This is a genomic window from Corallincola spongiicola (genome assembly GCF_004284785.1).
Taxonomy (GTDB): domain Bacteria; phylum Pseudomonadota; class Gammaproteobacteria; order Enterobacterales; family Neiellaceae; genus Corallincola; species Corallincola holothuriorum.
The window spans coordinates 807,400-865,070 of the sequence record NZ_SHLY01000002.1 but is presented as its reverse complement, the minus strand read 5'-3'; the positions used below and the strand labels follow the sequence as shown (position 1 = coordinate 865,070).

Genomic DNA, 57,671 nt, shown 5'->3' with positions numbered 1-57,671 from the left:
CCAACGTCTACTAAATCTAGGTTAGGATGGTTGCAAAGCTAACGTGCTGGAATTGGACAGCACAGAATTTGGGTGAGTTTTATCAGTAACGCAGCCGTGATTAACAGCCAAGAAAAGTCTGTCGGAAAGGTCTTTTATATTCTTGCCGGACTCATGTTCACAGTGTGCCTGTTATCAGCTATTTCAATCATACGAAACGAAATATCACTCAAACCGCTGTTTTTTATCACACCATTTTTGGCGATGGCCGGCCTGTTTTTTTTAATCGGAAAGTTCCAAAACCGAAAATTTATGATGCTCGGCCTCACGCCACTCACGCTTCACGTCGAGCGCAGTTCAGAGTCGACGCTTTTAAGCGGAACAATATTAATCAACCAACCCGATTTTCAGCGAATAACCACATTGAAATTATCCTCTATATGCACATCCCACAATCAAACCTCGGGCAATAGTGCTGCAGAGCTTTGGTCTACCACCACAACCGTTGAGATTGAGTTACAGGCAGGAAAATCTCTGCTTCATTTTCGTTTTGATGTACCTAAAGATGAAATCATCAGAACCAACAATCCTCTGAGCAACAATAGCTTTCATTGGGAAATTGGCTTTCAGTATGTCTATCGAATGGAAAATATCACCCGAACCTGGAAGATCCCAGTGAAAGTGCTGCTTGCATCGTAAGCAAATAAAAACACTCATTAATATAGATGTCACACGGGCTATCTAGCTTAACCAAAACGCCGAAGACAGAACAAACATATATAAGGAACACTACTTTGCCGATTAGTCAGAACCAGATGCATACGGTATTAACAGAGCTCGGCTGCCGTACCAATTTTAGTATCAAAAAAATCACTGAATATATGCTGCCAGATTCAAAAGAAGCGTTTTATATGTTTGTCGAAAATGACGCTGCACAACTGATTATTCGTCCAGCCTACGAGCTATTCCTAAGTGACTTGAACAGCATTGATGGCGTTAAGTCCAAAGCGGGCTATTGTCATTACTCTGAAATGACGCGATTTCCAACCCGAGTTCACAAATCCGCCAACCCTATCCATTATGGTATTGCGTTCACCTTTAAAGATGAAAACGCGGCAAAGTGCTGCGTAGAAAAATTAATAGCGATCACCCAAGGACACGGCTAACTTCCCATATCTGGAGGATAACGAAATGCTCTACCCAATGTTTGCCATGGTGATGTTAACCATGCTGGTGCTTGTCTACATGGCAGTGATCCGCGTACGCTCGGTAGCCAATAAGCAAGTCGATGCCAAATATTTCCGCCTGATGGAAGGTGACGGGCTGCCCCGCCATGTGGCTCAGGCTGGACGCCATGTCGCTAACCTGTTCGAAACACCCGTGTTATTTTATGCGGCAGGCATTTTAACCATTGTCATGAATCTTTCTGGCACACTCACCATCGCCTTAGGCTGGGCTTATGTGGGGTGCCGCCTCGTCCACGCCGCGATCCACCTCACTTACAATCACCCCCTGCACCGCATGCTGGCTTTTGTTCTTAGTTTGTTATGCATCATGGGGCTATGGCTGATTTTGATTATTAAATAGCAGCCAAAAGAGTGGCGCATCGCTTTACGAAATTTAGCCTTTTCAAATAAAGAAGTATGGTTAAATGGTGCTACGCAACACATTATCTTTTCAGTAGATACGGGCGAATGTAATGAGAGCTTGTTTAACGATCCTCGCAGTATTAGCAATCAACTTATTAATACCAACATGCCATGCTCAGGACGAAACGGCCGTGCCCATCACCATCGTCATTCATGGTGGCGCCGGTACCATAGAGAAGGCCAAATTCACGCCGCAGCAAGAGCAAGCTTATCGCGCCACACTGAAACAAGCGGTAGAGGCCGGTTATGCCGTACTGAAGAGAGGCGGAAAGAGTCTCGATGCCGTCACCACGGCGATTAACGTACTTGAAAGCTCTCCCTATTTTAACGCCGGTGTCGGTGCGGTTTATACCGCCGAAGAAACCCATGAGCTGGACGCTTCAATTATGGATGGCAGCAACCGTCAAGCCGGTGCCGTTGCTGGCGTTAAACATGTCGAACACCCGATCGATCTGGCCAAACTGGTTATGGAACGCTCACCCCATGTCATGCTTAGTGGTGAAGGCGCAGAAGCGTTTGCTAAAGCCAGCGGCGTAACTATGGTCGACAACGCCATGTTCAACACCGAGCATCGATATGAAGCACTCCTAAAAACCAAAAAGAAGCTACGTGATGCAATGGAGAAAACACCCGACTATCAAGCCGCACACGACCTACTCGACCCTAAATTCAAAATGGGCACAGTCGGCGCCGTCGCCTTAGATAGCTTGGGCAATCTGGCAGCAGGTACTTCCACGGGCGGCATGACTAACAAGCAGTTCGGCCGCGTCGGTGACTCGCCGATCATTGGCGCAGGCACCTTTGCTGACAACGCCTCCTGTGCGGTTTCTGCCACCGGTCATGGCGAATACTTCATCCGTTATGCCGTGGCTTCTGATATCTGCGCCCGCGTGGCCTACCAAGATAAAACCATTAAACAAGCGGGCTATGAGGTGATCCACCAAGTGCTTCCCGAAGCGGGTGGGACGGGTGGCGTCATCATCCTGGATAGCCAAGGCAACATCAGCATGCCATTCAACACAGCGGGTATGTACCGTGCTTATAAAAACAGCTCGGAAAACACCTATGTGGCTATTTTTAAAGATGAATAGATTCAATCGAACGGACGCAAAATTGCCCAACGTTCGAATATGAAACGGGGTACATAAACAGTGCCTCTCACCTAGTGCTAGCTAGGCTTGTCACCACGTTATAGACCCCATCAACCACCATCGCCATACGTTCATAATCGAGCCGTTGCCACGTATCTCTCGACGTATGGTAGGCTCTATTGCGGTAAAACGCCGTATCCGTGACCATCAGAGCGGGGTAATCAAACTGCCAGTAATTCAGATGGTCTGAGTAATCTATTTCCGGAAACATTTCTGGAGCAAGCATGGAGTGAACGGCAAGCGGTGTCGCATTAAGCATCTCCCCTTTCACTTCTCTTAACTCCAGCACATCGCTGAATCGACCAATCACACCAATATAATTACCTTTGGTTGGGTAAATCCATTCAAACAATGGGAGCGGATAACTCTGCGACCCTTCCTCATCACTAAAATAGCCGATCATCTCCAATGAAATCATCAGATCGACGTCTATGCCCTGTGCATGTAATGACTCCGCGTGATGATAGCTACCCATCTCCTGTGTACGAAAATAGGGAGGCTCCTCCAGGGTGTACGCAACCAATTCGACAGGATAGCTAAACGACTCATGCTGGCTAAGTAAACGACCTAGCTCAATCAATCCTGCAGTGCCACTGGCATTATCATCAGCGCCAGGCAGCGAGCTATAGGCATCAAAATGCGCACCAACAACAATCACAGGCAACTGCTGATCATGGGGACCAAAACGAACAATCACATTGCGATACTCAACTTCATCAACAACAAAGCGTTGCACCGAAACATCTTGGCTAAATGTTGAGAACTGCTCCTGCACATAGTCAGCGGCATCAGCTAAGCCTTCAGTGTAATAAGAGCGGTCTTTGATCTCTTCAGATAGTTTAATGACATGGCTTTGTAGGCGTTGGGATTGAACCTGAGGGGTATACTCCCCGGAGTAAGAGCCAAAAACTGGCTGGTAGACAAAAAAGATAGCAAGCACCACAGGCAGCAGGATGACCGCGGACAAAATAACGATACGTTTAAAACGACTCATTCCCTGAACCTCTGTCTTTAATTACAACAAAAACTAACCGAAGCATACCCGAAAAAAACGAGCGACAGAAATGAGTTAGATGAAGCTAGGAGAGGGTCCTCCTAGCTTATAAATGTGACAGCTCTAGGCAGAGCGGCTTCGACTTAAGCATAGTGTTGCGGCAGATGACCGCATTCAGCGCAAGTCGAAGCAACGATCAGCCGTGAGCTACCCGCAGTCGCTGTGCTGCCTGCACCATATTTTTAAGTGCTGGCTTCACCTCTTCCCAGCGCCGAGTTTTAAGACCACAATCAGGATTTACCCACAACCGTTCAGCAGGGATCCGCTCTGCCGCTAGCTGCATCAACTCAACCATCTGTTCGGCACTCGGTACATTTGGCGAATGAATGTCGTAGACACCGGGACCGATTTGGTTGGGATAACTGAACTGATCAAAGGCATCCAGTAACACCATATCGGAACGCGATGTTTCAATGGTGATGACATCAGCATCCATGGCCGCGATCGACGGCATGATGTCATTGAAGTCCGAGTAGCACATATGGGTATGGATCTGCGTACTGTCGGCCACGCCGTTAGCAGCCAAACGGAAGCTACCTACAGCCCAATCTAAATAGTGCTGCCACTCACTGCGCCGCAGCGGTAAGCCTTCTCGCAATGCCGCTTCATCGATCTGAATAATGTTCACACCGGCAGCTTCCAGTGCTTGCACCTCATCACGAATAGCCAATGCCAGCTGACGACAGGTTTGCTCACGAGATTGATCATCCCTGACGAATGACCAGTTAAGCATAGTGACGGGACCTGTAAGCATGCCTTTCATTGGCTTGTTCGTTAGTGAGCGGGCGTAGCTTGTCCAATCAACAGTCAGTGCTTGAGTACGGGCAATGTCACCGTAAATAATGGGCGGTTTTACACAACGGGAGCCGTAAGACTGAACCCAGCCATATTTCGAAAAGCCATAACCGGAAAGCTGCTCACCGAAGTACTCCACCATGTCATTTCGTTCAGGCTCTCCGTGCACAAACACATCCAACCCCAACGCTTCTTGTTCAGCCACACAAGCGGCTATCTCTTGTTGTACCTTGGTTTTGTAGTCTTGCTCTGTCAGATCACCCGCTTTGAACTGGCGGCGAATAGCGCGGATCTCGGCGGTTTGTGGAAAAGAGCCGATGGTGGTCGTGGGGAATAACGGTAGATCCAACGCTTTTTTCTGCTGTGCCGCACGGGCAGTGTAACCAGAATAGCGCTCCGCATCAGACTCATTAACCCCCTGCAGGCGTCGCTGCACCGCGTCACAGTGAACTAAATCAGACTGGCGGCGACTATCGATAGCCAGCTGATTTTCCTTCAACTGACGTGCCACTTTGTCTTCGCCATCACTTAACGCAACAGCAAGTAGATTCAACTCCTCCAGCTTTTGTTGCGCAAATGCCAGCCACGAGCGCAAAGTAGGATCCATCGCCGCTTCGGTACTCAGATCAACCGGAACATGCAATAGCGAACAGGAGGGTGCTAACCACAAACGTCCTTTTAATTGCTGATAAATAGGTTGTAGCCAGTTCAACGTCTGCTTCAAATCGGTCTTCCAGACATTGCGGCCGTTAATCACCCCCACCGATAAAACTTGATCGTTGGTTAGGCGTTGCACCAACCCATCGACTTCATCACCACAAGCCAAGCCATCGACATGCAGCCCTGCAACGGGCAGCGATGCCGCCAGTGCCAAATTGTCTTTAAGCGCACCAAAGTAAGTAGCCAGCAACACGTTCGCTGGAGAAGCCGCCAAAGCAGCATAACTTTGCTGCAACGCCTGCTGCCAATCGAGATCAAGCTCGGTCACCAGGATCGGTTCATCTATCTGAACCCAGCTCACCCCTGCTTCAAACAACAAATTCAGCAGGGCCAGATATTGCGGCAGCAATTTACTCAGCAATGACAACTTATCGGTATCGTCTTTAACTTTACTCAGCCAAAGATAGGTAACTGGACCGATAATTACCGGCTTGGCACGATAACCAGCGGCCTGCGCTTCCTTAACCTGTTCCAACAAGCGTTCAGGATCCAACGAAAACGCAGTATCACCATCAATTTCGGGCACAATATAGTGATAATTGGTATCAAACCATTTGGTCATCTCGCCTGCTCGAACGCAGCTACAATCGCTGTCACCTGCCGTTCTGCCGCGTGCAATACGAAAATACTTATCCAGCGCAGAGCCTTGGCTTTGCTGCACCCGCGCAGGCAGATGACCAAGCATCACACTCATGTCCAATACCTGATCATAGAACGAGAAATCCCCCACAGGCACAAAGCTCAACTTACTCTGATGCTGCCAGTGTCGGATCCGCAGTTGGCGGCCAGTATCCGTTAAATCCTTCGCAGAACTCTCACCGCGCCAAAAAGATTCAAGTGCGAACTTGAGCTCGCGATGGCTGCCGATACGAGGAAAGCCGAGGTTATGAGTGGTGATCATTAGTTGTCTCCAGCAATATTCATTTGATAGACGTATGCTAGAGCCTTGCAATGGTGAGGAATATTGATAATTTATTATCAATAGATGAATTTAATTCATAAAAAGGATCGCAACCATGCTTGACCGGCATCACCTGAACATCCTCCGCGCGATCGATCAGCATGGCACCCTCACAGAGGCAGCCATACAGCTATGCCTGACACAATCAGCCCTGACTCACGCGATCAAAAAACTGGAACAAAAAACCGGTGTCACGCTGTGGCAAAAGCACGGGCGACGCTTACAGTTAACCGAAGCGGGAAGTTATCTGTTGTCACTCGCCAATCGCTTGCTACCGCAGTTCGAGCACGCTGAACGCACACTGCAGCAGTTTGCCGACGGTCAACGTGGCAGCCTGCGCATCGGGATGGAGTGCCACCCCTGCTATCGCTGGCTACTTAAAGTCGTGTCGCCTTACATGCAGCGTTGGCCTGATGTCGATCTGGATGTACGCCAGGAATTTCAGTTCGGCGGTATCAGCGCACTTTTCTCTCATGATATCGATCTGCTTATTACCCCCGATCCGATCCAGCGAGAGGGCGTCTTATTTAGCCCTGTATTTGAATATGAGCAGGTCTTAGTGGTGCATAAGGACAATCCATTAAGTAGTGTTACGCAGCTTACGCCAGAGATGCTAAGCGACCAGACGCTAATTACTTACCCGGTAGCAAAAGAGCGTTTAGATATCTTCAGCCAGTTTCTCCAACCCGCGCAAGTGATGCCGAAGCAACATAAGACCGTCGAAACCGCCGACATCATGTTGCAGATGGTGGCTGCGGGGCGAGCAGTGTCTGCCCTGCCCGCGTGGTTATTTGAAGAAACCGCACAAGGCCTGCCTATCGAAGCAATCAGCATTGGTCAACAAGGGATCCATAAACAAATAGCCGTGGGCATAAGACAAAGCGATGCCGATCTCACCCACCTGAAGAGCTTTGTTGAACTGGCCCGTCAAACCAAACGATAAAACATCAGCCTATTGCGACAGATCAAACTAACCGATGAGTTACCTTGACGGACACCCAAAACAAGGCAATGATAATCATTATCATTCGTGTCTTTGTATTTTTTAGATCGTTCGTTCGCGTAAATCCGGCACATAGGGGCTCATTATGTATCTCTCTCAACCTGCTCAACCCTCTCTTCCAACGGCAGTGCTTCAAGGTGAAGATAAAGATGCACAAGCTGCATTAGAAAACTGGCTTGCAACGCAACCGCTCCATCCGGGTGAGACCTCTGAACTTATGTGGTTTATTCATCTGGAGCGAATCAGTCAACTGATGCACGTGCTTACTGATGAGCAACTAGAGCACGAGCGCAGAGCTATCTGCCTACACTACGCATTCAAGCCACTGCTCGCACTGCGTGAACAAGCCAACAGCGAGATCCAAAAAAGCTACGTCAATGAACTGATGATGAACCTGATGGCGAAAGGTCGTTATTTGCATCGGCAGTGTTAGTTCTGCGCCCAGTTTCGAATTGTACTGTAGAAAACACAGCGACTAGATACAAAAAAAGCCGATCACGGATCGGCTTAATCTGGATGTAAATGACGGATTAATGATATTTACGTGTACCGATCAAACCAACCATGGTGAACATCGCCAGTAGCAAAGACGGGGTCGCAGGCACAACAACAACAGACGGAACCTCATCAACAAAGCGAAAACCACCCTCTTCTGGTGGGGCTGCCCACATATCCCCTGTTACTCCGTTACTATAATAGGAGTCTTGATAGACGGGAAAAGCATCCAGCCTACTACCATTGGCAATGGCGGCCGCCCATACTTCCTCATCACCAATCCCAACCCCCCAATAACAAGGTAATGAATCGTCCTCAAAACAAGGTATGGCATCATAAACACCCCATATTTCATATTGATTCCGACTCCAATGAACGCGATTTTCTGGGTTAGAAAGGGACACAAAGCTGATATCAAAATCTATGAACATCCACGCATAATACGCGCCTCCAACCAAACTCGAGCCACCAATACCACGGCTACGATCATAAACAAAAATATCACTTCCCATCTGTAACACGCCGGCTACCATCTGGGTCATCTCTATGTCGTAATAAATACTACCGGTAATGGATCGATTAGGCAGCGGATCGTGAAACTCGTCCACTCGATATTCAGTACCCTGAATGTCGAACTCGATCAATCTCGCCAAGCTTGCACTGGAGAAGAGCAGGCTGCTAAACAACACTAAAATAAACAAATAACCCTTTTTCATACATCCTCCTTGAGACAAATTAACCACAACATCAGTAAGGTTAGTTGACGCCTATGCCCCTAGAACTCTGCTTTATCGCCTAAAATTAGAACAGTTAAGCTCACCGATAATTCAAAATAACGACTTTATGAAATAGACACAAAAAAGCCGGTCAATGACCGGCTTCTAGATTAGCTTTGTTCAATAACGCTTAGGCGTTACAGCAAACCGCGACGTTCTAACAGCGCTGCTGTTTTAGGGGCTTCACCACGGAACGCTTTGTAAGTTTCCATAGGATCGATGCTATTACCGACCGACAACACATGTTTGCGGAATTTATCACCACTGGCGCGGTTTAAACCACCGCTGCGCTGAGTATACGCAAACGCGTCAGCTGCCAGGATCTCACTCCACATATAGGCGTAATAGCTAGCGGAATAGCCGCCAGGGAACGCATGGGAGAAGTAACCTGAACGGTAGCGTGGCAATACATAATCCAGCTTAACGCCATTCTTTGCCAACGCGTCCGCTTCAAACGCGGCGACATCTTCCACCTTGCTGTCAACGGCTAATGAATGCCACTCCATATCCAGCAAGGCCGCGGCCATGTACTCCATGGTGTCGTAACCCTGATTAAAGCTGCGTGACGCTAGCACTTTATCCAACAAGGCTTTTGGCATCGGCTCACCAGTTTTATAGTGACGAGCATAGTTCGCCAGTACCTCTGGATTTGCTGCCCAATCTTCCTGATAGGTGGATGGGAACTCAACAAAGTCACGGCTCACTGAGGTGCCAGACAAGCTTGGGTATTTCACATCAGAGAACATACCGTGCAAGCCATGGCCCAGTTCATGGAACATGGTGGTGGCATGATCATAACTCACCAACGTCGGCTGCCCTGCGGCCGCTTTATCAATGTTCATCACGTTAACAATGACCGGCTTTGCTTCGAGCAAACCGCTTTGTTTCACAAAGGCGCTCATCCAGGCACCGCCACGCTTACCTTCACGGGCAAAATAGTCACCATAGAAGATAGCTAGGCTGCTACCGTCATCATCAAAGACTTCATAGGCCAGCACATCTTCATGGTAAACAGGCAGATCTGGACGTGGCTTAAACGTCACCCCAAACAGCTTGTTCATGGTGAAGAACACGCCCTGTTCCAGTACGCTCTTGAATTCGAAGTAAGCTTTCACCTCTGATTCATCCAGCGCAAAACGCTCGGCACGCACCTGATTGGCGTAATACGCCCAATCCCACGGCTGCAGCTTAAATGTTTCGCCTTTAGCAACGATCATTTGTTGGATCGCTTCAGCTTCACGCTCAACATTGGCTGCAACTTTTGGCACCATCGAGCTAAACATGTCACGTACCGCCTGTGGCGTTTTAGCCATGGCAGGCGCTAAACGGTAATCCGCCCAGGTGTCAAAACCGAGCAATTTAGCCTTTTCAGCACGTAATGCGGTTAACTGCTGTACCAATGGATAAGTGGCATTCTCACCCGCGATACCGCGATTAACAGACGCCTGCCATACTCGCTCACGCAACGCACGATTATCCATATTGGTCAGGATCGGCTGGCGTGTCGTATTGGTAATGTAAATTAGGTACTTGCCGTCTAAACCTTTCTCATCAGCCGCCGCTTTGAGCATGGCGATTTGGCCTTCGCTCAACCCCGCCAGCTCGTCCACACTATCAACAACCACAGCGGTTTCATCACGCTGTGCCATCAGCATTTGGCGGAAGTTGTTAGTCAGGGTCGCTTCCTGTTCGTTCAGATCACGGATCTGCTGCTGTTGCGCATCGTTAAGCTGCGCCCCAGCCATCACGAAATCACGGTGATAAACTTCTAACAGACGTAACGATTCTGCATCTAAACCGAGACTTTCTCGCTGTTGATACAGTGCGTCAACGCGCTTAAACAGCGCCTTATTGAGATAGATATCATCGCGATGGGCAGCCATCTTAGGCGCTAACTCACCTTGTATGGCGCGAATGGTTTCGTTGCTGCTGGAGCCTGCCAAGTTATAAAACACTAGAGAAGCGCGATTGAGCAACGCACCAGTTTTTTCTAGTGCCACCAAGGTATTATCAAATGTGGCAGGCTCAGGGTTATTGGCTATGGCATCAACTTCTTGCAATTGCTCTGCCATACCTGCCACTAACGCTGGCTTAAAATGCTCGTTTTTTATCTGATCAAATTGTGGCGCTTGGTACTGCAGTGGGCTGATCGACATCAGCGGGTTAGATTCCACCACTCCGGCAACCTGTTCGGCTACTTCGACCGGCATATCTACACTTTGCGGCTGTTTCGGTTCTGACACGTCTGAGCATCCTGCTGCCACAGCAACGGCTGCAGCAAGGGTTAATAGTTTGGTTCTCACTGGAATATAGTCCTCTTAAAGGGTGTTGTATCCACCTTTATTGGCTAGCTATGCCTGTGTCTCTGCTGGACCTTAAGCACAGCGAATACAACTTGGTACCGCCATTCATGACTGAAAAATACAGGAGTGAAGGTGCGGTTTAACCTGTTGAGCATATCCCCGCGCCTTAGTTTCAAACCTGCACTCAGATCAAATGGAAGGCTAATAACATTAAGCGGCCTACTATAGACAACGCTGCGCTTATTGAAAATCCCTTGTTTCCAGATACAGTTCTGCTTGCCAACGCCACCCCGGCAATCCGTTCTCGGCATCGCTGCGAGTCAATTTACCGCCTTTAGATAAACGATATAACGGCACACTAGCGGCCTCATCGACTTCACGTTGCACTTCCATAGGCGGCTCAGGCCGCAAAAGAGGGGCGCGACGACTGACCCAGATAATTTGATCAAAGCTTGGTCGTTGTCCGATACGGTGTACCAACAGGGCATGATCTCTGTTTAGCTCTACTTGGTAAAAGGACCCATTTTCTCCATCATGTAACGCTGTCATCAGCAACCGACTTGCGACCTTAACTGTGACCTGTTTTTTAAATGGCTGGCCACCGCGCTCAAAATGCCCAAGATATAGCGTGGCTTGAAATTGCAACAGCTCTCCTGCCTGTAGTTGGTTTAGCGAGAACGCCTCCGGAGCGAGAGTGACCAGTTGCTGACTATTCAGTGCATTAATAAAATCGGGCGGCAAACTCTCGATATCCACTGCCATAATGATCTGATGTGCGTGTTTGCTACCATGCAGCGGCAGATGAGAAGCATAAAAACCATCTGCCACTTTAACCAACACCATGCCGTGAATGCCTACCGAATGATCATGGCCAGCAGTCACAGATGCATGATTTACACTACCCGCCATCGCAGAGCCACCCGCCAACAACCAGCAGATCAAAGCAACACAGCTCCCCGCCACTGCCGCGCGGCACAATTTACGCTTTCCCATCAGATATCCCCTCACCAATTCAAACACCCACACTAATAACCATGGCGAGATTAAGCTAAAATCGAGTCCAAATCGTTTCCAATAAAGAGTTTTTAACAACGATATGGAAATAGCAGATTTAGAGAAGTTTTTACTCATAGCCCAAACGAATAGTCTGCAGAAGGCCGCAATTACGCTTAATGTCACCCCGAGTGCTCTATCTAAGTCATTAAAGCGCTTGGAAGCATCACTGCAGGTATCACTATTTGACCGCGTAGGAAAAAGCCTGCGGTTAAATCAACATGGTGAACAGCTTCAACCCAAAGCCCGAGAATTAGTTGAACTGGCACACCAAACCAAACGAGCACTAAACCGCTCGTCGACGGCGCTAATATGCAGAATTGCGGCTCCAGCCATCCTTCAATATCGTTGGCTTAGCCCAATCAGTCGCTGCCTGCGTCAGCAACTTGCGGCGAGCACGCTGGAGGTCGACACACTGTTTGAACAACAGGCGTTACAACGCCTAAAACAGGGTGAAGTGCACCTTGCTTTGGTTACAGGAACCCAGCTCAAATCACTGCCGGACTATATTATGAGACAGCCTCTCGGCTCGTTAACCATGCAAACAGCGATCAGCCGCAACCATCCTCTGGCGCAAGCGCTGCAGGATCGCCGGTCGAACAAAGGGATATCACAGGCAGCCAATGCGGAAGAGGTTTTAAAATATCCCTTCGCGACACCACATATATCGCCTTTTTGTGGCGAAGAGCGTGGGCAAGGTTGTGATGGCTGGAACGACCCATTGCTACCGCGAAAAATTGGCTGGGTAGTCAATGACTACGCTGTACTGGGACAACTGGTGAGAAGTGGACAGGCGATTGCTTATCTGCCCGATTTTTTGCTTCGAGAGTGGCAACTGCAACAGGTTGAGATGACAACCTCCCCCGCTCCCGCCAAAGAGGAGATCTACCTGCTTTATCATCAACGTGCATCTGACTGGTTGCATCAAGTAGTCAATAAACTATGCGATTGATATTTGGGGAAAAATAAAAACACCGCCTTGATGCTAACAACAAGACGGTGTTTTTAGTAAACAACAGTAGTTAGTTACGCAGCACTATTCAATGCCATGCTTAGCTAACTCCTCACGCAGTGCGGCGACTTTTTGCTGCATAAACACTTTCATCGATACGTCGCCCGCATCACACAGTTCAGTCCCTGCATCCGCATCAATCGCACGACGGTCGTAGATCTGTTCGCAGCCTTGCGGATGTGCAGCGTCTGTGGCCAATACTACCGCTTCGATCATTTCACGACGCTGTTTGAGCTTAGGCGCCAACTGGCTATCCCAATCCATCTGGGCATCAAGAATGCGCTTGATCTCCTGCAGAAGTCGGCGCTGATAGACTGCTTCAGCAAACACAATATCCCACAAAACAGGTGTCACACCTGACATCCGTTCGCTGTGCCAATCTCTTTCACCTGTGCCAGGGAGCGCATAACTACCTGCCACATTCTGAAACGCTTCGACATTACTTCCCCACGCCACTGGATGATTGTCACGGAAGTTGAAATCATAGTCGTAGGTCAAGTACGTCCACTTTTCGGTCAGAGGGTTGAGGTAGAGATAGTAGTTATTGGCAACGCGGACATAATGATCCACCGCACCGATAACGATATCAGCCGCCTGCGCACGCACAAAACCATCAATATCAAACTCTTCAGCTAAACGAGAAACACTGGGGCGTCCCTGTACAAAAGTCATGAAGTTCTGCAAATCGACTCTGGCATCAGCAATCGACTTCTTCTTGCTCTTCATATCATAAGTGGGGCGATAAGGGGCGAACTGCGACGCCATGCCACCTTGATCGTTAATATCGCTATTCACGTAGTCAGGATTTAGGTAATTGGCCGTGCCTAACCAATCTTCTCTGTCATCAGGGTCTGACTTCTCCACACCAATTAAACAGAAATTACTATTGATGTAGCCGGAACCATCCTCGTAAGGAACACAGTTAGGATTGGCCGCATCCGCGGTGCTGAGATCACCTCCGCCCACTTTGAACAGGTAACCATTCTCGCCGAAGTAGCGTTTTAGATAGGGCTTGTCGATAGGCTCATCCATCATAAACACGCCCATGTTGTATACCTGAGGTAATGGCCGGTCATACAGGGTTTCACCCTGCTCACCCGTGATCACTAACTCAACACTGGCATGGGCCATACGTCCGGTCGGTACACCTGCGCTATTAAGCACGTCATGCGCTAACATTTCGCGCTGATAGCCTGGATCGTCTTTATTGAATTTAAAATAGAGTTTCTCGACGCCGTTGAATTCTCGGCCGTCATTCGCGGTTACTTCAGGCACGTCGCGACCAACACGATTATTACAATGCCCATTGTTCACAGCGGCAGGTTGACCGTCATCGTCAATACAGGCATACACGCTTTCGTCGTCATCAAACTCTTCGTCAAACTTCAATGAAAAATGGAACCGGCGAGGCTTCGCCGTCCAGCTGTCATCGTCCTGCTGATACCACTCTTCAGGCCACTGGCGACTGGTGTTTCCGCGCATCTTGAATGCCACGTGATCTAACTGTTCGATCACATCGCCGTTATCATCAAGATACTCCAGGCTGACTTCACGATAGACTTCGCTGTGGGTCCACAAATTCCACAAACTCCAGCCATGGGCATCGCGATTGGTATAACGTGCTCGCTCGGTGTCCAGTACGAATGCCAGCCACTCTTGGGCTGTCATGGTGATGCGGAATCGATGCAGGCGGTCTGTTGCAAAAACAGAGGCAGAATCATCCTGCTCACAACGGACAGCAATATCAACGATATTGTCACCGTCAATCACTCCCTCGCCATTTTCAATCTCACACTCTTGTCGGGCAGGATCTCGCTCAACATCAATCTCATAGTTCTGGAAATCAACCATAGCGCTCTGGAACATAAAGCGGCCATTGTGGTTGACGTCTAAAAACTCTTCGCCATTCAACGATAGCTGTACGCTAGTGTTGTCATCTAAACCAGAAATCGTTCCCGTTAAGGTTCTTTCATTCGGCGCTAGGGGGACCGCTTCGCAGCTAACAACAATATTTTCGATGTTAGCTTCCGCAATAACACCGCTGCCATTCTCAACAATACAAGTCGTACGAGATGGCAGTTCACTCAAACTGATCTCATAGTTATCACCGACTTGAAAGCGATCCGGGAAGCGAAAAGTGCCCGACAGGTCATTGGCATTACCGACGAGTACCGGCTCTGACAAACCGCCATTCAATGAAACAGTAAGCAGCCCAAAATCCGGCAACCCGGTGGCCGTGCCTGAAACAGTAAATGAGTCTGGAACGGGTGGATCGGGATCATCACCACCACCGCTACTGCCGCCGCAACCAGACATAAGCAATGCCAGTGGGGTAAGCAACAAACCCGCGCTCCCCATTTTGAATCTATTACTGTTGAACATCAGACACTCCTGAAAATAGCCACCAAACGCAAACCGTTCACCATGTTAGTTTGTTGATCTCATCGCGAGATGATGACCATCAAATATACCGATGCTTGCGCCGCTTACAGCACTCTACTCGAAGGTGGAAAATATGGGAGGAAGGAACCGTCGAATGCTTGATCTCAAGAGTGTAGTTTTAGTGTCATATGAATGAATATTTGCGCTTGCTCACACTGTGATCGCCAAGGAAGAAGAAGTCGCCTATCAGCGACTTCTGGATTAAACAACCTGCGTATTGTCTATCTAATTACGCTCCACCAGGCTCACCGGTAAATTCAACCAACAAATCTTCATCGGTGACGATTGTCTGACAGGCAAGACGGTAGGTTGGGGGGACATCATGGACTGACGCGCGCTCAGCTTCATGGGGTGGCAATTTACCCACAGATTTAAGCACGGAACGCTCTTTGTCCGTCAGCATCACCGCCTTCACGCGATCACCATCAAGATGCGTCACCTTCACCAAACACGATCCACACTCGCCATCACGGCATTCACAGGGGATCTTAATACCGTTCTCTTCTGCCAAACCTAGTAGGGCATTACGTTTACCAGCAACCGCAGTCACCTTTTTGTTCTTACGCATGGTCGGAGACGAAAAATAGACTGTCGCCATAGTGCACTTCCTTCTTCAGTGGTTCATTAAACACTGAACAGTTGCAAGGCGTGTTCCGCAGGTAACTTACTGAATAAAAAGAAAACGTATTGTATGCGAAGAGACGAATGGAGAAATTTTGTTCGATTTGGGACAATAATAACAAAGCCCTCGGAGATCACGCTCCGAGGGCTAAAGTAAACTAGAAGCTGCCTTGGGTGGCAACTGAACCACTAGCTGGCGTAGTCAATACATTGTTGCTACCCCCCTGCCATTCAACAGCGCCAAGATCACGCTTAATACACTTCCATTCGATGGCTTGATTAGGCGCAAAACCCGCCAATGAGGCACGCCACGTTGGATAGTCTGTTGGCTCCAGCTTGAAGGCCTTACTCGGATCCCAATTACCAAGTTCAGCCACATTACCTACGGCATACACATTTTGGCCCATCTGGGTATGACCGTTCGCGCAACTAAATTCAACCGTCACAGGCTCGGGCGTTGGGTCAACATCGTTGTCACAGGCTTCCACGTCCACACCGACCGCATACCAAGCTGCACAGGTCGTGTTCACGCCTTTCTCACCATACAAGAGTTCGGCTTGCTGTACGCTAAACGCTGCATAAGTGGGCATATCCATAAAGGTATTTGAATCGAAGTTAACCCATGACTGATAAGCGATATGGGCGCCCGTCAGATTATCGCCAAAGCCGTCCACCTGATATGTGTTACCTAGCTCATTGGTACCCGAGCCGCCTTCAGAAAGCAGATAGTACCAATGACCGATCAGAGAGCCGACGGCATAGACGCAGTTTTGGTTATCTAGCCAAGATTGGCCGCGATAAGTCGTTACCACAGGCGCACTCAAATCACGCAGTCGTGAACTTTCTGTACCGCAGGTATACGGCACTCCGCCAGCAAAGTTGTTTTCACCTACACGATAGCTGGCATCTTCAAGATAGTGGCGCTTTACAGCCGTACCAAAAAGATCGGTAAAACCTTCGTAGAAACCCACCTCTCTGCCCGCAGCCAGATAGATTGAAGAATCCACGATATGAGTCACTTCGTGCGCGACGATGTCCAACGTGACACGGTGAGGCTGGTCACCGTTGCTGTTAGATGGCTTACCAAAGCAAATATTGTTAGAACGAGTGGATGCTTCACCGTATTGGTTACAAGTTGAAGAGATATTACCGCGGATGACGAAATTAGGATCGGCTTCAATCACACCATCCCTACCCATCAACTTATAGAAGTCTAAGGTCTTTTCCAGACTCCAGTGCAAGTCCAACAAAACGGCGGGATAAGTGGTATCAACACGCTGATCATTGTAATCAACATAGATGTTGTCATTCCAAACATTCGTTTGGTTACCATCATAAACAACCGAGCCATTACCTATGGTGCCGTAAGATCCTCGACCACCACCAAAGCGTGATTCAAAAAGATAGCCATCTTTAGTCACCCCTTGCAACAGATAACGAACATTGCCGCTCTCGGTATGCTCAACCTTGACGCTAAATTCTTGCAACCCGTGCTGTTGGGTATAGCCATACCCTTGTTCGTAAGTAGTAGCACTGACAATGGGAGATAAAAAGAGTAGTGACGTGATGAACGCCAGCAAAGATTTCGACACCAAGGCACCGACACCAAATGAATAACCGCTTAACAAATTCATTCCGATTCCTAACAAAAAATGAAAAACAAAAAACACCGAACGCCGAATACACCTGAAACACAGCGATAAAGAACAGAGGTATGCCTTAGCCTGCAATGCCCAACTCCAATAAAGCCAAGGTGATTCGCGTCACAATTTAATAACATTTAATGATTTGGATCACAAAACAATATTCACCCAAAAAATCTAATAACATCAACATAATGAATAACTAATAAATGAGCTAACGATAGGCTGGAGCGAAGTTAGCGACATAATTAATCTAAATCGCGACAAGAAACCGCCCCAATAGGAAGGCGAAGTAAATCCACCGGGGATATAGCATCGTTCATTTATCAGCCAAGAAGCATGGCTAGGATCGATGTAGCTCAGTCAGACACTGCCTACGCGCAGCTCCAGAGTGAAAGGAAAATCTATTTTATGGGGAAAACAAATGGGGACTCTATGCAACTAGAGACAAAAAAGCGCGCCAGACTGACGCGCTCATAAATCACCAATGAATCAAAAGCTATTTATTACACAGACTTTCGCAAGGAAATAGATCCCAGCGCTAGCAGAGCAAAAAGTGGTAGCACAGACCCCACAGGCACCCGCTTAGCGACTAGATCAGGCAACTCATCAATTATCCGCCAGCCATCCCGCCAAGGAGAAGCCAACGACAACCAACCATGGGCACCATCAGCGTAATCGCTTACAGCCGTCACATAGTTACTTTCAAGTATGCCATCTTGATCATAGGCGTTTTGCCACACATCTTGGTCATCCACTCCATTCGTAAAGCACTCGGTAAACGGCCCCTCCACACATGGTCGATAGGGATCACCGATGGGCACCTCGTAACGAATGTACTCAAGCTGTAACTGATCACTCGCATTCCAGTAGTTCACCATCAAGACATCAAATTCAATGAACATGCCGAAATCAAAGAAACGAGCATCGTGAAGGTGGGTCGTTCCCATTCCGGATGCGGCGTCAAAGACAAATAGCGTATCAGCCACCGCCGCTCTTCCAGCGACAATCGCCGCTTGATCTATATCCCAATATAAGTTGCCGACAACAGCACGATCATAGGCACCACTGCCATCGTCGTAAGCCTCACTACCACTGAAATCAAACTCGACATAAGCAGCAACGGCACAAGTGGAAGACAACCATGCACAAGCCGCCATTAGAGCAATCAATAGATGCTTCATTACCTCCTCCTTGGTTATCCCTTTCGGGAATTTAAGGTTAGTTCAGGGAAGGGAATAAACCACACGCTTAGAGTGGTTATTTTGCGTGCCGGATCTATGCTTAAGACGGTGCTGTAATCTTCAATACTCATTAAAGGAAGGCAGGCGATGGCTCCCCCTCGTCAGCTGTTTAATGTCGTACAGCTTAGTTCAAGCATTGCCATACTGGTGCTAGGTAGCGCTGTATATATGTTCGTACGTCCAGCCATTGGTTTACCCTACCTGCCCGACTACTTCCCCGAACTGCAACCTCTAGTACAACCTTTCGTCAAATTTAGCTTGGTACTGCCCGCATTCGTTCATCCGTTGGGGTTTTCATTACTTAGCCTTAGCGTGGTCAACCCCAGCCGGAAAAACTTACTGATTGTTTGCTCATTCTGGGGCGGAGCTAACCTACTGTTCGAATTGGCACAGCTACCCATCTTCGCGAGTTACATTCAACAGCGCATGGAACAAGCCATCGAGATAGAGGATCACGCAACGATGTTAAGTTGCATTTTGTACAGCGGCACCTTTGACCTCCGTGATGTTGTCGCCATCCTGGCGGGTGCTGGGACGGCGTTTTTAATTGCATTGGCTACAACCTCGAGGAAAACCACTCATGGATAACCAAACGCCGAAATGGACAATTATTCGCCCACTGATACTCGCCTTCATCGTGATCTTTGGCATTGCAGCGATCCTGGCAAGTAAAAGCGAAGACTGCACTGATATAGGAGAATCCTGCACCGCAGAAACAAACTGCTGCCAAGCAGGTAATTGTGAAAACGATAGATGTTGCCGAGGAAACAACGCAGCCCTCGACAGCGATGCGCCAGCATCCGATTGCTGCAGTGGTCAAATACGTACCGGCCCTTATGGCCCCTATTGCTGTGCCACTGACGGCATGACAGCTTCAAGCCAAGACCGCTGCTGTGAAGGATTATATTGGAACAACAGGACTGGGCTTTGCTCCTCGTCGCCCTGCGAGCCTGGCTGCACTTGGGATCCAGGTCCAGCTTCACATGGCAGTGGCGAATGCGACTGCCCCGGTGGCGGGGGCTCCGATGATCCAGCGATTGCACCTTGCACAGAGTGTGCACCGTGTGCAGGAGGCCGTGCGGAAGAACATTACTCCATGCGCGTATATAACGAAGAAAATGACTTTTGCTGCACTACCGCACCGCCATTCTGGGCTCCAGATGAAGAGACCGCCGAAGCATGCGCCCGACGCATCTGTGCCTGCGAAGACAGTCCGATCACCTTTCATTGTGAAGTAGAAAGGATTGCCCACGGTGATGGATGCCCACGGCCTGAATAGCCATTCGCACAGTGTCAATTGGAAAAGGATACGGAAGCAGTAGTAACCAGCTGCTTCCTCACATACTTCATGGGGGCGATATAAGTCGGTACCAACGTCTTTGCCCCCACAACACCGGAACAACGAACAATCAGAGTTCAGTATTAATTCATCGCCTTAGCGGTAATAACGATGTCGCTGTCACCGGATATCAGTAACAGAGTATCCCCCGCCAACTCGAATTGATTGACCAACCCCATATTGGCGAAGAAATGCTTCTCTTGGGCATTTTGCGCCTTCTTACAGCTCATCGCTGTCACCATGAACTGGCCAAAGCGCAGCGCATCGTTTTCCACAAAGTAGGCACCAGAAAATTGGTTACAGCCACCGGTACCAGCAATCGTTTCATCGGGAGCAAAGCGAAATGTGATGGGAGTATTAGTCACCAAATCAGTCCCTTCCATCGAAGTGACAATCCATTCACCGACCAAAGAGTAACGAGGGGTTAGCTGGTCTGGTGGCGCACAACCAATCAGTGGCCAAAGCGTGATAAAAGCCAGAACACACCACGCACGTTTCTTTCCATGTCGTTGCATCTTGTTCTCCTTTATTATGCTAATCAGCACCGAGAGGTTCTTGCTACCAATACGGTGCGTACGCTTCCTCTACCTCGGTTATCAAAGCAAAGCGCCAAACATTGGTCAACAAACAATCAGCACAAGATAAAAAGGCGTTAGGTAGAACAGTCACTTTACCTAACGCATGACGATGGTCACTGGATGATGCAGATTTGTACGTAGCCTAAGCGGGCTCAGACTGATATACCCGATACAACCTAGTATTCATAACCCTCATGATGATTGCTCAAAGAGTAGAACGTCGCTTGCACATAGTCGTTATCATGCCCCGTTTTATTCTGATTATAGACACCGGCTTTAAAGTACATGTACTGCTTACCGTCGTCATAGCCGCTGTCACTCATATCAACACGCTTAACAACATCTTCTTTACCCGGCCGTGTAATAGTCACGGTCAATGTGTTCGCCACCACATCAACCCGATAGCCAAAGCGTTCATTTAATGCAATGCCATCGGCGGGCTCATCTGCATTATCATCTTTGCTACCAATCATCTCATACCATTGCTCTTTGCCTGTCCGAGGTTCATGAGCAAAATAGACAGATCCCTTCTTGTGGTTTGGCAACTTACGATAATAGATGCGCAGCGGTTCATCGTCGTTGGCATGAATTTGCCCCACAATGACACGTCCAACTTGAGCGCGACTGCCCGTTTTAGTCACGTGATTGACAGCTAACGTGGCCTCAAGCACCCCATTGACCCCACCCGCTTGGTTCTGAGCGGAGCGAGGGGCACTTGAAAAAACCCAGTTGTTTTTAGAAACACCACCGGTGCTAATGCTGGTATTACCACGGCGCAGCATTTCTCGCAGCTCTGAACGGGTATAGGAGGTATTTTTTGAAGTCTTATATCCAGTTATAGGACACACAAATACCATGCCGCCATCAGCACCAGTATAGAAGTAGTCACTGCTCTCATAACCTGCATTTAGCTGCTTCTCTTTGATTGAATCAGCCGTACCTGAGCCATCGATGTCAGTGGGTACACTTAAATACCAATCAGACAGATCAAAGTTACTTGAAGGAGGTAATGATGGATTGAGCTCTGGGCTTGGTGGATCTGTTGGTTCTGTTGGATCTGTTGGATCTTGACCATCGACACAGCCGTACAAACGCGCCTCGATCAAACTATTCCAAGCACTATCCGAATTGCCACGACCAATAATTTTCACATAGCGGGCTTCGCTATCTTCTATATCAACCTGAAAAAAATCAGGGTGATCCGATGCTGATTCGCCGTTAGACAGCACACGCTGCCAATTAGCCTTATCAATCGAGGTTTCAATATCAAAATAGGAAATACGCTGACGCGCTTTGTACCACTTAAACGCCGCGGCCTTAACCACCGACGGATCTTTTAAGTCAAAAACCAGCTCTTTATGCAATCCTTTAGATGACCAGCGAGATTCATTCCCCAGTCCCCCATCAAGCGTGTTTTCAGGTCCATGGCCGTCATTAGTCCCATCGTCAGTTGCCGAGTAGATCTGCAACATAGATAGGTCGCCACACACACCAGTATTCGGATCAGACGGAACCGGCACTGATCCAGCATCCATTTTAATTAACTTGAATGAATCAAAGCGGCCTTCGCTTTTATAATATTCAGCAAAGATCTCAATATTTCCGTTATCACCTGAGTTGAACTCGGCTACAACTCGCTTCCAGTTTGACTGCTTGCTGACTTGCTCGGTGTAGTGTGTGTCACCAGCGATGACCCCCACCTTGCCACTGCCTTTTACATGGGCGATAAGCTGATAATCAGTATCTCGCTCAACATCAATGTACTGATAAAAACGGCCACCTTGCCCTGCGATCTTAGCCGACCTCTTACCAAAATGAGCCACACCAGAAATAGAAGATGGCTCACTATCCGTCCAACCAGACCAAGCCGCATCACTTTCAAAACCAGGGTTATAAATTTTAACCTGTTTCGCAACCGATAACGGAGATTGAAATAAGCATACAATGGCTGCGACTGAACTCATCAAACGATATTTTCTTGTGGTACTCACTTATCCTCCAGAGAATAAAAACCGAGCTTACGTAACGTTGCTTTGAGACCGAGGGCTATAAAAACCACTTAAACATATCAACCTAAAAAAGGCGAAACAAATAAATAGCCAATAGACAGAATAATGTTAATAAAATTTAAAACATCGCGATTAAACAACAATTCACCAGCAAAGCCAAGAGATAAAACCCACAACAATAAACAGAAGCTAAAAAATGAATAGATAAATTAGAATTAAAACCATCAGAGCGTTTGACTTAAAAAACCATAAAACAAAGCAGTTAAAATTCAATATAGTAGGCATTAACCTCATTCAAAATAAAGAATCATTATCAAACGCCTAAACTATAAATCTGACTTAAAACCAAACCAACAACTAATTTAGCCTATCACATTAAAACATAAAAATTGATTTAGATTATGTTAACAACTTTAACTCCATTGCAATAAATTAACATTTATATAATCTTCCCGCTCGAATTCTATCCTTTAAATAGGAATAGAACCTTCCAATTTTAATAAAGTTTTTAATCTATTCGAAATTAGAGATTTCTTTTTAAGCTTTAAATTCAACTATGGCCTTAACTCATAGTATTGGTTTAACCAAGAGATATGATTTCACTAATTAATGGAGTATTTAATGATTAGGTATGTTCTTCTTAGTTTGCTTGTGTCATCTAGCGTTGGCACCGCTTATGCCCAAGCGCAATATCCAATGCTGAAAGATGCGTATTATAAGTCTGCGAAGAGCACGATATCTCCCGCAGCTAACTCTACATTAATGAGTAACAGCGAGACATTTAGCTGGGACCACCCCGGAGGCTACTATTACATCAGTGCGGGGACCTCTAAGGGAGGGACTGATATATACGATTCCGATAGCTATTTTCAGGAAAAGAGCTACACCCTTGATGGTTTGCCAGACAGTGGTTCTGTTTATGTACGGATCTACTACTACGACTGGGACGCTAGTCAGTGGCAGTATGAAGACTACAGCTATAGCATGGATGTTGGCGGCAATGGTTCATCACGTATCACCCCAAGTGCGGGCTCAACACTCACCAGCAACAGCGTTACGTTAAGCTGGACAAATGACAGTGGTTATTACTGGCTCGATGTAGGCTCATCTGTTGGTGGTGCCGACATATTTGAAAGTGAAAGTGCCATTCGCCAGCAAAGCACCACAATAACCAACCTTCCAAATAGTGGCACTATCTATGTGCGCCTGTGGAGCTACCAAAATAGCGCGTGGGAGTATGAAGATTACACCTACAACATGAATGCCAATGGCGATACTGGCGGTGGGGGCTCAATGGATGACACCATTATTACTTCCAGTGTTTATGATGACCTAGACCCTGATGACAAAAATATTTTTGCTAATGCCATGCGTGGACAGGGTTACGAGTGGGTAGTTGATGATGACAACGTTTCTAGTGCCGAATTGACTGACTATCTGGGCCGTGAAGCTAAACTGTTGTACCACACAGGACATGGTTTTACCGGCTACATATCAACCTCTGATGGTGGTTGGTACAGCTCATATATAGACAAAGTAGCGATAGAAAACACGGTCATTGCGACATGCCTGACCGTCGGTGACAGAGATTGGAAATCTAAGTTTGTTGGCACCACACAAAATATCATGGGATACAATAATAACTCGTATGACTTTACCGATAATGAAGTTGCACGAGATCTTGCCAATGGTATTGAATCAGGCAAAAGTTATCCGCAAATATGGTATGAAATCAATAATAAGCAATCTTCACTTTATGATCGCTGGGTTATCTATACCAAAGACAACGACCGTGTAGTGACCTATGAAGCTGATGTAGCAAATGCCCGCACTAAAACAAACGACACATTCACCCCATTTGCTAATGGCAAAGTGCTTGTCGCGTCATCGATCACTAAAGCGGCTAAACGCGGTACCTCATTTGAAAATGCCCACTTCAATGTACAGAAAGACTTTGAAGAGCAACAAAGCCATAGGGATATGATCTCTCTTTCACTCTCTTCCTTGTCCGAAGAAGCAGCCATTCAACTGGCCACTCAATGGGTCGAAGACAAAGCCTCCTTTGATGGGGTTGAGTTTGATCGGGTCACATCAATCTCTGCCGATGGCAAGCGTATTGGTTATCAAGTGCGCTTTAAACGAGTGGTTGATTCACTCGCCGTCAGAAGCAATACCGTAAGCGACTATATCTCACTGTTAATTGATGAAAGTGGTATTGCTGCATCTGAATACAATTGGAGCTTGTTGAAGAAACGTGCGCAAAAAGGTTCGCTGGAGATCCTTTCAGTGAAACAAGCAATCGAAGCGGCAGCCGATGATATTGCCGCTTTCTACAAAAGCACCGAAACTATCAAGTTTGTGAGCGCTGAGCCTTGCTTAGGCTACAAGGAAACAAATGCATCAACACAAATACTGGTACCTGCTTATGAGTTCTCAAGTACAGATGGCTCATCAGTGATTATTGATGCCGCCACTGGCGAAATCTTGTAACACGCCACAAAGGGCCTCGCCAAATAGGGGCCCTTTGTCTTAAAACACCCTCACTAATAAGCCGCCCAAATAGCAGCTTTTTTTAGCGGTTAGCGTAAGCGCAATACAAGCAAACCAAAATCAGTCACCCTGCTCTTTTTGGTCTCCCGTTTAAGATCACCTGCTTATTCACCAGCATCAGCACAATCAATAAACTGGTTGCATAAGGTAAGGTGGTAAGCAAAGCCGCAACAGCAAAATCGCCCCACAAATAATTACAGGGATAAAGATACTGCTGTAGACCAACCGCCGGTGTCATTAAATCCACGTCTTGTAAAATAACGCTAGCTAATGGAGCCTCAAAACCACAAATGAGAAAGCTAGCAAAAAAGATCAGCGCAACAGAGCTACGATGACGAAGCCATGCCGGATGAATAGCTATATCATCTTCACCGTCGGTTTCATTACCAGGCAAACGGCCAATACCACACCAATACGCGACAGCCACAAATAGCAATGCGAGCGGCAGATAAGCAAGCACCAAGCCGAAGTGAGTATTAACACCCAACCAACTCACAGCGTCGCTTATCCATTCGAGAAATCTATAACTGCCAATCATCAACGCCGAGGTAGGGATTAAAAAAGCGAACAAGATCCCAGCTAATGCCCGTGGACGAGTGCGATCTGTAAGACGGGACAAGCCATATGCACCAACCACGGCAATAGGGGTGATCAGCAATGCCGACAAACCACCGACCTTAAAGCCATTCCACAGCCACTGCATCACCGGAAACGGCGGCGGTGTAACACCTCCATCAGCCTCAAGAAAGCTCACGCCAAAAGCTAGCCACCAGTGTTGAAGTGAATACACCTCATCCCAAACAGCCTTGACGGCGAAGTTAGCCTCCCTGAATGATAGATACCAAACCAGCAACAGCGGAGAAAGCACCAGCACGGCCAGAGGAAGCATCCACAACATATTGCCGCTGGCGCGCCAAGTTGATGAGGAAAGTAAGTGTGATGTAGTGACCTCAGCGGAGCGCTCCGGTTGATGCTCAGTCGCGCCAACACCATCACGCTGCTTTTGCTGTTCAATCCATATAGCCAAACGTTGGCAAAACCAATATAGCGGCCAGGCCAACAGCAAAAGCAAACCACAACTCAGTGCTGCCGATAGACCGCCATCGGAATAACCTTCAAACTTAAGTCGGTAGGCCATGGAGCTCAATGTATCTGTTGTACCCGCAGGCACCGAGCTACCGATGATATCAGGGCCTCCATAGGTCAATAGCTGAACCAATGACTGACTACAACAAAATATGAGCGCGGCTCCAACCATCAGCAGCATCAATCGCGGCTTAAGATAGTTCAGCAAACCGCTACTGATGCGACCAACAGCGATATCCTGTTGCAACGACAGTGGCGCAACCTGAATCAGCCAACGAACAACGATGAGCCACCACGGATACACAGCAACAACACCGACAATGCACAACATTATTTTTGCCAAAATAGGCGTGGTAAACCATTCCGGCTTAACCCCAAAAAATGCGTCGAGTAACAGATTCAACTCACCAAAGTTTTGGTTAAACAACCCTTTGCTGATCAGCGCCGCCAGTGGCAAAGACCATAATGCAGGCATCATTAACAACACAAACAGCCACCGCCGTCCTTTGAGCCGCTGGTTGCTCAACTTAATCGCCAAACTCCCGCCCAATAACAATGCGCCAGCAACAACAATCAACACAAAGGCGACACTCCACAACGCGACTTGCCCCAAAGGTATCCCCTTGTCGCTGAGCAATCGCCAATAGTTGTCCAGTCCTACATGAACAACGAACCCAGGGGCAAAGTTATCGCCATCATCATTGGCAACAAAAGCGCCTTCACCATCCAGATAACGAAACTCGCCAGTTTGCCAATCACCCGCAAGATATTTTTTCGATTCTTGATCCAAGAAAATCTCACGATCTGGCAAGATCAGGGAGCGGGTAAACTCTGGCGGCTCATTGAGCTCAACATACTTCGGTAATTGATAGGAAAACTTACGCAACCCCTGCATGACCAAAACCCGCTGCTGCGGATCATCTGAACGGATAAATGTGATTTTTTGTAGATGGACGCGCCGGTAAACAATCTCCCGAATGCTCGCTTTATCAGCGACAGGTAGCTCATCAATAAGCGTTAGGCGCTGCGGTTCATCGATGTAATCAAACGCATCATTAGCTAACTTATTTGCTCGGATGGATTGGCGAGTCTGGATGATCAGAGGCTGACTTTGATAGTGCCGAACAGGCGTTGTAGAGGAGGTTAATACTAACCGGAAAGCCTCACCATCCGGATACAAAGCAGAGGTATAGCTGTCATTTGGCGAAACAATGAAGGTCTGGGCTAAAAGGTAACTTTTGGCCTTTTCGTAGGTCAAAAGGTGGGCACCAGAGGAGTTACTAAACGACGTTGCGATCGTATGCCCAAGGGGCAGCAACACACACCATATTCCCACCGCCAGCACAGGATAAAGCAGCCGCCAAGACCTATTTTTATCTAGCCCAAACACCCAGAGCGTTAGCAAAGCAAAGCCGACAATCACCGCCGTTAGCCACCACAAGCCTTGATGCAAAGCCCCCGACGCTATCCATACCGATGCCACAGCACTTAAAGCTATATACACGAACCGGAACATACGCCCAAGGTGCATTCCTTTGATGCCAGCAACCTGCATGAAAACTCCTTACGACCGCGCTGCTTTCCGCTTACTTATGACGTTTGGGTGACGTCTATAGAACATACAACGCTAAATTAACTCTCAATGAAAGTACATTAAAACAAGAAGTTAATTGATTTAGATCGACAAGGGATGGAAGAACGAATCGATGAATCGATGGGATCACTACTTTGAACTATTTATCCTTTCCATAACAGATTCATAATGCTTACAATCTATTGAGAACGTAACATTAACCCACTTGTCATGTAGTAAAAGCCTACGACTAAACCAACCTTTTTCGATTTTTAAGATATCAATTTCTTGCCAAGGAATAATGACCTGAGGAATAAAGAAAGTCCAAAACCTAGGAGGTGAAAAAAGTAAGCCTTTCTCTAAATAATTTATGTAACAAAAATCATATGAAAGATGATTTGATAAGTTTTTTTTCTTAGGCTCTTCGACGCCCCTCCAGACTCCAATTCCATCAATATCTGACAAAGTACCAATAGGGGGAATTTTTGTTCTGCGTTGTGCCACAAGAGCTCCCCACACACCAAAGTGCCCCTTAACCCAGAAAAAAGCAAAGATAAGCAAACCAAAAATAAGAAAAGTAATAACAAAGAATAACGTCATAGAGTCAACCACTAAACAAATAAAAATATTTATTGATAGTATAAAAAAGAAATATCAACGTCTAAAAACTAACCTATACTATCTTTGAACAAACAGCTTCCCCCGAATAACCTATTTGAGAACAAAATGATAGCTAAATATCCCCACGTTCAATCAAAGAAGTACAGCTCTCTTTTGAGTCATGTTGAAATAATACTTCTATAAGAGCTCCAGACTCATATCTCTCGTGTTTCACCAATTCACCATCACATGACCACTCTTTTTTATTACCATGAAACTGTCCGTGATCATATTCCGCACTAAATATCAAAGAGCCATTCTTATAATATCTCGATACCAAACCAACTAAAAGCCCGTCTTCATCATATTCACGATCAAATGAAACACTTCCATCTTCAAACCGATTAATACACTTCCCTTTTGGTTTAAACGGAGCATACTCACAACTGACAAATATTGCTCCGTTATCATGCCACCTATACTGGCTTACTATATTATCGTCGTAATAAGTAACTCTAAGAAACTTTCCTACTGATGGTTTAAACCTAGTGAGTATACTTAAACGATTACTTTCTGAGTTCTCTAATTTGGATACTAATTCACTTTCTTCATTAAAGCATTTCACTAGATTATTCCCATTTTCCAAAATGGTTTTTTCAACGAGAGCATAGCACGCGAACTCTTTAGAAATAGACGGATATGGGTATAGACATATGGAAATGGTTAAGAATAAGGTCACCATGAAATGCATTCCTTTGATGCCAGCAACCTGCATGAAAACTCCTTACGACCGCGCTGCTTTCCGCTTACTTATGACGTTTGGGTGACGCTTATAGAACATACAACGCTAAATTAACTCTCAATGAAAGTACATTAAAACAAGCAGTTAATTGATTTAGATCGACAAGGGATCGATAGGCCACCCACGACTGCTCTCAGGCTAACCGCTCCTCATCCCTAGCTTTGGTCGCAAATTCATTGGCTTGTCGAATGGCTGCAACGGAAACCTCTAACTAGATCGTAAGCTGGCTGGTTAGCCAATTGGTGAATGCCTGTATCCTCGGGCGCTGGGCATTTTCCCGCCCACACAAGTAGTAGTAACAACGCGGTGATTTGACGCTAAAGCCAAAAGGTGTAACCAGATCTCCCCTGTCTAAACGCGATCTAACGAGTTGCTCTCGCCCCATCGCTACGCCAGCATGATTCATGGCGGCAACCAGGGCTAAATCGAAGTGATTGAATATGTCTCCACGCTGCAGATGCGCCTGGCTTAGTTCGTTGCCAGACTCTCTCAGCCACAACAGCCACTCGCTGTAAACCTCTTCAGCATGAAGCGCCTCAATGTCATGTAATATTCGGCATTGGCGCAGGTTCTCCGGTTTGTTCCACAAATCGAATTTATCCGCATATGCGCGGGAGCAAACAGGGAATAAGGTTTCGTCAAACAGAGCCTGCGTTTGCACACCGGGTAAGGCATGCTCATCGTAATAGATAGCGGCATCTACCGGGTCTGTATTGAAGTCCAGCACGCTGGCGCGTACACGGATCCTCACCTGGATATTCGGGTGTTTATCGTGAAAATCTGCCAGACGTGGCACCAGCCAATGACGAGCAAAAGTCGGTACAACCCCCAACACCAATAAGCCGGTAGCACTGCCATGATCGATGGCTTCAAGCTCAGCATAGAGCTGACCGAGCGTATGGTGGACGACGTCATATAGCCGTCGCCCTTCACCTGTCAGACTCAGTTGTTTTGGTGTTCGCAAAAACAGTTTATAACGCAATTGTTGTTCAAGATTACGGATCCGATGACTGACCGCACTTTGTGTCAGGTGCAGCTCCTCAGCCGCGTGAGTAAAGTTAAGGTGCCGCGCGGCACATTCAAAACACTGCAATGCAGTCAGGCTACTGCGTCGCAGTAGCTGTCCGCTGTCAAGCGAATTGCTCATACTTAAAGCTTCCTTTAGAACCATTTCGCACCCTTGCCATGAATTTAGCTCATGGCTCGGTCAAAAACACGTCGATTCCAACGTTTACATCCCAATATTACAATCTCGTCATCAACTGAACCAAGCAACCATATAGGTACCCCACATGACTAAGTCCACTTTGAAAGTAGCCATCATCGGCGGTGGTTCCAGCTATACCCCAGAGATCATTGAAGGCTTTATCAAGCGCCATGCAGAACTGCCTATAAAGGAGATCTGGCTGGTGGACTGCGAAGAAGGCAAAGAAAAAGTTGAGATCGTTGGCGCGCTGGCGCAACGCATGGTGGAAAAGGCTGGGAACCTGTTTGACGTTCATATCACGCTGGACCGTAAAGCGGCACTGAAAGGGGCTGATTTCGTCTGCACGCAATTCAGAGTTGGCTTACTTAAGGCGCGTGTACGTGACGAGCGTACAGCACTCAAGTACGACATGATTGGCCAGGAAACCAATGGCGTAGGCGGCTTTGCCAAGGCGATGCGCACCATTCCGGTCATCTTGGATATCTGTAAAGACATGGAAGTATTGTGTCCTGATGCCTGGCTGATTAACTTCACCAATCCATCAGGCATGGTGACCGAAGCCGTCCTCAAATACAGTAATATCGAAAAAATTGTCGGCCTTTGTAATGTGCCGGTATTGACGGAAAAAGGGCTGGAAAAACATCTGGGGTTGGCACCAAACGAATACCAGCTGCAGGTCGCTGGTCTCAATCACTTTATCTATATCCGTCACCTATGGCATCAGGGTCAGGACAGGATGAAGGAAGTACTGAATATTGTCGCTGACAACCCAGATCCGTTGCGTCCCAAGAACATCCCGCCGTTCAAGTGGGATCCGGACCAAGTAAGAAACCTCGGTGTCGTGCCCTGTTGTTACCACAGATACTACTATTTGCCGGACCAGATCATGCTGGATGAAATTGCCGATGAGAAAGAACACGGTACCCGCGGCGAGATCGTCGCCAAGATGGAACAGGAGTTGTTCGAACTGTATAAGGATCCGAACCTCAACATCAAACCGCCACAACTTGCCGGCCGAGGAGGTGAATTTTACTCCGATGCTGCCTGTGATTTGATCAGCGCTATCCACAATGACAAACGCACCATCATGCATGTCAACGTGCGCAACAACGGTACAATCAAAGAACTGCCGGAAGACTGCGCTGTAGAAGTAAGTAGCGTGATCACCTCCAATGGCCCGGTTCCATTGAATGTGGAACGGTTTGAAAACCCCGCCGTGGTTGGACTGATGCGCCTGATGAAAGCGTTCGAAGAATTGACGGTAGAAGCGGCAGTCACAGGCGATTATGGCACCATGTTGCAGGCATTGACTATCAACCCTATGGTGCGCAAGGGTGAGATAACCCGCAAAGTGCTGGACGAGTTACTGGAAATCAATGCTGAATACCTGCCACAGCTAGCGTCCAACACCAACAACGCTTAATTTCACTCTCAACTCCCCGGGGCACACTTTCCTGTCCGGGGAGATTGATGAGCTCCGATCGATGGGGTCGAGCGATAGGATCAGAGTCATTGATTTCCGGAAAGCCCTTTAAAGTCCGCAGACTTTCGATCTCCACCTCGGCCAAGCGGGCTTGTCCTGCGCCCCGTCTGCTCGGCGATCTGTTCTTTGAAGCGCCCTTCTCCCAACACCCAAGCCTTATTGGTCGCATCGCGGATCTCTTTCAACGTATAGTCAGGAATATGATGCCTAAACAGGGCTTGGTAAGGCCCTTCACAAAATTAAGGCTGTTCCCTGATATCAAAAACTATCGTTCAACAGAAAGCTCTAAATGCCTGCTTCCAATGAAAAATATCAGTCAAAAGGATACAAAACCCAGCTCAATAACTATGGGCTCTTTGATCCAATTTTCACTAATGCCCATCAGCTTTTGCAGTCTGCACAACAAGGTGCTGCTCGATACCGAACGGCAAATAGCCTGACTCTGAATAATCAGGAAATAGCGCCATCATTTTGGTCTGTACGGCATCTTGGTTACCGCCGGTTCTGATCGCAAACTTAAAAACATCTATGTATTGGCTAACCTCGCGTAAAAGAGAAAGCGGTGCAGGCTTACCATGGCCAGGGTAGATAGTGACGCCAGTGCTTTGATAACGCTTGGTGATAACCGCAAGGAGGGTTTTCCAGTTTCCGAGACTTTGCGCGTCAACCCCCTCACCCAGCCACAAATGGACTTTATTAGAAGCCAGATCGCCCATAAACAAACCGTGCAAATCTTCGCTATAAAGCATGGCGTAGTGCACGGTTTCCGTAGGCAGGTTGCCGCGATCAATACGCAGCGTCTTTCCCGAATCAAATGCGAGCTGACTTTCGCTAGTCACTTTAATTAGCCCCTCATAATCAAATCCTCTGGGCGCCTTTTCACTTTTGGGGATCATGCTTATATGCATCCATCCTCGCTCAGTCATCCAATTCGCCCAGCCAATCAGCTCCTGTTTAATGCCCTCTGAGGCCACAACAATGTCAGCGTTAGGAAACGCTCGGTTAAGCACTGCTAGGCCGATAAAATGATCAGGGTGCCCATGGCTAATAAAAATCTGTTTGAGCGGCAGTTGCTGCTGATCAATCAGTGTTTTCAGCTGTCGTGCATCGTCCACAGAATCGAGTGCGTCGAGTAGTATCAGTTCCTTTACATCAGAAAACAGGTATGCATTCACGGTGGATCGCTTGCCGTAAAACAGATTCAGCTCCAAGCCATTTTGTTTAATGGTTTCTGTAGGGGTCGCACAGACAAAGGGGGCGAATAGTAGTGAAGCAACGAGCAAAAATCGGTAGGTCATCTCCGTTGTCCTTATCATCATTAAGTTCACGATTAAGCTTAATTTCAATGTTTGTGATAAAAAACAACGTAAAAGAAACTTATTGTACTGAAAATAGAGTCAATTAGAGCTTGGATTATCCCCATGAATCTTACCTACCTAATGAGCTACTACCGCGTTGTCCGTCATGGCGGCTTCTCTGCTGCCGCCGCAGTGATGGATGTTTCAAAGGGGTTACTTAGTCGGCATGTGAAAGCATTAGAATCGGAACTGAAAACAAGCCTGTTACACACAACCACTCGCAGTATTTGTCCTACCGAGGCAGGTAAGCAGCTATTTACGAAAGCGGAGCAGATATTAATCCTCTCTGAAAATGCGGAAAGAGAGGTACAGGAAGTCGTTAACAGTGATAAAGGCACACTACGCTTTACTGCACCATTAACACTTGGCGATGTGATCATCGAGCAGATCCTTCCTGCTTTTCGTCAAACCTGCCCCGATGTGGAGCTCGAGCTAAATTTCTCTAATCAGATCACTGACTTCAAAGAGGGGCATAATGACATTGCACTCAGAGCCGTTACACGTAGCCCTGATGATCTAGTGGCTCGCCACGTCGGCACGCTTAAAAACATCTTAGTTGCCAGCCCTCAATACTTGGCAAAAAATAGGGTGCCTCACTCACACCAAGATTTGATAGAACACCAATGCATTCTCAACAGTCATCAGCGCGACTGGAATACATGGCGGCTATTTAAAGAAGGCACCGAATACAGTGTCAACGCCACTGGCAATCATTCATTTAGCGCCTATACGACAGCGATGTTAATCGCTGAGCAGCACCAGGGGATCGCTAACATCCCTGCATATCACGCCACTGACAAGTTAGCCAACGGCAACCTTGTCGAGGTACTGCCAGGTTACGACGCATTTGCGCACAACTTGCTTATCATGCACCAGATGCACCGTGTCCTTCCTTTGAAGATAAGGTGCTTCAAAACCCTATTGCTTGAGTGGAGCCAGCAGAGCCCCTGGGTCGTGAGCAATCAGGCTATTTAATACCGGAGCGATGAGTCAAGATCGATAGAGATCGATAGGGTCAGGCACTGGCTCTGAATACACACAGTGCAGGGAAGACGTGCATTTGAAGCAAGAAAGGTTTGTAAACGCCGCTGGTCAAAATGAAGATACCGGCACCCGCCACAACTGACAGCGCTATTATTTTAAAGTGATAGCCCCCATTAAAAAGAGCACCGAATATTACACGCTCACGCCAATAAAAAAGCCGCCAAAATGGCGGCTTCTTAGAGAGCCAGCTTAATCAAAACAAAGACCAACCAAAATCAATGACTCTGACGCCTTTGATCCTGTATTCTCATAGAAATACCATCATTACACTTACTTGTTATCGAAAACGTTACGTCAATCTTATTATCATGAATCCACAGGCCCTTATTTATCAAACCATCATTCATTTTAACCACACTTAAATCATCCCAAGATAAAAGTACTTGAGGAATAAATATTCTCCAAAATTTGGGGGGTGAAAGAAGAATTCCTTCTTCTAGGATGTTCACGATAAACAGGTCAAAAGAAAAAAAGTTATCAATTTTTTTAAACAAAGGCCTTTGCACTCCCCTCCAAGAAGAAAGAAATTCAGCCTCAGATAGCTTACCAGTAGGAACCATATTAGTTTTTCTTTCTGAACATATCTTAGACCACAAGCCAACATGGCCCCGTCGCCAGAATAGAACACTGACAATAAGTACTATTGCTATAGGAAAAAAAACCATCAATTGTGCCATTAGAATAATTCACTAAACCAATTCGAAATATCATTTATCGCATCTGGTCTTGCAGTGTTTTCATAAATAGGAAGCCCGTATCCGAGTGTTATAGAGCCTTGATATATTGACCTCTTCCCTAAACCCACGCCGAGACCAATCTCATAGAACATTTTGGAACATCTGTTTCAGTACCAAAATAATAATCATATTCACCCATAGTTAAGCAGGAGTCTACGCCAGGCGACGTAATAGACAGCTTGAATACTCCTTTTGACAATGACAAAGAGATACCTTTGTCGAGTAGATCGACTACGGTTGTATATGGCATAACGTCGACTATTCGGGTAAACACTCCATTTCTAAGCGTAGAAAACCCATATTCTGGCGTAGTCAAGACCATAAATTTTCCAGTATGATCAATAACTAAAGTTATGCTGCCAGACAAGGTGGTACCATTTTTCACTATGCTACCACCATAACTTTGGCTCCATACAAGCAACCCCAACGGATCAACAAACCCCGTAGGATTCCTCCCAACATACCCATAGGTATTCAATCCACCATTCAGGCCAATGGGATCAGACTGAATGTAGCGCCCAGTTTCAGGGTCGTAATCCCGGAAGTAGTTATAGTGCAGCCCACTTTCATAGTCATAATACTGGCCCGGGAAGCGCATATTGAAATAGATTTTCTTGCCATCACCGTCGGGATCCATTGGCAGCATCACATTTTAAATGATTCCTTGGTTTCACCCATCCAAAAACTTGCCTTCGATCAATGAAACCTTAGTTCACCAAACACCACATCTAGTGCCTCAGCTTTTTTGCTGCCACTATATATGCAGATTGTGGTCCACACACATGCGCAAGCATGGGGACAATAGGGAATCCGGTGAGAAACCGGAGCTACCCCCGTAACTGTATCTGGTTGGTACGCTGCATCTTCTGTCCATATCTAATGGGCAAAGCCACTGGCTTAGCGCTGGGAAGGCGGCAGTTTACTCAATACCAGAAGCCAGGAGACCTGCCGCAATCACCAATGCCATGCTGGGCGGGGTGCACCAGTGCAACATGAATTATTGGGCGATATGGTCAGCGTTAGCTGATGTTCGCCTACTTATCATGCTGTGACTATTTGCCCTCGCTTACCATCGCCCTACATCAATCTAAACAGTACAGAATAATAAGTTCAGGAGATGAACATGCAGCAGGTCGTGATTAAACGGGATGGCAGTCGCGCCCCTTTCAACCCCAAACGGATCCAGTTGGCGATACAAAGCGCTTGCGAAGTGGTCGGCATTCGTTCGGCAAAAATAGCTGAGCAGATCACCGAGCAGGTAGCGAGTCAATTAGCACCGCTTTCCGACTTGCATATCGACGAGATCCAACAAGCTGTGGAAGACAGCTTGATGGCCAGCGAGCAAAAAGCAGTGGCCCGCGCTTACATTGAGTACCGTCACGACCGCGATCTGGCCCGAGAAAAAGCCAGCCACCTGAATCAGGAAATACGCGGCTTAATGGAGCAGAGCGACCTGAATCTGCTGAATGAAAACGCCAATAAAGACAGCAAGGTGATCCCCACCCAGCGTGATCTGTTGGCGGGTATCGTCGCCAAGCATTACTCCCGTCGTCATATTCTGCCAAAGGATGTGGTGAGCGGCCACGACCGGGGAGAGTTGCACTACCATGACCTGGATTACGCGCCGTTTTTTCCGATGTTTAACTGCATGCTGATTGATCTAAAAGGGATGTTAGAGCAAGGCTTTAAGATGGGTAACGCGGAGATCGATACGCCAAAATCGATTGCCACAGCCACGGCGGTTACCGCACAGATCATCGCCCAAGTAGCAAGCCATATCTATGGCGGCACCACGGTCAATCGTATCGATGAGGTACTGGCACCATATGTCACCACCAGCTACGAGAAGCACTTGGCGACAGCTGCCGAGTGGCAGGTATCGGATGCCGAATCGTTCGCCCAAGCGCAAACTGAAAAAGAGTGTCATGACGCCTTTCAGTCATTGGAATATGAGGTGAATACACTGCACACCGCCAATGGCCAAACGCCGTTTGTGACCTTCGGTTTTGGTTTGGGTGAAAGCTGGCAAGCCAAACTGATCCAACGTTCCATTCTGCAGAATCGTATTGCCGGATTAGGCCGTAATCGCAAAACCGCCGTCTTTCCGAAACTGGTGTTTGTCATTAAAGAGGGCCTTAACCGCAGCCCGCAAGATCCCAACTACGGGATCAAACAGTTGGCCTTAGAGTGTGCCTCGAAGCGCATGTATCCAGATATTTTGAACTACGAGCAAGTGGTGCAAGTCACGGGATCCTTTAAGACACCGATGGGCTGCCGTAGTTTCTTAGGTCAGTATGAAGAGGACGGCGTGGAGGTTCATGATGGCCGCAACAATCTGGGTGTGGTTAGCCTTAACCTGCCAAGGCTGGCGATGGAAGCTGACGGTAACGAAAAGAACTTTTATCGTTTGCTTGATGACCGCTTACTGTTAGCCAAAAAAGCGCTCGATTCGCGCATCGCCCGCTTGGAGGGTGTCAAGGCACGCGTCGCACCGATCCTTTATATGGAAGGCGCTTGTGGCGTGCGCTTAAAAGCCGATGATGATGTACTGCAACTGTTCAGGAATGGCCGCGCGTCTATTTCCCTCGGCTATATCGGCCTGCATGAAACCATCAACGCACTCTACAACCAGCAACAAACGGCTACCGATGCGCACCCATTCGATGACCAAATGTTGCAGCAAAAAGCGCAAGCGATTGTTGCGCATCTGCGTCTGACGACTGAACGCTGGAAACGGGAAACGGGCTTTGGCTTTAGCTTGTATGCCACCCCCAGTGAGAACCTCTGCAGCCGTTTCTGCCGCTTAGACACCATAGAGTTCGGCATTATTAAAGGGGTAACGGATAAAGGCTATTACACCAATAGCTTTCATCTCGATGTTGAGAAAAATACCAACCCCTATGACAAGCTCGATTTTGAGATGGCCTACCCTGCGATCAGTAATGGCGGCTTTATCTGCTACGGCGAATACCCCAATTTGCAGCATAACCTGCAGGCATTAGAAGATGTCTGGGATTACAGTTACGATCGCGTGCCCTACTACGGCACTAACACGCCGATAGATGAATGCTACCAGTGTGATTTCACAGGCGAATTTGATTGCACCAGCAAAGGCTTTACCTGTCCTAGCTGCGGCAACCATGATCCAGCCAAGGTATCGGTGACGCGTCGGGTTTGCGGCTATTTAGGCAGCCCAGATGCGCGGCCATTTAATGCTGGCAAGCAGGAAGAGGTAAAACGCCGAGTGAAGCACCTGTAATGCACCTAAACGCCTATTACCCTGTGGATGTGGTCAATGGCCCCGGTACCCGTTGCACCCTGTTTGTGTCAGGGTGCGAACACCAGTGCAAGGGCTGCTATAACCAGTCGACTTGGCGTGCTGACAGCGGGATCTTATTCACCTCAGAGATTGAGGATCAGATCATTGCTGACCTCAACTGCACGCGGATCCGCCGCCAGGGGCTATCGCTGTCAGGCGGCGATCCCTTACATCCGGCCAATTTGGACGCTGTATTGCATCTACTAAACCGAGTTCGCAACGAGTGCCAGGGCAAAGACGTTTGGTGCTGGACCGGTTATCGTTTTGGGCAACTCACCACCGAACAGCAGCTGGTAACCAACCTGATAGATGTACTGATCGACGGCAAGTTTGAGCAAGCATTAGCATCGCCAGAACTGCCTTGGCGCGGCAGCAGTAACCAGCAAGTCATTACACTCAACTGCACCAAATGATATCTTTATTGTGCGCTTAAGATAACAGACGGAAAGCAGCAAGATGATCACGCGTATGTTCCAAGACTTCCGAGTAGAGATCCGAACAGAGCGTGGTGCGCTGTTCAAACGTTTCACGCCTCAATCGGCAAGCGACTGGACCGTGATGATAGAGATGTTTGAGGGATGGCGAGCGCTGGATTTCTCTGAACAAATACTGACGATGATTGATGAGCAACAAGCCATCAGTCAGCAAGAATACACGCTGCTCGCCAGCTATTTTAAATTTGGTGAGATGCAACAAGAGAGACGCGTGTTTAAGGTCACGATCCATCGACTAATCGCTACTCATCATCTGTTACGTCCGGCCCTGCTCGCGGGGTGCTCAGCTACTCTCTGTAGCTTGCTGTTCGGCGCACTCTTTCTTTTGATATACAGCGCTGCAATCGCCCCTCATTCAGATATCAGCTTGAGTGTATTCTTATTGGCTCTAATAACACTGCCGTTAGCTACAATCGCAGGGGCTTGCTTCGGCTTGCTACAAAGGCGATGGAAAGAGACCAAAGTGATGGGATTTGTGATGGCCACATCGGTACCACCGATGCTTCTTTTTTGGTTGCAATTTCGTTCAGTGGAGGCCTTGCCAGAACTTGCGTTTGCAACCGCCACTCTAGCAGGCGTCGCTGCTTATCTGCTCTTTTTAAAGCTATTCAAACTCAGTCTACGGGAGCAGTATCTGCGGCTTTTTCCCAAATAATCTCACCAACAACACAGATTCACAGCGGTTGATCAGGCTTATTGGCGTACTCCAGTTCGCAGTTACTGCTTTTGAAGGTTAACTGCGGAGGTGGCTCAGATAACAACAGCGACACCACGCTGCTTTCAGGCACTTCAAATACAGCTTTGCAGCCATCGCTAAAATATATCGTCCGCGCTTTATAATCGATTGATTCAAGCGTTTCTGCGACCTTTGGATGCGCGGCGATAAAATCGGTCATCACTCGCAAATCTTCTGCCACCTGGTATTTAGGAGCCATCATGGCTAACGACACTGAAGAATAAACCAAACATAGCAATCCGAAACCAAGCTGACGCATCTAATAACACCTCCGTAAGAACTCCAAGTTTAGATAGCCTGCCATGGCGTGTCGAGACAGAGCCATTCTCATCGCTCAGTCTAATACTCCGTTCTGCGATAAACAGCCCCTGAGTCCCTTTTCAAAACGATCATGATCGGCCCGATTTCCACCTATCACAACAACGCGGCTATCGTCACACTGCTTTAACGGGCAGCTAGAGAGCACACCATTAACGACATTAAATGCAACGTTGCCCTGTGAGGTACGAAATACCCCCTTTACCCGCTCAAATGGCAATTCGGTTAGCAATGCATAGAGCGGCAGATAGTCAAAGGTTAGCGACCCTGATGCGATCCAACTTGTGCTGAGCATCCCCATATCTTCATTGCTATCGATCCTTACCAAGCCAGTAAGATCTTTGTCAGTCAGCTCGATGCGCTCATCACTCAAAGCGCTCTCATTGGTCGCCACACCGACGGCTGCGGAAACACCGACGCCAGTCGTACCAGTATCAGGATCTTTGCCTTTAGCTGGTGCGGCAAGCCACCCCAGCGCTAACTCACCCTGACGGGTCTGCTTAACCGGTAGATGTTGTAAGTTCAACTCGGTAAGAAATTGCTCTAACGCCTCAAGCTCTCCCCCTAGATAGAGATCCGACTTGTTGGCAACAATAAGGTCTGCCACCTGATGCTGTTGAATAAAGGTGTCATGGCGTCGATATTTTGAATCACTTAAGTTACGCGCATCCACCAAAGTAATGGTGGCTTGCAACTCAATCACATCCTGATAGTGAACAGCTGACAGCGCAGCAATAATCTCCTTCGGATGACCCAAGCCTGTGGGTTCAATGAGTAAGCGGTCAGGACGAGCCTGTTTGATTAATTGATTCAGCGCCACCTGCATCGGTACGCCTGCGGTGCAGCACATACAACCGCCGGGCACTTCCCGAATGAACAACGTGCCGTTATCACCCTGCGCTGCCTGCGGATCGCCACTGATTAAGGCCGCATCGATCCCCACTTCGCCAAATTCATTCACTAAAACGGCCCAGCGCTCATCGGCCGGTTTATCTTGCAACAGCTTCATGATCGCCGTCGTTTTACCGACACCAAGAAAGCCGGTGATGATATTGGTGGGGATCGCCTGAGTAATAATTTTCACGAGCAGAAATCAACTAAGAATCTCGGGGAAGGCCAGCTTATCATGGCTTAATGCCAATTCAGAGCCAGCCTGTAACAACCTAATTATAATCAGACAACACGGCGCAGTTTCACGGCATAAAACTCGCGTACCGGCAGCCAAGTGAAAGCTTATTCTAATCAGCTCCGTTGTCAGAACTGTTCGCTGCTACTGTAATTGGAACGCCTTCGCCTGACGCCGCTGCTCTGTTGTGCGACTCAACAGTGCTTGCTGAGTTAACAGTTCATCACCAAAGAACAAACCATCCAGCTTTTTCAGAGCATCAAAATGATCTGTGAGCACTTGCTCTACCCGATCTAAACGCTGCAAGGTCATTGGCGTACAGGATTGGCCATGCAGATCATCATTGACGTCCAATAGATGGGAACGAAAACTCTCTACCAGAAACAGATCATCGAGTGCCGAAGGCGTGGATAAAGCTTGTTGCCAGCGCTGAACAAAGCCTTGTACCCAATCAAGCACCTGTTGCTGTGCTCCCAGTTTCTTCAACGCAGCATACTTACCCTGATACGCTTGCAGCGCCAGTCGCTTCTCTAATTCGAACAGCGACATGATCTCTCGTGGCGACCAAGTACTCTCTTTTTTCAGCAAATAGCCGAAGAAATTGCGCGTTTCCAGCCGCTCCACACTGTGGAATAGCGGCGCATCCAGCCCACAACTATTAAACTCACTGAGCGGATCAAAGGTGTAGCAGTAACCAAAATCGAACAGCGAGATATCATGGCCATCAAACAGAATATTACCGGGGCACAGATCCCACTCGATGATCCCTTGAAGTTCGAAGTTAACAACAGTATCAAATAACTGGGTCAGCACCACTTCATTGAATTCGGTTAACAAGTCCCCCTCAATCCATGGGGATAACATCACTCCATGCTGGAACGACGCATACACAGTCGGCACAACATGGGCAAACGCTTTGCTGGTTGCAGCTTGGTTTTTTAGCTGCTGAAAATCCCGCCGTCGCTGCACTTCGTTGAGAAATGAAGTTTGCCCATCGACATTCTTAACCAAACTCTCAGGCCGTTTCAGTTTTAAGTTCCAATCTTTACCATCAACACGGATATGGTAAACATGGGCGGTTAGACCGCCGGCAAAGGTCTCCACGACATAAGGTGAATCAGCGGTGGTTTGCTGCAGTTGCGCCAAGGGCAAAGGCAATAGCGCCTCATTTCCCACGACAATCTCCTGCCCCGAGGCAACAAAATCTAACTGTGACTGCTGGCGCTGTTGTTCACGGTTCATATCCATTCCTATACAGATGACTTAAAAGCATGGCAGGATTATCCCCATCTCCTTTAGCAGAGATCATCCACCCTTAGGGTGGAATCTTTTATTTTCATACCAGCTTATCGCAACAGGTTGACTACGACACGGAGCGCCGCACAAAACAATGATCGCCACAGAAGCCTTGGCAGCTAGCTCTTTGGATGCTGCCCCCTGCACAAACGAGCTGAGCCCGTTAGACCCCCTGTGGCAACTCAATCCGGCACTGGCAAATCCACCGAACACACGAATCACACTACTTCACGCCCCAACAGGCTACGGCAAAAGCAGTTTGGCAATGCATTGGTTAAGCCAGTGGCAAGGATGTTGTTACGGTATCAAACTCGACCCGAGCGATAATCTGCTCAGCACCTTTGTCATCCATCTCACCCAAGTGCTGAATTTGCCCACCATCGCAGCAGAGCAAGAGCTAAGCCAGGCCTCTGACAACGCCATTTTGAGTGCATTAAAAGCTCAACTACAGCAATGGCAACCCAGTCAACCCGCGCTACTGGTGTGTGATAACTTACACCTGATCACCGAGCCAAGCATTCAGCAACTGCTGCTCTTTCTGTTCGATTTAGGCTTGTGCAAACTGATCCTCTGCTCGCGCCATGCCCATGCAGACTGGCTCAGCCATTATGATTTGCAGGGTGAGCTTTCCGTGGTGGACCGTCACGACCTGCAACTGAGCATGGCACAGGTGAGCGCACTCACCGAGTCGGTAGACACAAGCTTATCCACCGAGTGGCAACAGCAAACACAACAGGCTTTACAGGGCTGGCCCGCCCCCTGGCGAATGGTGTTGCGACTGTGTGGCCGCGGCATTCCCTCGGATCAGGTCGACCTTGATGAGATCGGCGCCAACTTGTCCGATTACCTGGTCCAGCAAACGATTCAACCCTTACCCCTCACCCAGCAACATTTGCTGCTGTCATTAGTTCCGTTTGCACAGTTTGATGACGCGTTACTCACCGCACTTGATCCACAGCAACCACACAAAGCGTGGCTGAGTAAGTTGATCCTGGAGCAGCTTTTTATCAGCCGCACTGACACCGGCCAATATCAAATGGTGCCCTTCTTTCGACAGGCGTTAAACCACTACCTGGTGATCAATGATCCCGAACGATTGGAGATCGCCAATCACAATGCTTGCCGCGCACTGCTTAAGCGAAAGCAATGGCATGCCGCTGCCGAGCTGGTCAAACAACAACACAGCCCCATGCTGGCAATCGATTGGTTAGAGAGTGTCGGGTGGCACTGTTTCCATCTTGCACATTACAGGCTGCTCGACGACGTTTTTTCGCTATTAAGCACTACGCAAAAACAGCATCACCCAGAGATCGCCTTGCTTTATGGTTGGTGGTTGCTCGAAGCACAAAAAGACAGTGGTCTGAGTAACCAATGGGTGCAGCAATTGCCCTTGGCAGAATGGGATGAACCGCAGGTCGCACGATTTAAAGTGCTACAGGCTGAGACTCACTATCAGTTTGACCTGTTAGCAGAAGCATTACGTTATGCCGAGCAGGCACTGCCTCTGTTGACACTTCCCCACGACAGATTGTCTGCCATGTTTACCCGTGCCATGGCGTTACTATGGCTAGGTCAGGTCGATGACGCAGCAAAGCAACTGCAACACCTGCAGCCCCTGGCCAACACCGAACATCAGCACCATATCGCACTGGCGGCTACCTTACGGCTAGCCAATGTGGCGCAGATCCGCGGGCATATCCAGCAAGCACAGGCATTAGCCGAGCAGGCCCATGAGCTCGCGCAGCAACGACAACTGCTCAGCGACCACCTGTACGATGCCATCCAACGCACCTTAGTTGAGATCTACCTGCAACAAGGAGACCTCAGCAACGCACAGAAAGCATTGGAACGCGGGGAAGAGTTAACCCACCCCAGAGGCGATTATTGGCTGTTTCCCTACGTCACATGGCGTTTGGCCATTGCACTACTGCAGGGCAAACCCACCTCATCCTTAATCTCCGATCTGGAAACTCGATTAGCCAATGACTTTATGTGTCGCCAATGGCGCCATCGCGCACGCACAGTACTGCAGATGTGCTTTCAGTGGCGCGGTGAAAAAGAAAAACTGCGGCAGCTTGAACAACAACTGAGTTGGCACAAGTCACCCAAAACCATCCCCGATCTGCAGGATAACTTGCTGTTCGGCAGAAACCGCCTGCTGGCAGGGCAAGTGTTACCCCATGACTTTTCGCTGCAAGCGCCCTACTGGGACGAAATTGGCGCCTGTCAGGTGGCTGCGCAACTGCGCTGGATAGAGACCATGACCGAATGGAACAAAGGTAACTCGGCATCACTCAAAAGCGTAACAAAGACGATTCAAGCCTGGCTGGAACAGAGGTATATCGCCGAGTTCTTGCTGTTGGGTGAGCAGGGCCTGAGCCTTTGGCGAAAATTAAACAATGACTTTAAAGACAACGCCAAGGCGCTGGATAGTCTCGCATGCTGGCAGCAGTTGACGATGCAAACTGCCAAACAAACAAGTCCCCCAGTCTTACCCCCTGACGAACGCCTGACCAAAAAAGAGTGGCAGGTATTGCAAGGCATTGGTCGTGGTTACTCCAACGAGCAGATCGCCGCACAGATGCATGTGGCTCTCTCCACTATCAAAAGCCATGTGAACCATATCTACAGTAAATTAGATATCAACGACCGCAAGGCGGCCAAAGTCATCGCGGCCAAATTAAGCCGCAAGGATTAAGCAGTAAGGATTAAGTAGTAAGGAAGTCCTACCCGGAAAAATCCACCCCAGAGGTGGATGCTGACATCCCGCTCAGCTGATTAAGCTATCGCCATGGTTTGAACACGGATGATTAACGATGGCAACCCTTCCCATGCACCTCTGCCTTGCTCCCTTCGTTACAACAACGGACAGCACCGTAGTAATCTCATTGCTGACGAACAGTAGCGTCAGTCAGGTCTGGTTACGCGCAGAGCCAAATAACGAAGAGTATCTGGTGACGATGCATGGTCAGCGAGATGGCAGGCTATCCGTCCCCGAACGGGCAAACCAACTCAGTTGGTGGCGGGCAGAGCTGCCACTGAATCCGGCCTCGGATCGCAACCTTTATAGTTTTAAATATCTACGCCAAGCGGCACCATCCGACCACGGCAAAAACCAGCACCCACAATTGCAGTGGCTAAGCCAGGCCGGTATCTCCTACCATCCTCCAGCACGTATGCATCAATTTCGCTATTTCAGCGAGACAAATAGCAAATTAAGTGCTCCCCCAAATTGGCTACGGGAACAGGTGCTTTATCAGATTTTCCCAGATCGCTTCTGTAACGGCGATGACATGCTCACACCACAGAATGCCGAATATGACTATCAGGAAAAACCTATCCAGCGTAAGCAATGGGGCGAGAGGATCGACACAAAACGGGCGAGTTGGGAGTTTTTTGGTGGCGATCTACCGGGCATAGAACAACAGCTAGATTACCTGCAATCCCTCGGCGTGACCGGGCTATCCCTTAATCCGATATTCACGAGCCCGAGTAGCCATAAATACAATCCGGATAGCTATGACGAGGTCGACCCGCACCTTGGCGGAAATCGAGCCTTTGCCAGCCTGTGTCAGGCGTTACAGCAGCGCAAGATGAAACTGATTTTAGACGCAGTCGTGAATCATACAAGCAATAACCACCCTTGGTTCAATCGCTGGGGACAGTATCCAACCAACGGCGCCTACCTTTGCCAAAGCTCACCTTTTCGCGAGTTTTATAACTTCTGCAGCCAAGAGCCTCAAAGCTATGTCAGTTGGCAAGGTCATAGTGCATTACCGGTACTTAACTACCACAGTAAACGTCTACAAGATCTAATCTATCGTACACCGGACAGTGCACTAAGGCGTTGGTTTAGCCCGCCCTATCAAATTGATAGTTGGCGATTAGATGTGGCGCAAATGATAGGCCGCGGCAGCGGTGCGCAAGATAACCTGCAGATCGTTAGCGAAATCCACGATGCGATTCGCCAGAGTAACGCCGACGCCTGCCTGATTGGCGAACATTGGTGTGATGCCAGTGAATGGCTGCAACACGGCGCTGAAGATGGGGTCATGAACTATTTCGGATTCACCCTCCCCCTATGGGCATTTCTTTGCGGCCGAGATGTCGCCGGTGTTAGCACACAGATAGATGCCGCCACCTTTGAGCAATGGCTGGCTATCACCAGAGAGCAAAATAGCTTTGATCACCAACTCTGCCAGATGAACCTACTCAGCGGCACAGATACCCCAAGATTCATCAGTCTGTGTCACGGCAATGACGCGCTTATTAAGCAAGGGATCCAATTACTGTTCACCTATCCGGGAATGCCCACGCTGTTGTATGGCGATGAGCAAGGGCTTGAGGGAGATAACGCGCGCGAAAGTCGTCGCTGCTTTCCCTGGCATCAGGTGTCGTGCGAACCAGAACTCTCTCTGTCCAAACGCTATCGCAGTCACAGCCCATGGTTTTCGGTGTATCAGTGGTTTATCGCTTTGCGACAACAGCACCGGACGCTGCGCCATGGCGCCTATTTGCCTTTATACGCCCAAGGTGATGGCTTTGCCTTTATGCGGATATCCGCCGACGGTAGCTTTATTTCCGCGATCAATCGCCATCCGCAACAGCCCGTAATGTTGCGGCTATCACTATCGCCGCTGTTTGTATCCGGCGAAGTTCGCTGCCTGATCACCGAACAGAGTTTCGCTATCAACAACGGTGAACTGTTCATCGAACTGCCGCCGGCAGGGCAACGGCTGCTCAAATGCGGTATCAGTCAGCTATTGCAAAAACAATCAACAACATAACGCCCATAAAACAATAAAAGCTAACAAAAAGAGATAGGGAATCTTATCATGAGATCGATTCGTGAAATTTCAGGTCGCTACCATTCGGCCATCACCCGCTTACGCCTTGCAACAACAGCAAGCCTGCTAATCCTGATATCTGTGTCGGTGATAAATCCGGTCAGTGCCGCGTTAACGCGTCCAACACTGCAGCTAAATATCACATCGGCATCAAACGCCACCGAGGCAACAACGACGCCAATACCAATGCAGTTAACCAGCCAACGTCACTTTGAAGTGGTCACCCCGCTTGCCAAAGGTCAATACCGATTTTACATCGCAGATAAGCAGCGCAGCTGCGGCCGAAGCTTTGCCCCGGAGAATCCTGCACCGTTGAAGTTTGTGCAACCCATTCCTGTTTCAGACTGCGCCCTGGATAGCTACTTTGAGCTCGATATTCGTTTTGCTGGGGATTACCAGTTCTCGATCTCGCTGGCAGGAGATAAAGAGCCTGCACAGCCGGCAGCAACGATCACAGTGCGCCGCGCCGCCAAAGCCAGCCAGTTCGTGCGTAAATTACCTGAGATCGATTGCCTGCAGTGGGACGGCCAACCGGTCACTGTAGACGTATCCGAACTGTTTGCTGACGGTAGCTTGGTCAGGGACTTTTACTCCCAGCAGACTGCGACTGTAAAGCGAGGAAAGATCACCTTGCTACCTGCACCGCAGAGTGGCGGCCTACTGTTACTTGAAAATGCCGATAATGCCGATAATGCCGACAGTATCGTTAAATCCAAGCCATTGCATTGGAACAACGCCATCATTTACAGCTTGCTCACCGATCGCTTCCATAATGGCGATAGAAGCAACGACCATAGTTATGCCCGCACCGATGATGGCCAACAAAACATCGCCACCTGGCACGGTGGAGATTTTAAAGGCGTGACCGAGAAACTGGACTACTTGCAACAACTCGGCGTCGATGCGGTGTGGATCTCTCCCATCTACGAACAGGTCCACGGTTTTATTGGTATTGGCGATGATCGCGGCTTCCCCATGTATGGCTATCATGGTTATTGGCCCTTGGACTTCCGTATGTTGGATCCTAACTTTGGTGACAGACAAGCACTGAGAGAGTTTATTGATCAAGCCCACCAACGGGGGATCAGAGTGATCCTTGATGTGATCCTTAACCATGCAGGATTCGCTACGCTCGGCGACATTCAGGATCTCGCGCTGCCACTGGCCCATGCTACTGAACAGCTACCGCCAAGGTGGAACCATTGGCGGCCTGGCGCGAATGATCGCTGGCAAAGTGTTAATCAATATATCGACTATTGGAATAAGTCTGGCTGGCAACAATGGTGGGGAAAAGATTGGGTCCGCGCCGGTTTACCTGGATATGAGCCTAGCGGCGGCACGGAGCTAAACAGATCAGTGGGTGGCCTCCCCGACTTTAAAACGGAGTCAACCCGGCAGGTTTCTCTACCGCCATTTTTACTGCAGAAAGCCCCGTCAATGAAAGACAGCCAACAGACCGTCATTGAGCATTTGATCCAATGGAACGTCGATTGGATCCGTGAGTTCGGTTTCGATGGTATTCGTGCCGATACCGCCAAACATGTCGAAGCCAAACATTGGCTTGCGCTGAAACAACAAGCGACGCTGGCGCTAAAAGAGTGGAAACAACAGAATCCAGACAAGAAGGTCGACGACAGCGAACTATGGATGGTGGCGGAAGCCTGGTTTCATGGGGTAGAAAAAGATCACTACTTTGATAACGGCTTCGATGCGGTGATCAATTTCGATTTTCAGGACCCGGCACTGAAAGCCGCACAATGTTTACAACGTGCAGAGCCGTTATACGCTATGTATGCCGAAGAACTTAACCATGGCGACGGCTACAACCTGCTCAGTTACATCTCGTCCCACGACACCCGACTGTTTTTCTCCGGCTACAAAAATATTGAGCTACAACGTAACGTCGCCAACGCGCTGCTGTTATTGCCCGGCGCAGTACAGATCTTTTATGGCGATGAAACCGCGCGAAAAGCAGGTCCCGACGGTGGCGTACAGGATCAGGGTTCCCGCTCTGACATGAACTGGAATGAGATCACGGGAGCACGAGCAGCACTGCTCAAGCATTGGCAGATCTTAGGCCAATTTCGCCAGCGACATCCTGCGATCGGTAGCGGACAACATAGACAACTAAATGCCGCGCCTTACAGCTTTAGTCGTCAAACGGAAGATGACAAAGTCATGGTGGTATTTGCAGGCAACAGGTAAACGGTGAAATAAATCTGCAGCAAAAAAAAAGCGGTGAGCATGCTCACCGCTTTCATTCAAAGATAACCCCATGGAGCAGGCTTATTCTCTGATCATGACCGGAATATCGCCAACGCCCATCTTTGCTGGCTGTTTCATTCTTCTGAGCAACCAGACAACGAGAGCCGACACCACAAAGATCAGGCTGATCCACAATGTGGAAGTCAAAGGTTGCAGCGCAAACTGACTTAGTTGATAAAACAGCGTCGCCACGGCGTAAGCTAAGGCAAAGGTGTACACTGCAGAGAATGCGGTCCAGCGGTTACCGAATTCACCTGACATAGCCCCCAATACAGCTGCGCATGGGGTATAGAGCAAAATAAACAGCAGGTAGGCAAACGCCGCCGCCCGGGTTTTAAAACCCGCTTCCAAATTGGTTAAGGTACCGGTTTCGAAACCAAAAGCTTCCGCTGTCTCTTCGCTGTTACTGACGTCGCCAATATCAAGCCCTAGTGGATCTTCCCAGGCGATACCGAGCAAGTTATCAGGAATGGTAGATAACCCTTCATTCAACGCAGCTAACAGATCTACACCGCCCTCTTCCTCTTCACCGGCGTGAGAATAGAGGCTATTGAGAGTACCAACCACCGCTTCTTTAGCAAAAATACCGGTGACGATGCCGACGGTCGCAGGCCAGTTATCATCGGCAATCCCCATAGGGTGGAACACCGGTGTCACCCATTGCGACGTTTTTGATAACAGCGACGTCTCGCTGTCCTCATTACCAAAGCTACCATCAGTACCGATGCTATTGACGAAGCTTAATACCGTCACCACCAGCACAATCATTTTACCCGCTCCAAGAACGAACTGCTTGGTACGGTGCCACGTACGGCGCACGATGGCTCCCGGCGTTGGCATCTCATAATCCGGTAACGCCATCATCCCCTGACTCGCCAATCCCGGCAGTAGGGTGTAACGCAGCAACACCCCAGTCAAAATAGCAGCGACAATCCCGATGAGATAAAGAGCAAACACCAGGTTTTGACCATTATCGGGAAAGAAAGCAGCGGCAAACAATGCGTACACAGGCAGGCGTGCACCACAAGACATAAAGGGTGCCATCATGGCGGTCACTAGACGTTCACGGCGACTGTCTAGCGTACGGGTCGCGGTAATTGAGGGGACATTACAACCAAAACCGACGATCAACGGCACAAAAGCCTTACCCGGCAGACCAATCTTTTGCATCAGTCCTTCAATAACAAACCCTGCCCGTGCCAGATAGCCGGAGATCTCCAATATGCTTAATGCCACATACAGAAACGCCACCACCGGAATAAAGGTCGCTACCGTTTGTACACCGGCACCCACGCCACTGGCTAGAATTGCCGTCAACCAATCAGGCGAGCCGACGCTGGTCAGCAGTTGCCCGAAACCATCGACAAATAGCGCGCCAGCAACAATATCGAAGAAGTCGATAAATGCTGCACCAAAATTGATGGCAAACATAAAAGTCAGATACATCATACCGAGGAAAATCGGCACCCCAGTCCACACATTCAGCGCATATCGATCCCAACGCTCAGTTAACGATAAGCTGGCATCAGCTACCGTTACCGCTTGCTGGTAGATCTTATCGACCAAGGCATAGCGCTGGGTGGCGAGATGATCAGAAAGACGGATGCTGTCGGCCGTTAGCTGCGCGTGCGCCTGCTGCGCCTGTTCATCGTTCAGCATCAATAGGCGTGCAATGGCATCAGCACGAACGCCACCCAGCTTGGTTATTGCCATTTCAACATTGTCGCCCAAAGGCACGGTAAAGGGCTTTAACACTAGTGGCTGCTGGCATAGCGTATTAATACGGCTGACTAAAGCCTTTATATCGCAGGGAGATTTAGCGCTGATCGACATCACCGGACAATCTAACTGCTGAGCTAATTGGTCAACGTCGATTTTATGATCTCGAGCCTGCACTACCTCTGCTTTGTTCAACAGGACCAACATCGGCACGCCAAGCTCACGAAGCTGCAGCGTCAGATAGAGGCTACGCTCTAATTGCGTGGCATCCACCAGATTAATCAATAGATCAAACTCGCCCTGGCGAATGCACTGCTGACTGATCGACTCATCAAGTAAGCCATCGTGATTGATGGCATTGAGATCTAATAAACCCGGTAGATCAACCAGATCAAAGTTCTGCTGCTCGCAAGCGAAATGGCCAATCTTCTTATCAACCGTAACACCTGACCAGTTTCCCACAGAAACATTGCTGCCACTTAAGCCATTGAACAAGGTTGATTTGCCGCTGTTGGCGTTACCTGCGATCACACAGCGAAATGCTTTACTCATGGCTTAACCTCCACCGTAATCGCTTGCGCTAAAAGCGAACCTATACAGAGGCGAGCGCCCCGTACTTGCAGTTGCACTGCACCACCTAAAGGAGCTTTCCGCACCAATTCAACGGCGCAACCAGGGGTGAGCCCGGAAGCCAGTAAGCGCTGGCGCTGACTGGCCGTAATGCTCTGTAAGCAAAGCTCAGTGACTGTCGCACGCTGCCCAATTCTGACGTCAGAAAGTACCATTCTGAGCTCCTATAGTTCCCTGATCAAAGAGTCAACAGCCAGCCGTAATAGTTGGCTTTGCGGCGAATCAAACTTCAGCTAATCAGCCTGAATTCTTCCGCTGTATCGACATTATACCAGTCACAAAAGGTGATTGATAATGAGAATAATTCTAATTACCAAAATAAAGTGACGTATTGATTTGCATCAAGTGGTTGTTAACGTTCATGCAACATGGCGTCATACAGCAATAGATTGTTTATCAATCGATGACATTACCAATATTCCGGTGCCATCAGGACCGGAACACACTTAACTAGGCCGCTCACTTCCTGCAGAGCATGCTCTTGCAAAGCAATAGCCTGCCACGCTTCTGGATAAGGCAACGAATAAGGAGGTGCCAGTTTATGCTCAGTATGAAAGCCACAACGGCCATAGTAATTAGGATCACCAAGTACCATGACGATATCCACACTCTGATTCGCTAATAACTCCAAGCCAAACCGGATCAGCTTCATACCCACCCCCTGTCTTTGTGCCGTTGGTGCAACCGCCAACGGCGCAAGAATATAGCCAGATACACTGTCATAGTTGACGATCTGAATGGGCGAAAATAACACATGACCAATCACTTTGTTCGCTGCTACCGCGACCAGCGACAGGACCTTAGAAGGGTCAGCAACTAATGCCAATGCCAACTGAGCGACGGCCTCACCCTCTGCTTCACCAAAGGCTGACTGATGGAGTTGTTGGATAGCATCTAAATCTGTTGTGCTGGATCGACGAATGATCATATTTTCACCATTAGAGGAGTTCTTCAAAGAACGAGATTTCCCAGATAAATAACCAATTTAAACCGTGCAGGTAAAGGCTATGCTGTGCCAGCAAATCCTATCTCATCATCAAATGAGTATGCTGAGCCCAACGCACAGAGCTAAGACAAACAAGAACAGAGCTATGCAAAAGCAACATTATGAACTATATTGTGCATATGCAACATATTGGAGTGTCGCTATGTCCGCTATCCCCCATGCATCACCTGAACATGTGCTTGCCAAGGCAGTGAAAAATGCCGCTAAGCAGTTAGGTTTATCTCAGTCTGAATTATCAGAAGTGATAGGTAAAGATCGCAGTGCTATCAGCCGCAATGGCATCCATATCGAAAGCAAGCCAGGGCAATTGGCTGCCCTGCTTATCCGCTGCTATCGCAGCTTGTATGCACTGATGGGGGGCGACACTGCGAATATGCGCCACTTTATGCAAACCGAGAACAAACTTACCCACGGTATTCCTGCCCAGCAGATCCGCGATGTCCAGGGGCTGGTCAGGGTCACTGAATTCCTTGATGCAATGCGAGGGCGTGGATGAAGCTCACTATGGACTTCACCTTCTCATCGGTAGAAGGGGAATTGATACGGATCGTCGAAAGTCAGCAACAAATCGCCACCATGCAACTGGTGGATGATCTGGCCGAACAGTATCTGCTCGAGCAACTACTGGAACAATCTAAGCCACCTCTGCCGGCTCACGCCGCACACCTGCACTTTCTGCTTGCCACCTCATTTCGTTATCCACCATTAAAATGGGGTTCCCGTTTTGGTACGGTGCACGAGCCTAGCTTGTTCTATGGCGGCCTATCGGCCACCACAGCGATGGCAGAAACCGCTTATTACCGTCTGGTATTCTGGCACAGCATGGCCAGTGCGCCACCAAACCCGATTAAAGCACAACACACAGTATTTACTGCCAGCTATGCCTCCCATGCGGCGGTAGATCTGCGTCAGGTAACATTCACAGAGGGTAATATTGATACCGCTGATCCTATTGATTACACCGCTTCGCAGGCCGTCGGTGCCCTGCTTCGAGAACAAGAGGCCGAAGTGATCATCTATCCGTCGGCGAGAGATCCACAGCATGGTCTAAATATCGCCCTGTTTACCGCAGATGCTTTCGCCTGTCCGACACCACTGGCGCAATGGCCTATGCTTTCTTTTGTGGATGGTGAGCGAGTACAGTTTCATAGCACAGCCAAGCAGTTTGGCATGCCAGAGATCTGCGCATTTACCCTGCCACAATTTCAAATTAATGGCGTGCTTCCTCATCCAGCATAAAGGCCTAGATGTTGCTTTTAATCAACGAAAGCCGTGGATAATCACTATTTAGAGAACTTTTTTACTAATTGGTTATCGGAGAGTAGACGCTTATTTTAGAACAGACAGATGATCATCATGCGCGTTCAACTATCGCACTATCATTTTGTCATCATGGTATTGCAGAATGAGTTTAAGTAGCGATGGCTGGTGTAACTAACTATTATGGCTAAATATTTTATTTCCTCAATATACTGGAGCACCCACTACAGATGAGTTTGTTCCTAATCCCCCTGTTGCCCTTAATGGGCATTTTGGTTCCTCTTTTCACTGAGCGTTTGGGCCGCAATGCCTGCGCTACTGCAACGGCAGTGCTGCCCGCCTGTTCGCTAGCATTGGTGTTAATGGCAGCGCCTAACGTGTTTGACGGTGTGGTGATCCAGCAACAACTGAGCTGGATCCCAGCTTTAAATTTGGATCTTTCATTCCATCTGGATGGTTTGGGTTTTCTATTCAGCTTGCTGATCTTGGGTATTGGCCTGTTGGTGATCCTGTACGCGCGTTATTACCTCTCGGAAAAAGAGGCTGTTGGACGTTTCTACAGTTATCTCATTATGTTTATGACAGCCATGCTTGGCGTCGTATTGTCCAGCAACCTGATCCAGCTTTGGTTCTTCTGGGAACTAACCAGTGTGAGCTCCTTCCTGCTTATCAGCTTCTGGGGTCACAATACCGATGCCCGTAAAGGTGCACGGATGGCATTGGCGATCACAGGTGCTGGTGGTTTAGCACTGCTAGCGGGATTATTACTGATAGGTAATCTCGTCGGTAGCTATGATCTGCGCGCAGTACTCGATAGTGGCGACATCATTCGTAACAGCTCGCTCTACCCAGTTATCTTGTTACTGGTTTTAGGCGGAGCATTCACCAAATCCGCCCAGTTTCCATTCCACTTCTGGTTACCCCATGCAATGGCGGCACCGACACCGGTCAGTGCCTATCTGCATTCGGCGACCATGGTGAAAGCTGGCGTGTTCTTACTAGCGCGCTTTTATCCAGTGTTAGCAGACACAGAACTGTGGTTTCTCATTGTCACATTAACGGGATTATCCACTCTGTTAATGGGCGCATATATCGCCCTGTTTAAACACGATTTAAAAGGTCTGCTGGCCTACTCCACCATTAGTCATTTGGGCCTAATTACCCTGTTGTTTGGTCTCAATACTGAGCTGGCAGCCATTGCGGCCGTGTTCCACATCATTAACCATGCGGTCTTTAAAGCCTCGCTGTTTATGGCTGCTGGGATTATCGACCACGAATGTGGCACCCGAGATATGCGGGTAATTAATGGCTTGTGGAAGTACATGCCAATCACTGCCACGCTGGCAATGGTGGCAGCAGCATCAATGGCGGGTATTCCACTACTGAACGGCTTTTTGTCGAAAGAGATGTTCTTCGCCGAAACACTCCATCAAAGTACCCTGGGCGCTTTATCCTGGTTGATACCGGTATTGGCCACGGTGGGGGGCGCACTGGCGGTGGCCTACTCACTACGTTTTATCCACGATGTGTTCTTTAATGGTGAGCCAAAAGAGATTCCGAAGAAGCCCCACGAACCGCCACGATATATGCGGGTACCGGTGGAGATCCTGGTCGCTATCTGTTTGCTCGTAGGCATCTTTCCGCAATGGACCGTTGGTCCCTTGTTGGATGCCGCGTCCATGGCTGTACTTAACGCGCCATTACCTCAGTTCGACCTCGCACTGTGGCACGGTATCAACCTGCCTTTGATGATGAGCCTGGTGGCCGTTGTTGCAGGTAGTACGCTCTATTATCATCGTAGAAATCTGTTCCGTTTTCAGGCTCAGTTTCCTGAAGTGGATGCCAAAGTCGTCTTCCACAATGTCGTCAACGGCATCATGTTGTCGGCAAGAAAGCTCAATGCAAAACTAGAGAATGGCTCGCTACAGCGTTACGCGTTTTTACTCTTACTGTTCGCCCTACTGCTGGCTGGCGCGCCGCTACTGTCTTTGGATCTGAGCTCATACGCGGAGACCACACCACCCGATGGTGTTTTTATCACCGGAACGGTTCTGCTCATGCTTGGCTCTATCATGACTGTCTTATGGAGCCACAAACGCATTGTCGCTTTGCTGATGTTATCTCTGGTGGGGGTGATCGTGTCTGTCGCCTTTGCCTACCTGTCTGCGCCCGATTTAGCCTTAACCCAACTTTCGGTCGAGGTCGTGACAATTATCTTGTTACTACTGGCACTGTTCTTCCTGCCGCAAGAATCATTGATGGATCGCACCAAACCGAGCCATATCGTCCGTGATCTCAGTTTGGCGACGTTGATAGGCAGTGTGGTGGGTACCATCAGCTATGCGCTGCTAACCCAACCACTAGACAGCATCTCTACCTTCTTCCTGGAGAATAGTAAGAGTGGCGGTGGCGGTACCAACGTAGTCAACGTGATTCTGGTCGACTTCCGCGGCTTTGACACCATGGGTGAAATTGCCGTTCTGGGGATCGCCGCACTGGGGATCTACAAATTGCTCGCAGGCATGACCTTATATATGCCATCAAAAGATATGGCCAACCGCCCTTGGGCAAAAGAAAAGCATCCGATGATCTTATCTGTGGTTTCTCAGAGTTTGCTCCCTCTGTCACTGCTGATCTCCGCTTATATCTTCCTTCGTGGACATAACTTACCGGGTGGCGGCTTTATCGCTGGTCTGGTGACGGCAGTTGCATTGATCCAGCAATACCTCGCACACGGCGTCGAATGGATGAGTAAGCGGGTTAAAATCAGTTACCACAGCATGATTGGTGTCGGCCTATTAATCGCATTGCTCAGTGGCTTAGGAAGTTGGCTGTTTGACCGCCCATTCCTGACCAGTTGGTTTGATTATTTCTCACTACCAGTGGTGGGTAAATTTGAGCTCGCCAGTGCCATGGTCTTTGACTTAGGGGTATATCTGACGGTGATTGGCGCGACACTGCTGATCCTCGCCCATCTGGGTAAATTGACCACCACCGAACGACTGGAGGAGAAGTATTAATGGAAGCCTTATACGCAGCCTGCGTCGGTCTGATGACCACCTGCGGCATCTTTATGATGCTACGGGGTCACACATTTACCCTAGTGATGGGTCTACTGATGTGCTCATACGCAGTGAACCTGTTTCTGTTTGGCAGCGGGGGCTTAACTCTGGATGCACCTGCCATTTTGGGACAAGCAAAACAGCATGCAGATCCACTGCCTCAAGCCTTGGTCTTAACCGCCATCGTGATCGGCTTCGCGATGACAGCCTTTGCGGTCATTTTGGCGATGCGTGGTCGCGCTGATTTAGGCAACGACCATGTTGATGGAGAAGAGCCAATGGATCCATTAGCCAAACCTTCAGTCCCAACTCAGGAGACGAAATGA

Annotated in this window: 48 protein-coding genes and 1 riboswitch (2 of these 49 only partly in view); of the genes, 24 read left to right on the top strand and 24 right to left on the bottom strand. The window is 48.5% G+C overall.

From position 1 onward, the window contains the following. From EXY25_RS09520 to EXY25_RS09500, 5 genes are all read left to right on the top strand, one after another. Nucleotides 1-14: the 3' portion of a hypothetical protein gene (locus EXY25_RS09520; RefSeq protein ID WP_114338807.1), read on the top strand. It extends 421 nt beyond the left edge of the window; only the last 14 of its 435 coding nucleotides appear in the window; its start codon lies beyond the left edge, outside the window; the stop codon is at nt 12-14. Nucleotides 15-72: 58 nt separating this feature from the next. Continuing rightward, a complete protein-coding gene (locus EXY25_RS09515; protein ID WP_130566550.1) occupies nt 73-678 on the top strand; it encodes a hypothetical protein in 606 nt (201 codons plus the stop codon). A 95-nt stretch (nt 679-773) separates the two neighbouring features. Further along, nucleotides 774-1,145, top strand: coding sequence for a hypothetical protein (locus EXY25_RS09510; protein ID WP_165419313.1), 372 nt, complete (start codon nt 774-776; stop codon nt 1,143-1,145). A 25-nt stretch (nt 1,146-1,170) separates the two neighbouring features. Then, nucleotides 1,171-1,566, top strand: coding sequence for an MAPEG family protein (locus EXY25_RS09505; protein ID WP_114338809.1), 396 nt, complete (start codon nt 1,171-1,173; stop codon nt 1,564-1,566). A 112-nt stretch (nt 1,567-1,678) separates the two neighbouring features. Beyond that, the gene (locus EXY25_RS09500; RefSeq protein WP_130566549.1) at nt 1,679-2,719 is read left to right on the top strand and encodes an isoaspartyl peptidase/L-asparaginase family protein; all 1,041 of its coding nucleotides are present in this window, start codon (nt 1,679-1,681) and stop codon (nt 2,717-2,719) included. Between the two features lie 67 nt (nt 2,720-2,786). Here EXY25_RS09500 and EXY25_RS09495 read toward each other — a convergent pair whose 3' ends face one another. Both EXY25_RS09495 and metE read right to left on the bottom strand, forming a co-directional pair. Further along, a complete protein-coding gene (locus EXY25_RS09495; protein WP_130566548.1) occupies nt 2,787-3,773 on the bottom strand; it encodes a M28 family peptidase in 987 nt (328 codons plus the stop codon). 196 nt (nt 3,774-3,969) lie between these two features. Continuing rightward, the gene (metE, locus tag EXY25_RS09490; protein ID WP_130566547.1) at nt 3,970-6,249 is read right to left on the bottom strand and encodes a 5-methyltetrahydropteroyltriglutamate--homocysteine S-methyltransferase; all 2,280 of its coding nucleotides are present in this window, start codon (nt 6,247-6,249) and stop codon (nt 3,970-3,972) included. Between the two features lie 115 nt (nt 6,250-6,364). Here metE and EXY25_RS09485 point away from each other — a divergent pair, with 115 nt between their 5' ends. Together EXY25_RS09485 and EXY25_RS09480 are read left to right on the top strand one after the other, a co-directional pair. Further along, nucleotides 6,365-7,252, top strand: coding sequence for a LysR family transcriptional regulator (locus EXY25_RS09485; RefSeq protein WP_130566546.1), 888 nt, complete (start codon nt 6,365-6,367; stop codon nt 7,250-7,252). A 145-nt stretch (nt 7,253-7,397) separates the two neighbouring features. Then, nucleotides 7,398-7,745, top strand: a complete 348-nt coding sequence (locus tag EXY25_RS09480; protein ID WP_130566545.1) for a hypothetical protein — start codon at nt 7,398-7,400, stop codon at nt 7,743-7,745. A 97-nt stretch (nt 7,746-7,842) separates the two neighbouring features. Here EXY25_RS09480 and EXY25_RS09475 read toward each other — a convergent pair whose 3' ends face one another. From EXY25_RS09475 to EXY25_RS09465, 3 genes are all read right to left on the bottom strand, one after another. Beyond that, a complete protein-coding gene (locus EXY25_RS09475; RefSeq protein WP_130566544.1) occupies nt 7,843-8,523 on the bottom strand; it encodes a hypothetical protein in 681 nt (226 codons plus the stop codon). 197 nt (nt 8,524-8,720) lie between these two features. Then, the gene (locus tag EXY25_RS09470; RefSeq protein ID WP_233496496.1) at nt 8,721-10,886 is read right to left on the bottom strand and encodes a M3 family metallopeptidase; all 2,166 of its coding nucleotides are present in this window, start codon (nt 10,884-10,886) and stop codon (nt 8,721-8,723) included. A 240-nt stretch (nt 10,887-11,126) separates the two neighbouring features. Then, nucleotides 11,127-11,879, bottom strand: coding sequence for a hypothetical protein (locus EXY25_RS09465; RefSeq protein ID WP_130566543.1), 753 nt, complete (start codon nt 11,877-11,879; stop codon nt 11,127-11,129). A 103-nt stretch (nt 11,880-11,982) separates the two neighbouring features. Here EXY25_RS09465 and EXY25_RS09460 point away from each other — a divergent pair, with 103 nt between their 5' ends. Further along, a complete protein-coding gene (locus EXY25_RS09460; protein WP_130566542.1) occupies nt 11,983-12,891 on the top strand; it encodes a LysR family transcriptional regulator in 909 nt (302 codons plus the stop codon). Nucleotides 12,892-12,975: 84 nt separating this feature from the next. On the opposite strand, the gene EXY25_RS09455 is transcribed toward EXY25_RS09460, so the two are convergent. The 4 genes from EXY25_RS09455 to EXY25_RS09440 form a co-directional block, all read right to left on the bottom strand. Then, nucleotides 12,976-15,333 carry a CotH kinase family protein gene (locus EXY25_RS09455; RefSeq protein WP_130566541.1) on the bottom strand — a complete coding sequence of 786 codons (2,358 nt, stop codon included), beginning with the start codon at nt 15,331-15,333 and terminating at the stop codon, nt 12,976-12,978. 289 nt (nt 15,334-15,622) lie between these two features. Further along, a complete protein-coding gene (locus tag EXY25_RS09450) occupies nt 15,623-15,991 on the bottom strand; it encodes a 2Fe-2S iron-sulfur cluster-binding protein (protein WP_114338819.1) in 369 nt (122 codons plus the stop codon). Between the two features lie 181 nt (nt 15,992-16,172). Beyond that, complete coding sequence (locus EXY25_RS09445) at nt 16,173-17,648, bottom strand: carbohydrate-binding module family 20 domain-containing protein (RefSeq protein WP_130566540.1); 1,476 nt, start codon at nt 17,646-17,648, stop codon at nt 16,173-16,175. Between the two features lie 515 nt (nt 17,649-18,163). Further along, nucleotides 18,164-18,841, bottom strand: a complete 678-nt coding sequence (locus EXY25_RS09440; RefSeq protein WP_130566539.1) for a hypothetical protein — start codon at nt 18,839-18,841, stop codon at nt 18,164-18,166. 147 nt (nt 18,842-18,988) lie between these two features. On the opposite strand from EXY25_RS09440, the gene EXY25_RS09435 reads away from it, so the two are divergent. Next, nucleotides 18,989-19,489, top strand: a complete 501-nt coding sequence (locus EXY25_RS09435) for a hypothetical protein (protein WP_130566538.1) — start codon at nt 18,989-18,991, stop codon at nt 19,487-19,489. Further along, nucleotides 19,482-20,180 (top strand): hypothetical protein, encoded by a 699-nt coding sequence (locus EXY25_RS09430; RefSeq protein WP_130566537.1) that lies wholly within the window; start codon nt 19,482-19,484, stop codon nt 20,178-20,180. Before EXY25_RS09435 ends, EXY25_RS09430 begins: the two co-directional genes overlap by 8 nt. A gap of 143 nt (nt 20,181-20,323) precedes the next feature. On the opposite strand, the gene EXY25_RS09425 is transcribed toward EXY25_RS09430, so the two are convergent. Both EXY25_RS09425 and EXY25_RS09420 read right to left on the bottom strand, forming a co-directional pair. Continuing rightward, on the bottom strand, nt 20,324-20,755 hold the full coding sequence (locus tag EXY25_RS09425; RefSeq protein ID WP_130566536.1) for an META domain-containing protein: 432 nt from the start codon (nt 20,753-20,755) through the stop codon (nt 20,324-20,326). A 239-nt stretch (nt 20,756-20,994) separates the two neighbouring features. Then, complete coding sequence (locus EXY25_RS09420; RefSeq protein ID WP_246019531.1) at nt 20,995-22,809, bottom strand: polysaccharide lyase family 7 protein; 1,815 nt, start codon at nt 22,807-22,809, stop codon at nt 20,995-20,997. 639 nt (nt 22,810-23,448) lie between these two features. Here EXY25_RS09420 and EXY25_RS09415 point away from each other — a divergent pair. Beyond that, the gene (locus EXY25_RS09415) at nt 23,449-25,317 is read left to right on the top strand and encodes a hypothetical protein (protein ID WP_130566535.1); all 1,869 of its coding nucleotides are present in this window, start codon (nt 23,449-23,451) and stop codon (nt 25,315-25,317) included. A gap of 124 nt (nt 25,318-25,441) precedes the next feature. Here EXY25_RS09415 and EXY25_RS09410 read toward each other — a convergent pair whose 3' ends face one another. From EXY25_RS09410 to dsdC, 4 genes are all read right to left on the bottom strand, one after another. Next, nucleotides 25,442-28,018 (bottom strand): hypothetical protein, encoded by a 2,577-nt coding sequence (locus EXY25_RS09410; protein ID WP_130566534.1) that lies wholly within the window; start codon nt 28,016-28,018, stop codon nt 25,442-25,444. A 168-nt stretch (nt 28,019-28,186) separates the two neighbouring features. Further along, nucleotides 28,187-28,636: a hypothetical protein gene (locus EXY25_RS09405; protein WP_130566533.1), complete on the bottom strand. Its 450-nt coding sequence runs from the start codon at nt 28,634-28,636 to the stop codon at nt 28,187-28,189. A gap of 133 nt (nt 28,637-28,769) precedes the next feature. Continuing rightward, nucleotides 28,770-29,411: a toxin-antitoxin system YwqK family antitoxin gene (locus tag EXY25_RS09400; protein ID WP_130566532.1), complete on the bottom strand. Its 642-nt coding sequence runs from the start codon at nt 29,409-29,411 to the stop codon at nt 28,770-28,772. Nucleotides 29,412-29,649: 238 nt separating this feature from the next. Continuing rightward, on the bottom strand, nt 29,650-30,585 hold the full coding sequence (dsdC, locus tag EXY25_RS09395) for a DNA-binding transcriptional regulator DsdC (protein ID WP_158538056.1): 936 nt from the start codon (nt 30,583-30,585) through the stop codon (nt 29,650-29,652). Nucleotides 30,586-30,730: 145 nt separating this feature from the next. On the opposite strand from dsdC, the gene EXY25_RS09390 reads away from it, so the two are divergent. Next, nucleotides 30,731-32,068, top strand: coding sequence for a 6-phospho-beta-glucosidase (locus EXY25_RS09390; RefSeq protein ID WP_130566531.1), 1,338 nt, complete (start codon nt 30,731-30,733; stop codon nt 32,066-32,068). 431 nt (nt 32,069-32,499) lie between these two features. Here the strand turns inward: EXY25_RS09390 and EXY25_RS09380 are convergent, their stop codons facing one another. Further along, a complete protein-coding gene (locus EXY25_RS09380; protein ID WP_165419312.1) occupies nt 32,500-33,426 on the bottom strand; it encodes an MBL fold metallo-hydrolase in 927 nt (308 codons plus the stop codon). Between the two features lie 123 nt (nt 33,427-33,549). On the opposite strand from EXY25_RS09380, the gene EXY25_RS09375 reads away from it, so the two are divergent. After that, the gene (locus EXY25_RS09375; RefSeq protein ID WP_130566529.1) at nt 33,550-34,461 is read left to right on the top strand and encodes a LysR family transcriptional regulator; all 912 of its coding nucleotides are present in this window, start codon (nt 33,550-33,552) and stop codon (nt 34,459-34,461) included. A gap of 284 nt (nt 34,462-34,745) precedes the next feature. Here the strand turns inward: EXY25_RS09375 and EXY25_RS09370 are convergent, their stop codons facing one another. Continuing rightward, nucleotides 34,746-35,207 carry a hypothetical protein gene (locus EXY25_RS09370; protein ID WP_130566528.1) on the bottom strand — a complete coding sequence of 154 codons (462 nt, stop codon included), beginning with the start codon at nt 35,205-35,207 and terminating at the stop codon, nt 34,746-34,748. 118 nt (nt 35,208-35,325) lie between these two features. Further along, complete coding sequence (locus tag EXY25_RS18810; protein ID WP_207232145.1) at nt 35,326-35,913, bottom strand: RHS repeat-associated core domain-containing protein; 588 nt, start codon at nt 35,911-35,913, stop codon at nt 35,326-35,328. A 107-nt stretch (nt 35,914-36,020) separates the two neighbouring features. Continuing rightward, a riboswitch (cobalamin riboswitch) is annotated at nt 36,021-36,234 on the top strand. 156 nt (nt 36,235-36,390) lie between these two features. On the opposite strand from EXY25_RS18810, the gene nrdD reads away from it, so the two are divergent. Genes nrdD through EXY25_RS09350 form a run of 3 tightly spaced genes read left to right on the top strand, consistent with a single transcriptional unit; the run spans nt 36,391 to nt 39,735 of the window. Then, nucleotides 36,391-38,526 (top strand): anaerobic ribonucleoside-triphosphate reductase, encoded by a 2,136-nt coding sequence (gene nrdD, locus EXY25_RS09360; protein WP_130566527.1) that lies wholly within the window; start codon nt 36,391-36,393, stop codon nt 38,524-38,526. Beyond that, nucleotides 38,526-38,999 (top strand): anaerobic ribonucleoside-triphosphate reductase-activating protein, encoded by a 474-nt coding sequence (gene nrdG / locus EXY25_RS09355; protein ID WP_130566526.1) that lies wholly within the window; start codon nt 38,526-38,528, stop codon nt 38,997-38,999. The genes nrdD and nrdG overlap by 1 nt, the downstream gene beginning before the upstream one ends. A 43-nt stretch (nt 39,000-39,042) precedes the next feature. Further along, nucleotides 39,043-39,735 carry a hypothetical protein gene (locus EXY25_RS09350; protein WP_130566525.1) on the top strand — a complete coding sequence of 231 codons (693 nt, stop codon included), beginning with the start codon at nt 39,043-39,045 and terminating at the stop codon, nt 39,733-39,735. Nucleotides 39,736-39,754: 19 nt separating this feature from the next. Here the strand turns inward: EXY25_RS09350 and EXY25_RS09345 are convergent, their stop codons facing one another. The 3 genes from EXY25_RS09345 to EXY25_RS09335 all read right to left on the bottom strand — a co-directional run bounded on the left by EXY25_RS09345 (nt 39,755) and on the right by EXY25_RS09335 (nt 42,502). Next, the gene (locus EXY25_RS09345) at nt 39,755-40,075 is read right to left on the bottom strand and encodes a ssr3402 family protein (RefSeq protein ID WP_130566524.1); all 321 of its coding nucleotides are present in this window, start codon (nt 40,073-40,075) and stop codon (nt 39,755-39,757) included. A 75-nt stretch (nt 40,076-40,150) separates the two neighbouring features. Further along, complete coding sequence (locus EXY25_RS18805) at nt 40,151-41,218, bottom strand: CobW family GTP-binding protein (protein WP_130566523.1); 1,068 nt, start codon at nt 41,216-41,218, stop codon at nt 40,151-40,153. Between the two features lie 186 nt (nt 41,219-41,404). Further along, nucleotides 41,405-42,502, bottom strand: coding sequence for a protein kinase family protein (locus EXY25_RS09335; RefSeq protein WP_207232136.1), 1,098 nt, complete (start codon nt 42,500-42,502; stop codon nt 41,405-41,407). A 148-nt stretch (nt 42,503-42,650) separates the two neighbouring features. Here EXY25_RS09335 and EXY25_RS09330 point away from each other — a divergent pair, with 148 nt between their 5' ends. The 3 genes from EXY25_RS09330 to EXY25_RS09320 all read left to right on the top strand — a co-directional run bounded on the left by EXY25_RS09330 (nt 42,651) and on the right by EXY25_RS09320 (nt 49,608). Continuing rightward, entirely contained in the window at nt 42,651-45,254 is a 2,604-nt protein-coding gene (locus tag EXY25_RS09330) for a LuxR C-terminal-related transcriptional regulator (RefSeq protein ID WP_130566521.1), read from the top strand. Between the two features lie 118 nt (nt 45,255-45,372). Continuing rightward, nucleotides 45,373-47,343: a maltodextrin glucosidase gene (malZ, locus tag EXY25_RS09325; RefSeq protein ID WP_130566520.1), complete on the top strand. Its 1,971-nt coding sequence runs from the start codon at nt 45,373-45,375 to the stop codon at nt 47,341-47,343. 48 nt (nt 47,344-47,391) lie between these two features. Then, nucleotides 47,392-49,608, top strand: coding sequence for an alpha-amylase (locus tag EXY25_RS09320; RefSeq protein WP_130566519.1), 2,217 nt, complete (start codon nt 47,392-47,394; stop codon nt 49,606-49,608). 81 nt (nt 49,609-49,689) lie between these two features. On the opposite strand, the gene feoB is transcribed toward EXY25_RS09320, so the two are convergent. The 3 genes from feoB to EXY25_RS09305 form a co-directional block, all read right to left on the bottom strand. Next, on the bottom strand, nt 49,690-51,939 hold the full coding sequence (gene feoB / locus EXY25_RS09315) for a ferrous iron transport protein B (protein ID WP_130566518.1): 2,250 nt from the start codon (nt 51,937-51,939) through the stop codon (nt 49,690-49,692). Next, on the bottom strand, nt 51,936-52,172 hold the full coding sequence (locus EXY25_RS09310; protein WP_114337353.1) for a FeoA family protein: 237 nt from the start codon (nt 52,170-52,172) through the stop codon (nt 51,936-51,938). The genes feoB and EXY25_RS09310 overlap by 4 nt, the downstream gene beginning before the upstream one ends. Before the next feature lie 254 nt (nt 52,173-52,426). Next, entirely contained in the window at nt 52,427-52,945 is a 519-nt protein-coding gene (locus EXY25_RS09305; RefSeq protein ID WP_130566517.1) for a GNAT family N-acetyltransferase, read from the bottom strand. 220 nt (nt 52,946-53,165) lie between these two features. Here EXY25_RS09305 and EXY25_RS09300 point away from each other — a divergent pair, with 220 nt between their 5' ends. Beyond that, nucleotides 53,166-53,519, top strand: a complete 354-nt coding sequence (locus EXY25_RS09300) for an MbcA/ParS/Xre antitoxin family protein (protein ID WP_114337351.1) — start codon at nt 53,166-53,168, stop codon at nt 53,517-53,519. Continuing rightward, nucleotides 53,516-54,262 carry an RES family NAD+ phosphorylase gene (locus EXY25_RS09295; RefSeq protein WP_114337350.1) on the top strand — a complete coding sequence of 249 codons (747 nt, stop codon included), beginning with the start codon at nt 53,516-53,518 and terminating at the stop codon, nt 54,260-54,262. Before EXY25_RS09300 ends, EXY25_RS09295 begins: the two co-directional genes overlap by 4 nt. 251 nt (nt 54,263-54,513) lie before the next feature. Then, a complete protein-coding gene (locus EXY25_RS09290) occupies nt 54,514-57,303 on the top strand; it encodes a monovalent cation/H+ antiporter subunit A (protein ID WP_130566516.1) in 2,790 nt (929 codons plus the stop codon). Next, entirely contained in the window at nt 57,303-57,671 is a 369-nt protein-coding gene (locus tag EXY25_RS09285) for a Na+/H+ antiporter subunit C (protein ID WP_114337348.1), read from the top strand. The genes EXY25_RS09290 and EXY25_RS09285 overlap by 1 nt, the downstream gene beginning before the upstream one ends. Next, nucleotides 57,668-57,671, top strand: partial view of a monovalent cation/H+ antiporter subunit D gene (locus EXY25_RS09280; protein ID WP_114337347.1) — the 5' end (the start) only. Its footprint extends 1,499 nt past the window's final position; the window shows 4 of its 1,503 coding nt (coding positions 1-4); its start codon is at nt 57,668-57,670; the stop codon falls past the right edge of the window. The genes EXY25_RS09285 and EXY25_RS09280 overlap by 4 nt, the downstream gene beginning before the upstream one ends.

Coding starts and splice junctions, on each gene's coding strand:
- EXY25_RS09425 (WP_130566536.1), bottom strand. CDS start 20,755: ATGCAACGACATGGAAAGAAACGTGCGTGGTGTGTTCTGGCTTTTATC.
- EXY25_RS09300 (WP_114337351.1), top strand. CDS start 53,166: ATGTCCGCTATCCCCCATGCATCACCTGAACATGTGCTTGCCAAGGCA.
- EXY25_RS09305 (WP_130566517.1), bottom strand. CDS start 52,945: ATGATCATTCGTCGATCCAGCACAACAGATTTAGATGCTATCCAACAA.
- dsdC (WP_158538056.1), bottom strand. CDS start 30,585: ATGAGCAATTCGCTTGACAGCGGACAGCTACTGCGACGCAGTAGCCTG.
- EXY25_RS09455 (WP_130566541.1), bottom strand. CDS start 15,333: ATGTTCAACAGTAATAGATTCAAAATGGGGAGCGCGGGTTTGTTGCTT.
- EXY25_RS09290 (WP_130566516.1), top strand. CDS start 54,514: ATGAGTTTGTTCCTAATCCCCCTGTTGCCCTTAATGGGCATTTTGGTT.
- EXY25_RS09495 (WP_130566548.1), bottom strand. CDS start 3,773: ATGAGTCGTTTTAAACGTATCGTTATTTTGTCCGCGGTCATCCTGCTG.
- EXY25_RS09375 (WP_130566529.1), top strand. CDS start 33,550: ATGAATCTTACCTACCTAATGAGCTACTACCGCGTTGTCCGTCATGGC.
- EXY25_RS09405 (WP_130566533.1), bottom strand. CDS start 28,636: ATGACGTTATTCTTTGTTATTACTTTTCTTATTTTTGGTTTGCTTATC.
- EXY25_RS09475 (WP_130566544.1), bottom strand. CDS start 8,523: ATGAAAAAGGGTTATTTGTTTATTTTAGTGTTGTTTAGCAGCCTGCTC.
- EXY25_RS09380 (WP_165419312.1), bottom strand. CDS start 33,426: ATGACCTACCGATTTTTGCTCGTTGCTTCACTACTATTCGCCCCCTTT.
- EXY25_RS09440 (WP_130566539.1), bottom strand. CDS start 18,841: ATGAAGCATCTATTGATTGCTCTAATGGCGGCTTGTGCATGGTTGTCT.
- EXY25_RS09460 (WP_130566542.1), top strand. CDS start 11,983: ATGGAAATAGCAGATTTAGAGAAGTTTTTACTCATAGCCCAAACGAAT.
- EXY25_RS09370 (WP_130566528.1), bottom strand. CDS start 35,207: ATGGCACAATTGATGGTTTTTTTTCCTATAGCAATAGTACTTATTGTC.
- feoB (WP_130566518.1), bottom strand. CDS start 51,939: ATGAGTAAAGCATTTCGCTGTGTGATCGCAGGTAACGCCAACAGCGGC.
- nrdG (WP_130566526.1), top strand. CDS start 38,526: ATGCACCTAAACGCCTATTACCCTGTGGATGTGGTCAATGGCCCCGGT.
- EXY25_RS09430 (WP_130566537.1), top strand. CDS start 19,482: ATGGATAACCAAACGCCGAAATGGACAATTATTCGCCCACTGATACTC.
- EXY25_RS09310 (WP_114337353.1), bottom strand. CDS start 52,172: ATGGTACTTTCTGACGTCAGAATTGGGCAGCGTGCGACAGTCACTGAG.
- EXY25_RS09285 (WP_114337348.1), top strand. CDS start 57,303: ATGGAAGCCTTATACGCAGCCTGCGTCGGTCTGATGACCACCTGCGGC.
- nrdD (WP_130566527.1), top strand. CDS start 36,391: ATGCAGCAGGTCGTGATTAAACGGGATGGCAGTCGCGCCCCTTTCAAC.
- EXY25_RS09435 (WP_130566538.1), top strand. CDS start 18,989: ATGGCTCCCCCTCGTCAGCTGTTTAATGTCGTACAGCTTAGTTCAAGC.
- EXY25_RS18810 (WP_207232145.1), bottom strand. CDS start 35,913: ATGCTGCCAATGGATCCCGACGGTGATGGCAAGAAAATCTATTTCAAT.
- EXY25_RS09400 (WP_130566532.1), bottom strand. CDS start 29,411: ATGCAGGTTGCTGGCATCAAAGGAATGCATTTCATGGTGACCTTATTC.
- EXY25_RS09410 (WP_130566534.1), bottom strand. CDS start 28,018: ATGCAGGTTGCTGGCATCAAAGGAATGCACCTTGGGCGTATGTTCCGG.
- EXY25_RS09320 (WP_130566519.1), top strand. CDS start 47,392: ATGAGATCGATTCGTGAAATTTCAGGTCGCTACCATTCGGCCATCACC.
- EXY25_RS09330 (WP_130566521.1), top strand. CDS start 42,651: ATGATCGCCACAGAAGCCTTGGCAGCTAGCTCTTTGGATGCTGCCCCC.
- EXY25_RS09505 (WP_114338809.1), top strand. CDS start 1,171: ATGCTCTACCCAATGTTTGCCATGGTGATGTTAACCATGCTGGTGCTT.
- EXY25_RS09465 (WP_130566543.1), bottom strand. CDS start 11,879: ATGGGAAAGCGTAAATTGTGCCGCGCGGCAGTGGCGGGGAGCTGTGTT.
- EXY25_RS09415 (WP_130566535.1), top strand. CDS start 23,449: ATGATTAGGTATGTTCTTCTTAGTTTGCTTGTGTCATCTAGCGTTGGC.
- EXY25_RS09295 (WP_114337350.1), top strand. CDS start 53,516: ATGAAGCTCACTATGGACTTCACCTTCTCATCGGTAGAAGGGGAATTG.
- EXY25_RS09350 (WP_130566525.1), top strand. CDS start 39,043: ATGATCACGCGTATGTTCCAAGACTTCCGAGTAGAGATCCGAACAGAG.
- EXY25_RS09345 (WP_130566524.1), bottom strand. CDS start 40,075: ATGCGTCAGCTTGGTTTCGGATTGCTATGTTTGGTTTATTCTTCAGTG.
- malZ (WP_130566520.1), top strand. CDS start 45,373: ATGGCAACCCTTCCCATGCACCTCTGCCTTGCTCCCTTCGTTACAACA.
- EXY25_RS09500 (WP_130566549.1), top strand. CDS start 1,679: ATGAGAGCTTGTTTAACGATCCTCGCAGTATTAGCAATCAACTTATTA.
- EXY25_RS09335 (WP_207232136.1), bottom strand. CDS start 42,502: ATGAACCGTGAACAACAGCGCCAGCAGTCACAGTTAGATTTTGTTGCC.
- EXY25_RS09480 (WP_130566545.1), top strand. CDS start 7,398: ATGTATCTCTCTCAACCTGCTCAACCCTCTCTTCCAACGGCAGTGCTT.
- EXY25_RS09390 (WP_130566531.1), top strand. CDS start 30,731: ATGACTAAGTCCACTTTGAAAGTAGCCATCATCGGCGGTGGTTCCAGC.
- EXY25_RS09445 (WP_130566540.1), bottom strand. CDS start 17,648: ATGAATTTGTTAAGCGGTTATTCATTTGGTGTCGGTGCCTTGGTGTCG.
- metE (WP_130566547.1), bottom strand. CDS start 6,249: ATGATCACCACTCATAACCTCGGCTTTCCTCGTATCGGCAGCCATCGC.
- EXY25_RS09485 (WP_130566546.1), top strand. CDS start 6,365: ATGCTTGACCGGCATCACCTGAACATCCTCCGCGCGATCGATCAGCAT.
- EXY25_RS09450 (WP_114338819.1), bottom strand. CDS start 15,991: ATGGCGACAGTCTATTTTTCGTCTCCGACCATGCGTAAGAACAAAAAG.